Below are 57,671 nucleotides of genomic sequence, written 5' to 3' on the forward strand. Positions count from 1 at the left end.
TTTTACATAAGGGTATGTAAAGTGGAAATTTATTTAAAGGAGAAAGCCATGAAAAAGGGTTTTACAATGATTGAGTTGATCTTCGTGATCGTTATTTTAGGTATTTTAGCAGCAGTTGCAATTCCAAGACTTGCAGCAACTAGAGATGATGCAGAAGTTGCTAAAGCAGCTACAAATTTAACTACTTTTATTAGCGATTTAGGGGCTTATTATACTTCACAATCACAATTTGCTGAAACTTTTAGCAAAATGTCAAATGTTCAATTTTTAAGTTTAACATCAGGCACTGTTGATTCTAATGGTAAATTAACAGGAAGTCCATCTGGTGAATTGAGTGCAGCTGGTAAAAAATGTATAAAACTAACCCTTACTGATTATGACGCAGCTACAAATAAACCTGCAACTTTAAAAGTAGAAGCAGGAACTGATAAAGCTGCGGCAGTTTGCACAAAAGTTTTAGATAATAGTTCGGTTGATAAGCTTATTAAAGGGAAATTCTCTTATTCTGAGCTTATATCTAAAGCTACATCAACAAAAGATGCTGAATATCAAACAGCAGATAGCGGCCCAGGCGAAGTTGCTATAAGTGGTGTAGGTGTGAAATTTTAGTCGATTTTATAAATCAAATTTAAGTCCTTAGCCTTTAAAAGCTAGGGCTTTATTTAATAAGATATGTTAAATTTAAACAAACACAATGATAGATGAGGTGAGATATGAAAACTTTATCGCTAATTGAGATTTTTAATGATTGCTATTTTAGGATTCCTGATTATCAAAGAGGTTATGCTTGGGATGATAAAAATTTAGAAGATTTTTGGAATGATTTGAATAATATTGAAGATAATCAAAAATATTATATGGGAGTTTTAACGACGGAATTCGTAAGCGATAAAGAAAAATCAAGTGGTAGTTTTGAGTATGATTATGGGGCTAAATCAAAAGAGAGCAAAGTTTTTTATATAGTTGATGGTCAGCAAAGGCTAACAACTATAATCATATTATTAAAAGCCATAGTTGATAGAGCAAAAGAGTTAGGACTTGATTTTTTATCCGATATGGAAATAGATGATATTGAGAAAAAATTTTTATTTAAGAAATTACCAGAAAATGTGCTAGGGTTTATTTTTGCTTATACAAAAGATAATCCAAGTGATGAATTTTTTAAATCAAGAATTTTAAATAAAGAATCAGCAAGTAATAATTTTGAAAATACGATTTATACAAATAATTTAAAATTTGCAAAAGAATTTTTTTATAAAAAGATAAAAAATTTTAATGAAAATCAGCTTAACTCTTTATATAAAAAAGTAGTTTTTGATTTGAAATTTATGAAGTATGAAGTTAATGATGATTTTAATGTTTGTATAGTATTTGAATCGATGAACAATAGAGGCAAAAGCCTTTCAAATTTAGAGCTTTTAAAAAATAGATTTATCTATTTATCTGCAAATTTAAAAGCTACAGATGATGCAAAACAAGAGCTAAGAAAAGATATAAATGAAGTTTGGAAAAATATATATCACTATTTAGGCAAAAATCCTGATTTAAAACTAGATGATGATGATTTTTTATATAATCATTGGATAATGTATTTTGAAGATACAAATGAAGTTTATAAAGATTCTTTACTCAATAAACACTTTACTATTAAAAATAATAAATTAACTATACAATATATTAAAGATTATATTTTTGATTTAAAAAGGAGTGTTAGGAATTGGTATTTTTTACACATTGTAAATGATAGTGATTTTAAAATAGATAACACTTCAAAAGAGTATTTAGCAAAATTGCATAGACTTGAAGGATTTAACCATTTTAAACCATTAATTTTAGCTATTTTAAACAATGAAAATTTAACTAAAAATTCCTTGGCTTATATATTGAAATTAATAGAAAAATTTATTTTTTTAATGTTTGCAATCACGCAAAAAAGAACTGATTTTTCCAAGAACACTTTCTTTAAATTAGCACATTCAATACATACTAAAAAGTCTAATTTAGATGATATGAAAAATAAAATTTTAGAAAAATCTAAAGGGTATAATATAAATGTTTTTTATCAAGATTTAAGCGATAAATTTAAATGGAACAAAGGATATTATAGTTGGAGATATTTGAAATATTTTTTATATGAATATGAAGAATATTTATGTGAAAAATATAAAGGGCAAGATAAAAAGCTAAGTTGGGATGAATTTAGTAAATATAAGCAAAATTTTGCTAGTGTAGAGCACATTTTGCCTCAAGAACCAGAAAAATACTGGAACGATATATACAAAAAATATAAAAATAATATAAAAAATTTAACACACTCGATAGGAAATTTAGTTGCACTTAGCAAACAAAGAAACTCAACATTTTCTAATTATGATTTTGAAACTAAAAAGATTGGAAATAAAGAATTTATAGGTTATAAAAATGGCTCTTATGCAGAGATAGAAATAGCTTTAAACAACAAATGGGATTATGAAGAAATAAAACAAAGAGGGCTTAATATGCTTGAATTTATGCAAAAACGCTGGAGTTTTGAAGATGAAAATTTTGATTTTTGGTGCTTTAATGATGAGACTAAAATGAGTGAAGATGAAAAAATCATCCATAAAGAGAGATTTTTATTTCTGCCTCCTGAAAAATGATATCTATAAGCTTTTTTATCTTATCTTTGATATGTTTGTTTTTTATAAAAAATAGATTTGTAAAAATTACAGGAAGTATTTTTTCAATCTTATTTTGTTTGGTTTGTAATTTTAATTTTTTATTGCTTTATTATACTGGCAACTACCTAAATTTTGGGAATTTAAATATATTTTTATCTAGCATTAAAGGGGCACCTTTAATGAGTTTTTATAAATTAATCATCTTAATATTTGTATTGATTTTGGCTAGTATTTTATTTGGTTTTATAATTTACAAGAGGATAAAATTATCTCATAAAAGCTTTAAATTTATGGGTTATTTATATATTATTTTAATAATTGTTGCAATATATTTTAATCCTCTTACAAATTCAATCAAAGATATGTATCGTATTTCACACTATCAATATCATCCAAATTTTATTAAAAAATTTAAAGAAATTTATAAAAAACCAGTGATTAAAACACCTAAAAAATCAAAAAATATCGTATATATTTATTTAGAGAGTTTTAGTAGAAATTTTACTACTAAATTTAAAAATCTAACGCCAAATATAAATTCTTTAAAAAACAGACTAGATTTTACAAACATAAATCAAATACCGTATGGGGCTAGTATAACGATAGAAGGGCTTTTTGCAAGTGCTTGTGGTTATCCATATTCTGTGATTAAATATGGCACAAAAAAGGATGAAAAAATAGAGCTTACAAATGCAAAGCCTAAATTTAAAAATCTAAATATGACTTGTGCAAATAAAATTTTAAAAAGTTTGGGATATTATACTTACTTTATAAAAGGAGGTAATTTGGAATTTCAAAACGCTTATGGGTTTTTAAAATATATGAGATATGATAAAGCACAAGGAAAAGATGAGCTTTTAAAACGTGGTGCTAAAAATTTAAATGAATGGGGTATAGATGATGATGATATGCTAGAAATAGCATTTGATGACTTTTTAAAGCTCTCGCAAGAAAAAGATAAATTTTTACAAGTTATTTTAAATATCGGAATGCACGTTCCAAATGGTTTTGTATCAAAAAAATGTAAAAATTTAAAATATCTTGATGGCTTAAATTCTATATTAAATGCTACAAAATGCACTGATTTTTTAGTCGCTGATTTTATAAATAAAATCAAGTCTTCAAAATACTCTAAAAACACTATCATAGTTATACAAAGCGATCATTTAATGCCATATGCTTTAGCAAAAGGACTAAATGATGAGAATATGGGGAATTCTAAGATATTTTTTACGATTTTAGATGATGATATAGAAGGAGTGAAAATAATAGATAATCACGGCTCTTCTCTTGATACATTTACCACACTTTTAGGATATATGGGTATAAGCGATGAGATGAATTTAGGTAGAAATATTTTAAAAATAAATTCGGTAAATAAGATGGTTCCAGGATTATTTTATCAAGGTGCAATGGGGATAGTAGATAGTGTTAAGTATGAAGAAGATTTCTAAATTTGGCGGTAAAATAAATAATTAGAGTTTTAAATGTAAAATTATTTCAATTTAAAAGCATAAAAAATTTATCTTAAATTTAGTGGCGTAGTCTATATATTGGCAAAAATAGTGCAAATATAAACATTAAATTTATTAAAACTGTAAATATTTTTTGAATTTAGCTCATTATATACAAATAGAAAAATTTTATTTAAAGAGGTGTAATTATAAGGCTTTATTGTTTTAGAAAAAAGGGTTAAATTTAACCCTTTTTTGATAAATTTTCAGCAACTAATGCGATATTTTTATCACTAAAACCAAAATGTTTAAACAAATCATCAGCTTTTGCACTTTCACCAAAGCTTTTCATATTAAGAATTTCATCGGCAAATTTATACCACTCTAATGCACTTGCTGCTTCGACTGCTAAAATTTTGCTATTTTTATTAAAAATTTCATTTATATACCCTTGATTTTGTTCGCATAAAAGCTCAAAGCAAGGAGCTGAAACTACATTTGTTGGAATGTTTTTATTATCAAGAATTAAAGCGGCCTTTAGGCATAAATTAACCTCACTTCCGCTTGCAACTAGGGTTATTTTTGGATTTTTGACTTGCTTTATCAAGTAAGCACCATTTTTTACGCTTCCAAATTTAGCTTCAGGAAGTGGCTCTAAACTCTGTCTTGAACACACGAAAGCACAAGGGCTTTCTAAATTTATAGCTATCTCCCAACATTTAGTATTTTCATTGCCATCAGCTGGTCGGAAAGTATAGAAATTTGGCATTGCTCTAAGAGTGCTTAATTGCTCTATTGGTTGATGAGTTGGTCCATCTTCCCCAACTCCAATACTATCGTGCGTAAAAATAAAATAGTGTTTTAAGCTCATTAAAGCCGCCATTCTGGCTGAATTTTTTAAGTAATCACTAAAAATGAAAAATGTTGCAGAAAATGGAATAAAAAGCCCATATCTTGCAAAAGCGTTATTTATAGCCACCATTGAATGCTCTCGAATTCCAAAGTGTATATTTTTACCATTTGGAAAATCGCCCATATTTATGAGTTCTGTTTTATTAGAAGGTCCAAGATCGGCACTTCCGCCTAAAAATCCAGGCAAGGCTTTTGCAATTTCATTTAAAATTTTACCATTACTATCTCTTGTGGCAATTTTTTGATTGCTAAAATCAGGAAAATTTATCTTAGAAAAATCTGGATTTTGCAATGAATTTAAAAGTTCTTTTTTTTCATCGCTTAAATTTGCAACTTTTTCATTCCATAAAGCTTCTTCTAAATCGCCTTTTTCAATAGCCAAACGCGTTTCAAAAAGCACATCTTCATCAACAAAAAAACTCTTTTCTTCATCAAAACCAACGCTTTTTTTAGCCTCTTTTATAAGCTCTTTTCCGAGTGGTGCCCCGTGGCTTTTATGACTTCCTTCTAAATTTAAAGCTCCTTTTGCAATTGTTGTATTTGCGATTATTAAATACGGCTTAGTTTTATTTTTGGCTTCATTTAGTGCAAATTCTATCTGGTTAAAATCGTGTCCATTAATTCTAGCTACATCAAATCCTTGAGCTTCAAATCTTGTTTTGATATCTTCATCCCACGAAATTTCGGTGTCGCCTTCTATTGTGATGTTGTTGCTATCATAAATAATTACTAAATTATCCAATGAGTGTCTGCCAGCCAACGCACAAGCTTCATAACTAATTCCTTCTTGTAAATCACCATCTCCACAAATGCAATAAATTTTATGATCTATAATTTTATTATCGCCTTCATTTAATAAATTTGCACCATATTTGCTAGCCATTGCAAAACCAACAGCATTTGCAATGCCTTGCCCTAAAGGTCCTGTTGCTATTTCAACACCAGGAGTTGAAATTTCAGGATGTCCGGGCGTTTTAGAGCCAATTTGTCTAAAATTTTTTAAATCATCTAAATTTAAATCATAACCCGTTAAATATAAATAGCTATAAACCAAAGCACTAGCGTGGCCGCCTGAAAAAATAAGTCTATCTCTATTTAGCCAATTTGGATTTTTAGGGTTGTGGTTTATGAATTTCATTAAGATTGTCATAATATCACTTAGCCCCATAGGAGCACCAGGATGACCTGAATTTGCAGCCTCAACCATATCAGCACTTAGAAATTTTATGGTATTTGAAATTTTAGTTTTCATATAGTTTATCCTTTTAAATATTTTTCTATTAAATTTAAGACTAAATTTTTGAGTTTTGGTTCAAATTTTTCTATATCTAAAATTATAGAGTTTATTAGCTCATTTTTGATTTTTATTGATTTTTCAAGTCCTATTAAATTTACAAATGAGTTTTTAAATTTATCGTTATTTGTTGGTTTTCCAGCTTCTTTTGAAGTTAGTGTTACGTCGATTATATCATCATTTATTTGAAATAAAAGCCCTAAATTTTTACCGATTTCATAAATTTTTTGATGATTTTTGAGTCCTGAAATAACAGCTCCAATTTCAAAACTTCCAGCTATTAAAGCACCTGTTTTGTGATTGTGCAAAATTTTAAGCTCATCAATATTTAAATTTTGCTTTTCAAAATGACAATCAAGAGCCTGCCCTAGCACCATATCATAAGCACTTTTTGAAAGAATTTGGATGCATTTTATCTTTATATCATTGCTTAAATTTGCACTAGAAATCATATAAAAAGCGTAAGAATTTAAAGCATCACCTACCAATAAAGCATCAACTTCACCATATTTTTTATGAGTTGCAATCTTTCCGCGCCTAAGATCTGCATTATCCATAAGAGGTAAGTCATCATGTATCAAAGAATAAGTATGTATCATCTCGACCGCCATTGCAACATTATAAGCATTTTGAAGCATACTTTTATCTAAAGTCTCAACCACCCCAAGAAGAAGTTGTGAGCGAAAATATTTGCCACCATTTAAAAGCAAATAGTTTAAAGCTTCTTCAAAATTTGGATGGAAGATATCAGCTTTTAGGGCATTTTCTTTTATAAATTCAGTAAAGCTCACAAAGATAATCCCCCAAGCATTTTTGAAGCTAACTCCTTTTTTTGATTTTCTATTAATTTTACTGCATCATTTATAGCTGAAATTAGTAGAATTTGAAGACTCGCTTTATCTTCTAAAAGTTCATCATCGATATTTAAATCCAAAACTTCACCTTTTCCGTTGATTTTAATCTCAATCATTCCAGCACCAGCTTTTATACAAAATTCTTTATTTGCATTTTCATCTTCTAAATTTTTAGCCTTTTTTTGAATCTCTTCAAACATCTCTCCCATTTTAGATAAATCAAAACCCTCAAACATCAAATCTCCTTTATAATCTCATTTTTATTATCGACATGCACTATTGTTGGTTTAAAATCTTTTGCTTCTTTTTCGTCGATTAGGGCATAGCTTACAATAATCACAATATCACCCACGCAAACCTTTCTAGCGGCTGCACCATTTAGGCAAATCTCTCCTTTTTTATCGCCTTTTATAATGTATGTAGAAAATCTTTCTCCATTGTTAATATTTAAAATTTCAACCTTTTGAAATTCTTTTAAATTTGAAGCTTCTAAAAGTTCATTATCAATCGTAATTGAACCAACGTAATTTAAATTTGCATCCGTTACTGTTGCTCTGTGAATTTTGCTTTGCAATATTTCAATTTGCATTTTCTAAAATTTCCTTTACAATAATTTGATCTGAAAATGGATATTTGACTCCATTTATCTCTTGATACTCTTCATCACCTTTTCCTAAAATCACCACACATTCTTGATTTTTAGCTAAATTTATAGCCATTTTTATAGCCATTTTTCTATCAATCTCAGTCAAAACTCTACTAGGATCTTCAAAACCTTTTAAAATATCATCTATAATTTTCTTTGGATCTTCGCTTCTTGGATTATCGCTAGTTACGATGATTTTGTAAGCAAATTTTTCACAAATTTTAGCCATTAAAGGGCGTTTTGTTTTATCTCTATCTCCACCTGCACCAAAAACAACTATGAGTTTATGATTTTTTAAAGTATTTAAAACTTTTTCAATTCCATCTGGCGTGTGAGCAAAATCAACTACAATTAAAGGATCTTCGCTAACTACTTCAACCCTTCCTTTGACGCCCGCAAAATTTGATAAAGCTTTAGAGATTTCATTATCGCTATTTTTTGTCAAAAGCCTAACTGCACAAAATGCCGCCAATATATTGTATAGATTAAATTCTCCAATCAAAGGGCTTTCTAAAATAATTTCATTATCTTTAAATTTAAGAATTGAGTCAATATTTGGCTTTAAGGAGTATGCTAAAATTTTAAAAGTCGCTTGATTTTTAATTCCGTAAGTGTAGCTGTTTTTATAGTTAAATTTTATATTTTCATCATCTTTGTTGATTAGTTTTAAACTTTCATCCATAAAAAAACTACTTTTTGTAGCGTAGTAGGATGCTAAATTTTGATGAAAGTCAAGATGATCTTGGCTTAAATTTGTGAAAATTTTTAGATAAAAATTTAAATCTTCTATGCGATTTTGAGAAATCGAATGAGAGCTAACCTCCATCACAAAAAATTCACATTTTTCTCTTGTAGCGATTTGCAAATACGAAAGAAGTTTGATTGGATGTGGTGTTGTGAGAGATTTTTTGTCTATTCTATTATCATTTGCAAAAGCTCCACGAGTTCCGCATAAAAATACTTTTTTGCCCAAATCTAAAAGTGTAGAATAAATAGCAGCAGCTGTTGTTGTCTTGCCGTTTGTTCCAGTGATACCAACTATTTTTATGTTTTCATTGATGTTTAAAAGCTCTTTTACTTCTTTTAAATTTATTAAATTTGCACCCAAATTTTGTGCTTCTTCCCAAAATTTGGCGTTAAAATCACACTTTAAAAAGTAGCAGTTTTTGACTATTTCTTGAGTGTTGTCTGTTATAAAACTATTTTGTAATTCTATTTTCATAATCTCGTATCTTTTGTACTATAAATTTTATTTTATCATCATAAGAGCCATAAATTTCTAAAAATGTTTCAAAATATTTTATGGCTATATCTTGCAAGTTATTATCAAATAAATTATTTATAAAATCTAAGAAATTTTCTTTATTTTTTATAATAAGTTTTGTTGAGGCGATAACATTTTCAAAAGCGTGCTTAAAATCACCATTTTTGATTATAAAATTTTTAAACTCATCATAAGTAATACTGCTTTCTGCCAATAAAATATCATTAGTAATTTCTTGTTTGATTTCAAGATCTGCTAAGATTAAATTTAGGTATTGAAAATCTTTTTTTTCTTTAATAATATGTAAATAAAACTCAAATAATAAATTTGCCTCATCTGGAAGGGTTGTTGCTACTTCGCATAGACCAATTAAAAACATACACTCTTCTTTACTAGATTCGTTGAAACAAAGAGAAAAATAAGTGCTTGCAAGTTTAAAATCTGAATTTTTAAATGCTTTATAGCCTAGCTTTTTATATTTTTTCAATATCAAATTCCTCGCCAATTGGAACATTTATAACGCTTAATTCTGGATGTATGTCTAATTTTAACTGTCTTTCAACACCGTATTTTAAAGTTTGACTGCTAGAAGCACATCCGTGACAATGACCGGTGAGTCGCACATAAACTATACCATTTTTAATTCCTAAAAGTTCCATTCCGCCACCATCTCTTTTTAGCATTGGCATAATTTGCTTAAAACTTTCCAAAACAGGTTCTATTAATTCATCATCACTAAAAGGTATCATATAAATTCCTATAAATTTTTTATATATTGTAGCGTAAATTTGATAAAAAAATGTTGTAAATTGGTAAATAATAAGTTTTTGTATTTTAATTACCCAAAAATGGGTAATTAAAATTTATTTTACTAGCTCTACAAAAGCCATTTGAGCCGCATCGCCTTTTCTTAATCTTGTTTTAATTATTCTAGTATATCCACCATTTCTTGATTGATATCTAGGTGCTATATCTTCTACTAATTTTTTTGTAGAAATTTTATCTTGTAATAGTGCAAATACAGCTCTATGAGCATTAAAATCACCTTTTGCTGCTTTTGTTATAAGTTTTTCAACGTAGCTTCTAAGCTCTTTTGCTTTTGGAAGAGTTGTTTCTATTTTTTCACTTTTTATGATAGCTATTGCTAAATTTTTAAGCAAAGCCGATCTATGAGATGAAGTTCTTCCAAGTTTTCTATAGCCATGACCATGTCTCATTTTTTATCCTTCTTTTTTTTGATTTTTTAAATTTTCAATTCTTTTTGAAAGCTCTCTTTTTTGATCAGCTATCTGAGAACCACCAACAGGATAACCAATCTCTTCCATTACACTTTTGATTTCTTCTAAAGATTTTTTACCCAAATTTTTAAGATTTTTTAATTCATTTTCTTCCATAAGTGCAAGTTCGCCTATAAATTCAATATTTGCTTTATCTAGACAATTAAAACTTCTTGCACTTAAATTTAGATTATCAATGCTTTCAAATAATTTAGAATGTTCATTTACAGCTGACGATGAGACAACAACAGTAGGAATCTCAACATTTACTATATTTCCAAAAACAGCTAGTTGTTGATACATAGATTCTAATGCATTTTTAAAAGCAGATATTGGATCTATTTGCCCATCGGTTGTTATTGTAAAGATAATTTTTTCATAATTTGGATTATCTTCAACTAAAATATTTTCTATATCATAAATTGCTCTTTTTACGGGCGTAAAAAATGCATCCAATGCCATAAATTCGCTATCTATATAATCTCTTAACTCCTCACTAGGAACATAGCCAATTCCTTTTTCGACAATAATTGTAAATTTAACATCACAATCTTCATTAATGGTAGCTATGTAGTGGTTTGGATTTACGATATCAACCAAATCATTAACTAAATCGGAGCCTTTAAGTTCTTTTGGTCCTGTAAAATGATATTCCAAAATTTCTCTTTGAGAATTATTTTTAAATTTAAATCTTAAATTTTTAATATTTATAATAAAGATAGCTACATCTTCAAGCATCCCTCTAATGCTATCAAATTCATGTTCAACGCCATCTATTTTTATGCCAGTAGCAGCAAATCCTACCGAACTGGTATATAAAAGTCTTCTTAGTGGATGTGCAACGGTTGCAGCGTAGCCTGTTTCAAAAGGATACGCTATAACTCTAGCTACATTTTCGCTAATATTTTCGACTCTTATTTCTGTTGGCTGATAGGCTGATGTTGTAATTCTTCTCATCTTTGCCCCCTGTTATTTTGAATAAAGCTCGACGATAAATCTTTCCTCAAAAGGAACTGTAATATCTTCTTTCTCAGGCACTCTCGTAAAAATACCAAATTTTTTATCTTTTTCAACATCCACCCAATCAACCAACCCAGTTTGCTCTGTTCTGCTAACTGATTGAACTATTTGAGGATTGTTTTTGCTTTTTTCTATAATTTCAATTTTTTGTCCAGGTTTTACACTGTATGATGGTATATCAAGCCTTTTTCCATCTACTAAAATATGCCCATGACTAACTAGTTGTCTAGCAAATCTTCTAGTGCCAGCAAAACCCATCCTATAAACTACATTATCAAGCCTTTGTTCTAAAAGCTGAATTAAAATAGCACCAGTGTTACCATCTCTTCTAGCAGCTTCTTTGAATAAATTTCTAAACTGCTTTTCATTTAGCCCATACATAAATCTAGCTTTTTGCTTTTCTCTAAGTTGTGAGCCGTATTCGCTTAATTTACCCCTTCTTTGTCCATGTTGTCCTGGTGCAAACGGGCGTTTATTTAAAGCACTTTTTCCGCTTAATCTTCTTTCGCCTTTTAAAGATAAATCTGCTCCAAGGCGTCTTTCTATTTTTTCAACAGGTCCTGTATATCTTGCCATATTTTATCCTTACACTCTTCTTCTTTTTGGAGGTCTGCAGCCATTGTGTGGAAGCGGGGTTATGTCTTTTAAAAATGTTACTTTTATGCCTTCTATTGTCCCTACGCTTTTAACCGCTGTTTCACGACCGCTACCTGGTCCTTGAACTTTTATGCCAACTTCTTTTATGCCGTGCTCTTTTGCTTTATTCATTGCATCCTCTACAGCTTGTTGAGCCGCATAAGGAGTTGATTTTTTACTTCCTTTAAAGCCAAGACCTCCAGCACTGCTCCAAGAAATAACATTTCCCATATCATCAGTAACGGTTACCATAGTATTGTTGAATGAAGCACTTATATATACTACGCCTTTTGCAATATTTTTTCTTACTACTTTTTTTCTTACTACTTTTCTTTTTGCCATTTTATATCCTTACTTAGTTGCTGCACCGACAGTTTTACGCTTGCCTTTTCTGGTTCTTGCGTTTGTTTTAGTTTTTTGACCACGAACAGGAAGACCTTTTCTATGTCTTAAGCCTCTATAACTGCCTAAATCCATTAAAGCTTTGATATCCATAGCAACACTTTTTCTTAAATCACCCTCAACAGAGTAGTGTTCTTGAATCTCTTTTCTAATAGATGCTGCTTCATCTTCGCTTAAATCATAAACTCTTTTATCGTAAGAGATTCCAACTGCATCAAGAATTTTTCTTGATGTAAATAAGCCTATACCATAAATATAGGTAAGACCATACTCAATCCTTTTTTTCTTTGGTAAATCTACACCTGCTATACGAGCCATACCTTATCCTTGTCTTTGCTTATGTTTTGGATTTTCGCATATTACGAATACAACACCTCTTCGTTTGACAACTTTACATTTGTCACACATCTTCTTTACAGAAGGACGAACTTTCATATGTTTCTCCTAAAAAATATTCCACTAAATTTGCATACTGCACTTAGGTTTTAGAGAATTCCAAATTTTGGAAAGTTAAACCAACTGTTTTCAAAATAGTGGTGATTTTGAAAACACTTCTTCACACAGTTAGTTGCAAAAGCTAAAATTATACTAAATTTAAACTTTATTTTTACTTATATCTGTAAGTAATTCTGCCTTTATCAAGACTGTATGGTGTCAATTCGACTTTAACTTTATCTCCAGGCATAATTTTTATATAATGCATTCTCATTTTTCCAGCTATATGACACAAAACTACATGTTTGTTATCAAGTTCAACTTTAAAAGTTGCATTTGGTAGAGCTTCTATAACGTTGCCATCTATTTCTATGACATCATCTTTTGCCACTTTTTCTCCTTTCGTATTAAATTTTTCTAAAAAAACTTACGATTTTATCATAATATTTTTTAATATCTCATTAAATTTTATATTAATGAGATAATTATTTTATAACATACTTTGTGCAATATTTAAAAACAGAGTGATAGCAAGAGCATTTGTAAAATTGCTTATAAAACCACCAATGAGCGGTACTATAAAAAACGCAATTTTAGAGTGTCCGTATTTTGAACATACAGAAGTCATAGTAGCCATAGAAACAGGTACTGCCCCCAAACCAAAACCTATATGCCCAACTGAAATTATAGCACCATCGTAGTTTTTACCGCAAAATTTAAAAGTTACAAAAACCACAAAAACATAAATAAGTATTAATTGTAAAATAAGTATAGTGATTAAAGGCACTGCAAGCTCTGATAATTGCCAAAGCTTCATTGTGATTATAGATAGCGATACAAAAATAGATAAAGATATAGCACCAACTATATCTATACTTTCATATAATGCATCATTATCACCCTTTCGTGTATCCAAAATGAAGCGAACTATAATACCGCCAAACATACTCATTACATGTATTGGAAAATTTATGCTAGGAAGTAAAATTTTAAAGATATAAAATAGAGTTTGCCCTATGCCGCAAGCTATTAGCAACATAAAAAAAGCCTTATGTGCTCTTTTTGTGCTTACTATATTTTGTATGGCTTTATTGTGAGTAGCAATTTCAACATTAGTTGCTTTTAAGCCATTTTTTTCAATCAATCTTCTACCAATTGGTCCTCCCATAATACAGCCAGCAACAAGCCCAAAAGTAGCAGAAGCTATCGCAACCTCTAATGCCCCTGTACCGCCCATACTTTCAGCCAATGGACCAAAACTTGCAGAATTTCCGTGACCGCCAGTTAGTGGTGTAGAGCCAGCCATTAAAGCAACTAAAGGATTCATATCCATTATGCTTCCAACAAAAAGAGCCAAAGCGTTTTGCAAAACTGCCAGAATGGCTGCAAGTATAGCAAATATAAAAACTAGTTTTCCACCGTATTTAAGTAAATTTAAACTAGCTGCTAATCCCATAGCTGCAAAAAATACATTATAAAAAAATGTATTCATCGTTTTATAATCAAAATTAAAATTTATAATATTAAAACTATGCATAATTGCTGTAAGTATAGCAAAGATTGTGCCACCTGCAACGGCTGCTGGAATGCAGTATTTTTTAAAAATCGGAAATTTTTTAAGCATAAATTCTCCAAAATATATACTTAAAACCGCAATAGCAAGAGTTTGAAATGAGCCAACATCGATAGTTGTGCCAAGAGTTAAATTTTGCATAAACATCCTTTAAAAAAATTAGATGATTTTACAAAAAATAGTTATAAAAGCTAATTATTTTTAAAAATTAATTATATAAATTTAAAATAAATTTATATTGCTAGATACTGTAATTTTTATACTTAAATATAAATTTAATCTTAAATAATTATATATAAATTTTTTTAAATGCAATTTTATTGCTATTTTGATATGATTTTTGAAATTTTTTAGAGGAGTTTTTATGAAAAGGGGGATTTTAAGTTTAGCTGTATTGGTAAGCTTTTGTTTTTCATTTGATGCTAATTTTAGTAAATCACAAAACCAAACCGGTATAAATTTAGAAGAGGTTGAGTGGAGATTCAGATGGTATTGATAAATTTGGAAATTTATATGAGAGTAAGCTACCAGATAGTCCTTATGGAAAGGCCGTTTTTTGGATATAAAATCATAACTCAAACTCATAATTTTATAGGTCCAAATGCTAAAGATGAGAGTAAAAAATTTGCTGGAAATAAGCTAGCTTGTGCTAGTTGTCATGCAAATGCGGGAGTGAAATCTTATAGTAGCGGATTTATTGGAATAACAGCAAGATTTCCACAATTTAATGCAAGGGGAAATAAAGTTATAAGTCTTGAAGATAGAATTAATGGTTGTATGGAAAGAAGTATGAATGGAAAAGTTATGCCATTAAACGCTCCTGAAATGAGAGCTATGGTAACCTATATGCATTGGCTTAGTCAAAATACCCCAGTTGGTGCAAAAACAAAAGGTCAAGGGCTCGCAAAAGTTGAGTTATTGGATAGAAAAGCAGATCCTATCAAAGGTAAGGTTGTTTTTGAAAATCATTGTGCATCCTGTCACGGAGAAAATGGCGAAGGTATGGTAAATCCAGACAATGAAACATCAGCTTATTATATATATCCGCCGCTTTGGGGAGAAGATAGTTTATAATACGGGTGCTGGAATGTATCGTTTAATAAAAGCGGCTCAGTTTATAAAACAAAATATGCCTCAATACAACGCTATCTTAACAAACGAAGAGGCTTTTGATGTAGCAAGCTATATAAATACGCAAAAACGCCCTATTAAAGCAAATAGAGATAAAGATTTTCCAGACAGAAGGATAAAAGCTATCGATATGGATGTTGGACCGCACGATGATAAATTTAGCGACGAAGAACATAGATTTGGTCCATATAAACAGATGTTAAAATAATTTATAAAATCTTTATAAATTTACAGGCTTGTAATATTGAAATTTTATAGAAAATTTTGATTAAATTTATACAATTTATAAAGATTTTTTGGGTTATTTAAAATTATATCCTAAATTTAAAAGACTTTTAAGCCCATCTTTATCATCTAAATGATTAAGTGTTTTATATAAAGTATCTAAATTTTTAGGATCAAATCCATAATTTTTTATATAAGATATAAATTTAAAAATTTCATTTTTATGATTTTCATACTCTTTAGTTTGAATTAAAACTAAAATTTCATTTGGAACTGGTTCTTTTATGGTAAAAAGTAGCTTTTTTTCTATAAAAAATTCCACAAACCAAAACCAAATTGCATTTCCAAAGTCTGCTGGAATTTTAGCACCATTTTTTAAAACTAAATCAAGAGTTTGAAATTTTTTCTCATAAAAAGCACTCATAAAAAGCGTAGTTTTGATAGTTAAAAACTTTTTATTTACGTCAAGTCCTTCATCTAAAAGCTCCTTTAAAAGCGACGCTGTTTGATTATCGCTTAAATTTTGATCCATAACTAAATAAATCGGATACTCTTCAAATTTAAACACTCTCTCATCGGCACAAAGAAGCAAATTTTCTATTTCTACGCTTAGAGAATTATTTGCATCAAGACTAGTTTCATAAGGCGTTTTGCCACTACTATCAAGCCCAAACGCTAAAGATTTATCACTACTCAAAACAGCTTTAACTTTTTTAACATCGCCTATTTTAATAGCATTTGTTAAATCATTTACGCTAAATTTAAATTCACCATCATGCTCAAACGGCGTGCATTTAACATATTTAAAAAACTCATCTTTTATCATTTCATAATGATTTGCATTTAAAAAATTTATAATAAATAATAAAGATAAAATATACCTCATAAATCTTTTTCCAAAATATGCAAATATTCGTAAGTTTTGCTGGCTTTATTTTGCCTTTTGCTATCAGCTTTAAAGCGACTATATTCTTTGTATTTTAAATCATATTTTCCAAATTTTGACATAATATTTTTGATTTCATTTAAACTCATAAGTCCTTCGTTATTGTAACTTAAAAAAATGTATTTAAAATTTGTAAATTTAATCAAATTCTCAAATTCATCTAAAACATTACTTTTAGAACAATATTTTGACTTTTTATATTCTCTAAGTCCAGTTTTGCCTTTTGGAATAAATTCATCATAAAGTGCAATTGTATTTAAAAGATGATAATTTGCTCCATATTGTCTTGAATTATATGGTGGATCTAAATATAAAATATCGCCTTTTATTTTTTTTATAAGTTCGTTTGCATCTTCATTATAAACTTGGTGAGAGTTTGAATTTATTTTAAAATTTGCAGGTTCTAAAATTAACTCTTTTTTAGCCGAAGCTTTGAGACGCTTTAAAAAAGCTCCATAAACAGAAGCAGTGTTTGCTACTTTATCAGCACTTTCTAACAAAGAAGCTAATAAAAAATAATACATATTTTCTGAAATTTTAGGTTTTAAATTTTTAATTTCAGTCCTTATCGTATCAATTTTCATAGCATTTATATCGCTAAAATATTGCCTACTGCTTCCGCCTCCAAGAGCATAATTTTCATAAATAAATCCACCTTTTAAAGGTAAATTGTCTAAATATTTTATTATTTCATTGCTTTTTTTTAAAATTTTATGATTTCCAATGTAATTTTTATTCAAAACATAAGCGTAATATTCAAAATCATTTGCTATAACTTTTTTAACTTCGCTCTTAAAAGCTCGCCCAATTATACCAGTTCCAGCAAAAATATCACAAAAAATTTTATCTTTTAAGTTGCTGCCACAAACATCTTTTATAATATCTTTTATCCATGATGATAAAGTTAATTTTGAACCTATATAATTCACAATTTATCTCCATAGAGTTTTTTCATAATAAATTCACTTGCCTCTTTGCTAATTTTTTTAACACAAGCTATTCTATATTCTACAGGGTCAAACTGATAGCATCCAACACAACCTAATTTTTCATCATATTCTTCATCTCCATCATAAAACGAATATGGATTTCCTATATATATTTTTGCATCCCATCTTTTATTTGTTTCTTTGCATTTTTTACAAATTTGTCTTTTTGCATCGTTTGCAGCTTTACATAGTGGTTGAAAATCTTTTAAATTTTGAGTTTTCGCACTACTTACTCGCCAGTCATTTTTTCTACCATCTTTGTGGTCAATTTCTATTTTTGTATTTTCAGAATTTCCATTTATGCCAAGCATAACACAGTTTTTATTTTTATAATATGCTTTTATATCGCTTCTAATATGTTGATTAAAATAAATTTCAGTATTAAAGCCATTTAATCTAATTCTATCAATTGTATTTCCCTTAGTTATAGTTTTATCAAATTCTACAATATACTTTTTAGCTAAACTTGAACTTTTTCTACACCAGCTTCCACCATTTCCTAAAGCCAAGTCTTTATATTTTTTAACAAATTCACTAACTTTTACCCATCTAGAAATTCCATCTTTATTTGGTTTTGCAAGCTCTAAAAAAAGTTCAGTCTTTGTTTGCTTTTTCATCAAAATTCCTTTTTAAAAACTAAAATATACTCGTGTTTAAAAATAATAATCACTTTTTAAAGCCCTATAAGTCCAAATTCCACCACTTTTTAATTTACCACGGTTCCCTTCTATATTTTTAACAACTATACCCTTTAATTTAACCTTAAATTTAAGCTTTATATAGTGCATAATATAAAATCCAAGCGAAACAACTTCGCTATTTTTATAAACATCGCCAATTATGATAGCGAAATAGCGACTTTTCTCTAAAAAGCTAAGTGTATTTTTAACAATCTTTAAAAATACTTTTAAAAATTCTTTCAAATTTGAAATCCCAGATAAATCATTTTTATTATCTGTAAATTTAACAATATCTATATATGGTGGATGAAAAAGTGTAAATTTAGCATTGTCTTCACCTAAGTTTTGAATAGAATTTTTAACTCTTTTTTCAAAAATTTCACTATTTGAACTATCAAATTCTAAAATTTCAAATTTACTTTTATTGCTTTTTTCCATTTGTAAACTAACATACTCTATCATTTTAGGATTTATATCAATCCCAATATATTTTCTATTTAAATTTTCACACTCAAACAGCGTTGTTTCGCTTCTTATAAATGGCTCTATTGCAAGATCGTTTTCTTTTGTGTATCGTCTTAAAAGTTGATTTGGAATTTGTGGTATAAAATTACCATGATAAATATTTTTATGTTTTCCACTCCTATCTTTGCTTTCATAAATCTGCAGACTGTCAATATTAATATCTAAATTTTTCCAATTATTTATATCTAAATCATTAATTTTCATAAAATTTTTACTTCTGATTCTAAATTTAATCCAAATTTTTCAAAAACTCTTTTTTTTGCTAAATTTATTAAGCTCATAATATCTTCAAATTTAGCGTGATTGAAATTAATTATAAAATTTGCGTGAATTTCGCTAAATTTAGCTCCGCCTATTTCGTATCCTTTAAGACCGACGCTTTGGATTAGCTGCCCTGCACTACTATTAGGCGGATTTTTAAAACAGCTTCCAAAGCTTGCACCTTTTGGTTGATTTGCTCTTTTTTTAGAAATTTCATCGCTTAGATTAAGATCAAAGCCTTTTAAAGCTCTAAATTTAGCACTTTTTATAACGCCTTTAATTTGGCTTTTTCTATATCCAAAAATAAGTTCATTTTTATTAAATTCTCCTAAATTTGTGCTAACGCTTATTAGATTTTGTGAAATTTCATACCCTAAAAGTCCAGCATTCATAGTGATTAATCCGCCAAGAGTTCCAGGAATGCTTCTTAGAAATTCGAAATTTGCTAAATTGTTTTTTTTGGCAAAGTTATAAATTTTAGAATTTTTTGCTAAAGCTCCGATTTCTAAAATTTCACTATCAAATTTAATATAATCAAAGCTTTTATCAAGCATTCCTAATTTTGGCGGATTTGGCGAGATTAAGATATTATTTGCACCGCCAATTACCACGCCATCAAAGCTATTTAAATTCTCATCATTTAAAATTTCTACTTCAAAAACTCCGCCAACACGAACCGAGCTAAATTTAGAAAAATCGACTAGCAATTTCTAAACTCTTCATATTCTATTGGAATTAAATTTAAAAAAGCGTCAATTTTTGTGGGATAAAAGCCATTTTCATAACCTATCTCAAAAAGCCTATTTACAGCTTTTAACTGAGTTTTATCCATAGAAACTGAACTATCGTTTGCGTATAAATTTAGATATTTTTCAAGCTTTTTATCATCAACTCTTACTAAATTTCTTTCAATTAGCATCTTGCTTAAAAGATTTTTGTGAGTTGTGGCTATTTTTACTGCTTTTGTTAGGATTTTTTCACACTCTATCGCATCAGTTAGTGGCAAACTTCTTCTTAATGCCATTGCACCAAGTGGAAGCGGTAAATTCTCATCTCCTCTTAACTCGCACCAAATATCCCAAATTTCTTTTTCAACTTCTAATTTATCGCTAAATTCTAAAATACTTTCATGTATCAAAACTCCAGCATCGACTTCGCCACTCAAAACGGCTTTTTCTATATCTAAAAAATTTTTATAAATCACTTTAGCATTTGGATATGCTATTTTAAATAAAAGTGCGTTAGTTGTGTGTTTGCCACTTAGTGCAACTTTAAAATTTCTTTTTAAATTTACGCCTTTTTTTTTAATTAATTTTGGTCCATAACCCTCACCAAAACTAACAGCACACCTTAAAAGTGCGTAATCATCAGCTATCAAAGGATAAGCCGAAAAACTTATAGCACACACGTCATATTCGCCTTTTAAAGCGGCTTCATTTAGTGTTTGTATATCATCAGCTTTGTTTTTAAACTCTAAAATTTTGCTATTTATCCAACCAAATTTAATCGCCATATACATAAAAATATCATCAGCATCAGGTGAGTGAGCCACAGAAATTCTCTTTTTCACAAAAAAGTCCTTTGTAAATTTATTTTTGTCAAGTATAATAAAATTTTACTTATTTTGAAGTAAAATTTTATTATAATTTGTAAAATTCAATAAAAGGCAAAAAATGGATGAAAAAAAACAAAAAGCATTAGAGCTTGCTTTAAAACAAATCGATAAAAGTTTTGGAAAAGGCACGCTTTTAAGACTTGGCGATAAAGAAATAGAGCCAATTGATAGTATTTCAACAGGCTCTATTGGTTTAGACATAGCTCTTGGAATTGGTGGAGTTCCAAAGGGAAGAATTATTGAAATTTATGGTCCTGAAAGTAGCGGTAAAACAACCTTAACTCTTCACATCGTTGCAGAAGCTCAAAAGCAAGGCGGAGTTTGTGCTTTTGTGGATGCTGAGCACGCTCTTGATGTAAAATATGCTGCAAATTTAGGCGTAGATACTGAAAATTTATACGTAAGTCAGCCTGATTATGGCGAGCAAGCTTTAGATATCGTTGAAACTTTAGCAAGAAGTGGGGCTATTGATTTAATTATCGTTGATTCGGTTGCAGCGCTTACTCCAAAAACTGAGATTGAAGGCGATATGGGCGATACTCACGTTGGACTTCAAGCAAGATTAATGAGTCAGGCTTTAAGAAAACTTGCTGGAGTTGTGCATAAGATGGGAACGACTGTTATATTTATAAATCAAATTCGTATGAAAATAGGAACGATAGGCTATGGCTCACCTGAAACTACAACGGGCGGAAACGCTTTAAAATTTTACGCTTCTGTTAGGATTGATGTTAGAAGAGTTGCTACTTTAAAACAAAATGAAGAAAGCATTGGAAATAGAGTTAAGGTTAAGATTGCAAAAAATAAAGTTGCACCACCATTTAGGCAGGCTGAATTTGACATAATGTTTGGTGAGGGTATTAGTAAGATTGGTGAGATTATTGATTATGGTGTGAAACTAGATATTATCGATAAAAGTGGAGCATGGTTTAGTTATGGGGCTAATAAAATTGGACAAGGTAGAGAAAACGCAAAAATTTTCTTAAAAGATAATCCAGAAATAGCAAAAGAGATAGAAGGGAAAATTTTAGAGCATTTAGGCTCATCTACACTTATGATAAGCGATAAAGAGGGGGTTGATGATGAAGATTAAAGATATTTATGCATTTGAGGTTTTAGATAGTAGAGGCAATCCGACACTTAAAACGACAACCATTTTAGAAGATGGTAGTGTTGGAAGTGCTATAGTTCCAAGTGGTGCAAGCACAGGTAAAAAGGAGGCTTTAGAATTAAGAGATGGAGATAAACAAAAATTTAATGGAAAAGGCGTTTTAAAAGCTATTTCTAATGTAAATGAAACTATTGCCAAAGCTATTGTGGGCTTAGATGTTTTTGATCAAAATTTAATAGATCAAACGATGTTAGATTTAGATGGTACGAAGAATTATTCAAATTTAGGTGCAAATGCAACCTTAGGCGTATCAATGGCAGTTGCAAGAGCTGCGGCAAAAAGCTTAAATTTACCACTTTTTAGATATTTAGGTGGTATAAATGGTAGTATTTTGCCAGTTCCGATGTTTAACATCATAAATGGTGGGGCTCATGCAAATAATAGTGTTGATTTTCAAGAGTTTATGATAATGCCTTTTGGATTTGATAAATTTAGCGATGCTTTAAGAGCTGCAGCTGAAATTTATCAGAATTTAAAAACTTTACTTGATAAGAATGGGCATAGCACAGCAGTTGGCGATGAGGGAGGATTTGCTCCAAATTTAAAAAACAACGCTGAGCCAATCGATTTAATTCTAAAAGCCATTGAAAAATCAGGTTATAAAGCAGGAAGTGAGATAAAAATAGCTCTTGATGTGGCAGCTAGTGAGCTTTATAAAGATGGATTTTATCATTTAGAAGATAAAAAATTTAGCAGTGATGAGCTTATAGATTATTATGTAAATTTATGTGAAAAATATCCTATTTTTTCGATTGAAGATGCTTTAGATGAAGATGATTGGGCAGGTTGGGAAAAATTAACAAAAAAACTTGGCGATAAAATACAATTAGTTGGCGATGATTTATTTGTTACAAATGAGAAAATACTTCTTGATGGGATAAATAAAGGTGTTGCAAATGCAATTTTAATCAAACCAAATCAAATTGGAACTATAACTCAAACTCTAAAAACGATAAGACTAGCTAAAAGAAATGGCTATCAAACGATAATTAGCCATAGAAGCGGAGAGAGCGAAGATAGCTTTATAGCCGATTTAGCAGTAGCTGTAAATGCAGGACAGATTAAAACAGGGGCAACCTCTAGAAGTGAAAGAAATGCTAAATATAATCGCTTATTAGAGATAGCTCGCTTAAATGATGAATTTCTAGGAAATAAAATTTAATGTCCATCACAGGCACCAAAAAAATATCAAATTTAAAGCTAATTTCTGTTTTTTTTGTGCTTTGTGTTTTTTCTGTATTACTTGCTATTTATGTTGGAAATGTGATATTTGGGGATAGATCTTTTGTTGTTCTTAAGAATTTAAGAGATAAGAAAAATTTTTTAATTAAAGACAATAAAAGATTAAAAGATGAAAATGCAAAACTTCAAAAACAATACCTAGAAAGAGCCTTACTCGATCCAGATTTGAGTGAATTTGTTAAATAGGGGAATTTGTGAAAGTAGTTTTAAGCATAGCAGGAAGTGATAGTAGCGGTGGGGCCGGCATTCAAGCAGATATTAAAACGGCTGAATACTTTGGGGTGTTTTGTGCTACAGCCGTTACTGCTCTTACAGCCCAAAATACGTGCGGTGTTAATGAAATTTATGAAGTGGATGAAAAATTTATAGAAGCACAGTTAAAGTCTATTATTAGTGATTTTGAGATTAGTGCGATAAAAATAGGAATGCTTTCAAATAAAAAAATCATCGATGTAGTAAGTGAGTTTTTAAGCAAGATAAATTGTCAAGTCGTGCTTGATCCAGTTTTTATCTCTAAAGCAGGCTCGCCTTTAATGAGTAATGAAAATATTAATTACTTAAAAAAACTATTTAAATTTGCTACTATTTTAACGCCAAATTTATATGAAGCAAAGTCTCTTTTTGGCGATGATTTGGAAATTTTAGCACCTTGTGATGTAGTGGTTAAAAATATAAAAAAGAGTAATTTTAGCATAGATAAAATTTACTATAAAAACGGCCTAATTAAAGAGTTTAAATCTAAATTTATAAACTCATCAAATTTACACGGCACAGGGTGCTCGTTTGCTATGGCAATTACTGCAAATTTAGCCCTTGGCAAAAGCTTAGAAGATGCTATTAAAATCTCAAAAAACTATATCTATAAAGCTATTATCAACGCTCCAAATTTAGGGAATGGAAAAGGACCAATTAGGCATAATTTAAATAGAATTTAAAGATTTATTGCTATTTATAAATATATTGACAACTATTTTCATTTTTGTTAAAATACGCCAATTTTATAAATAAGGAGTAAAATGCATAAATTAATATTTTTATCTACAATTTGTTGTTCGTATCTTTTATCGCAACAATACATTGTAAATTTACCAACTATCGTAGTTGAAGAGATGTCAGATTATAATAAAGCTATAGGATATTTTAACTACGATGAAGCATCAGTTTCTAGAATGGGACACTCTTTAAAAGATACTCCTTTTACAATTGAAACTTTAAATATACAAAGAAATAGAAACTACGGAACAAATGATTTAAGCTCTATTTTAGAAGGAACTGCTGGCATTGATGCAAGTTATGATATGCGTGGAGAAGGCATTAAATTAAGAGGCTTTGATATAAGTGCAAATGATATTTATCAAGATGGCATAAGACTTAGCGGACAGCTTAGAAGAAGCACGGCTAATGTTGAAAGGGTTGAAATTTTAAAAGGACCAGCTTCAATTTTATACGGTAGAACAAATGGGGGTGGGGTTGTAAATTTAGTTAGCAAAAAAGCAAATTTTAGTCCAAGAGCTGTAATTAGTGGCAGGGTTGGCTCATATGATAAATATGGCACAGAATTAGATGTAAATCATATTTTAAATGAAAATTTTGCGTTTAGGATGGTTGGCGATTTAGAAAAATCAAGAAGTTTTAGAAAAGGCATTAAACATAAAAGCTATATGATTTCACCTAGTATCGTTTATAATAAAGACAAATTTACGCTTGAAGCTGGTTATACATATGACAAAATGGATAGAATTCCTGATCGTAGTCCAACTAAATTTGAGTATGATAAAATGGGAGTTTCTCATAAAGATGGTTTTGCAAGGAGGGGGGATTTTGTAGAAGATGAGCTTCATTTATTTAAGGTTGGAACAAGTTATGAATTTAGTCCAAAATGGAAAACATCTTTAAATTTTGGATATAGAAAATCAAGTCAAGATTTTGATCATTATTTTGCTGGAACTTTTAATAAAACAACTAAGCTTCTTAGCCAAAATTATGCGTGGCAAGAGACTGATAATGATACTTTATCGGCTTCACTTTTAGTTAATGGAGAATTTGATACAGGCTTTTTAAACCACAAAATAACTTTAGGTTATGATTATAGTAAAGAAGATAGAAAGCCTTATCTTGCTTCTGCAAATACAAAAAATGCTAAGAAAAAAGGGCTTGATGAAAAAATGCTTATGATAAATCCTTATGATAGATCAAATTGGTTAAATAATACTCATAAGCTTATTAAACCTGATACACATAATCACCACAAAAGTTCATCTAACTCCTTATTTTTTCATGATCTTATAACTATAAACGAGAATTTAAAAACTGCATTTGGCGGTAGATTTGATTTTTATAAATTTATAAGTACAAATAAGTTAAAAGAGGTTTCAACAACATATAATGGAAAGAATTTTAGCCCTCATATTGGACTCATTTATACTATTTTTGATGATCATCACTTATATACATCATATTCAAAAAGCTTTGCTCCATATGGTGGTCGTGGCTATCTTGGAGTAAGTATTGGAGCTAATCCTGATACATTTTCTGATCCTGAATATAATGAACAATATGAAATTGGTATTAAAAACGACTGGCTAGATGGAGCATTATCTACAACTTTATCGCTATTTTATAATGAGCATAATAATATCCGCTACCAACCTGATTCTAAAAACGATCCTTACACTTGGGCTGTTAGAGGCAAAGAAGAAAGTAAGGGAGTTGATTTTAGTATAATTGGTGAAATTTATGATGGGCTTTTTGTTAGAAGCAGTATCGGTTTTATGGATGCTAAAATTAAGGAAGATAGACAAAACCCTGAGCTTGAGGATGAAAAATTAAAAAACACAAGTAAAATTCAAGGAAATATCTTTGTAAGATATGCTCCTACTGATATTTGGTTTACAGAAACTGGAATTACTTATGTTGGAAAAAGATACAACTATAGCCACGATAGAAAAACTCATAATGTTTCACACGAAAACGACTTAGATGCTTATGCAAGAGTGGATTTTATGGCTGGATATAAATTTAATGATAATCTTAGCACAACAATTGCAGTTCATAACTTGATGGATAAAAAATATTGGAGATCGACATCTATGCCTGGAGCTGGAAGAAGCTTTTTAGCTAAGATTAATTACGAGTTTTAAATTTTGGTTTAAATGTGCTAAAATTTTTACAATCAACAAGTCAAAATACTATTAAATTTTAATTTGTGTAGTTTTGGAAAATTTTCTAGAACTACAAAAATTTAAAAATATTTATAAGATTATAACGCTATAAAGATTTTATCAATATTAATGATATTAACTCTATATATTATAATATTGTGGTAAATTTAAAAGATATTAAAGCAAGAAATGCAATATTAAAAGCTATTACTCATATTGATGATTTTGTGAGTGTTTATGATATCAAATTTAAGATACATTTTTTCGGTTATGGCAAAAAGTTATCAACTATTTTTTATATTATTTTTTAAATTTACACTCTTTAAATGTAATTCAAAATTTACTCTAATGCTATAAATTTAATAAATCTTTGTTGGCAAAGTGCTAGTAAAACGAAGTTTTTAGTTTTTCTAATATCTTTAAAATAGAAAAATATTTGTTTATAGCGTTGTGATTAATTTTCTTGTAGATTAATATTTAAAATAAATTAGTTTGACTCAATTTAACTTAAGACTCTTATTGATTTTAGTAAAACTTAATAGAGATTTTCCTTATTGTTGTATCTAAATTCACACTCTTTTAAGTGTAATATAAAATTATCTCTTTTTATACCTTTAAATAGCCTGTGTTCTAAGAAGTTATCAATTCCATTTATATGATTTCTACCATTTACAAACTCATTTTCGTAGTGTTTTACTCTATAATGCTCTTTTGCTCCATAAATCCATCGTAAGCTTTTTAGCTATTTGAATAAATTACGCTTTTATCAAGTTTGCTAAACTGCCTTAAAATAGGCAATATCTCTTTACTAGAGCAGTTTTTAACAATTTGAGTATATACTTTTCCAACTTTTTTAACATCCCAAATACTGGTGTTTTATTTCTTGCACCTCTATCTCTTTTTCACTAACTCTTTTAGCTGCGAAATAACTTTCATCTATCTCTATTTTGCCACTAAATTTAGAAATTTTCTCACACTTATTTATCATTAAATTCTAAAAAGTTTTTATAACTCTTTTTTATGAGCATTATCATAATGTTAGTTTTTATCCGCTTCAATACTAAATTTAGATACTTTAAGATGAATTTATGTTTTAAAAATGTTTGTCTTAGTGTTGATTTAATAAATTTAGCTATTTCCATCTAAAAATTTAATAATCTCATCTTTTTTGCACATAAAATCTTTGCCGATAACTAAATAGTGGTTGTTTATTAAATTTGTAGGATGATAGAGTGGAGCTTTTTTTGTTTTTAAGTCGATAACTTCGCCTCCGCTTTGACTTACCAAAAAATCCCCTGCTGCAATATCCCAAATGCAAGATGGCCCTAGTCTAGAATAGAGCAGGGCTTTATTTTCAGCTATCATACAAAATTTAATGGCTGAACCAACTCTAGAAATTTCAAGGTTAAGTTTAGTTGCTAAATTTTGTAGATTTTTATTTTTACTTTTTTTGCCTGTTAAAAATATCTTATTTAAAGTCGTATTTTGTTGAAGTATGTTATCGTTTTTATAAATTTTACCATCACCGCTACTATAAAAAATTTCATCTTTGCAAGGAATATCTATAACTCCAAGAATTGGACGAGAATTTTTTATGAGTGCTATGCAGACGCAAAATTCACCATTCTTAGCTATAAATTCTTTTGTTCCATCAAGAGGATCGATTAGCCAAAATTCATCTAAATTTTTAATATCATCACTTAAAATACTCTCTTCTGAGCAAATTTTAATACCCGTTTTTTCCAAAATTTTAAAAATTTCCTCATTTGCTGCAAGATCTGCTGAAGTTAGAGGGCTATCATCTTTTTTTGTATAAATTTCAAATTTATCGTAGTGTTTTTTGATGATCTTGCTGGCATTTTTACCAGCAAGAACGGCTATTTTTAATAATTCTTTTTTTAAATTATCATCCACTTTGGATCCTAAATTTATCTATCTTTTGAGGATGAAAACTCTATATTTGATTTTTCTAAATTTTCATCTTTGTTTTGAGAAGAAGGACCGACATATAGTTGTCTTGGACGGACGATTTTGATAGTATCTTGTTCTTTTAGCTCCATCCATTGCGCCATCCATCCAGGAACTCTTCCTATCACAAACATTACAGCAAACATAGCAGTAGGAATTTTTAGAGCCTTTAAAATAAGTCCTGAATTAAAATCAACATTTGGATATAAATTTCTACTTATAAAATAATCATCTTCACTAACAATTTTCTCAATTTTGTTTGCTATTTTAATTAAATTTGAATCAATTCCAATTTCGTCAATTAACTCATCTCTTAGAGATTTTAATACCTTAGCTCGTGGATCGTAATTTTTATAAACTCTATGTCCAAATCCCATCAATCTAAATGGATCATTTTTGTCTTTTGCTTTTTTAATGTATTTATCAACATTATCAACGCTTCCAATCTCTTCAAGTTGCTTGATAACACCTTCATTTGCACCGCCGTGTGCATGTCCCCATAATGCCCCAATTCCAGCACTAACGCAAGAATATGGATGAGAGTGGGTTGAACCAACTGTTCTGACTGTTGTAGTTGAGGCGTTTTGCTCATGATCTGCATGAAGCATTAAAACAGTATCTAAAGCTTTAACTTCAATCGGAGAAATATTGACATGAGAATGCGGAAACGATCTCATCATATATAAGAAATTTTCAGTAAAACCTCTATCTAAATCAGGATAGATAAATGGATAGCCCATAGTATATCGATGGTAAAATGCAGCTAAAGTTGGCATTTTTGCAACAAGTCTTTCTGCTAATTCCATATATTCAACAGGATCATCAAAATTCATATCTCTTTTATAATATGCACTTAAATTTGCTACGCAAGCTTGTAAAACAGCCATAGGATGAGCACGATCAGGAAAAGCACTAAATAAAGACATCATTTTTTCATTTATAAAAGATCTCATTTTTAATCTAGTTCTAAATTCAGATAACTCTACTTGATTAGGAAGTTTTTTATGTAGCAAAAGATGTATTACATCTAGAAAAATTTTATTTTTTGCAAGCCAATCTATATCATATCCTCTATATTTCAACTCACCTTTTGCTCCATCGATAAAGGTAATTTCTGATCTGCACATTGCAGTTGAAGTGTAGCCTCTATCAAAAGTAAACATATTTGTATCTTTATAGAGATTTGAAATATCAATTACTGATGGTCCAAGTGTGCCATCTAAGATAGGAAACTCATAACTCTTGCCATTCCTGTTGTCAGTAAGTGTAACTGTGTTTTTCATAACATCTCCTTATAAATTTAAATTTCAAAAATAATATCTAAAAAATATTAAATTTTAACATCTTTAATTTTCTAATTTTTTGCTTTTATTTTTTTTAAAGTTATAAATAATTTTTATTAAAGTTATACATACAACCGCTTGAAATACACTTGCTAAGATTAATATATAGTAAAATTTATCTGATATAAAATTAGCATTATAAGCTATTGTGGCTGTTGCTATTAAAAGAGTTAGTGGTATATTTAGTGAAATTCCAAAAAGCACACTGCCAATTACTCCTAAAACTTTAGCAAACACAAAGCTAGCAAGAACTCTAGCAATAAGCATAACAACACTTAAAATCACAACCCCACTAATTACGCCATCCATTAAAATTACATCTAAATTTACAGTTGATCCTATATAAGCAAAAAATATCGGAACCAAAAAACCAAAACCAAAGCTTTCTAGTTTTTTTGCTAGATCTTGTTTTTCTTTAAAAAATGTTGTGATAAGACTACCTGCTATAAATGATCCAACTACTATTTTTAACTCAAGTATCATCATAACTGCAATTATAAAAATCAAAAGAGATATGCTAAGTCTTATGTCTTTTTCATTTTTATCAAATTGTGGCATTAGAATTTTTTTAAAGCTAGGATACCACCAAAAAATTAAATCTAAATATCTAAAAGCTAATGCAGTAACTACTAAAAATCCTATTAAAGCACTTAAATTTATAAATAATTTAATATCAAGACCATATTTTGAGTAAGCATTTAAGATGGTTAGCAATGCTATACTAATTACTTCGCCAATTACGCCAACCAACATTGCCATACTAAGCCAAATTTGATCTTTGCTATACTCTTTATAAAGTGTGGATAAAATTCCAACACTCATAATCGGGATGATTATTATAATAATTGTGTTTAAATTTAGACTATATACGCCAATGGTTGTAAAAATATAAAGCAATAACATATAAAACAAAGATAGTTTTAAAATTTTTTTATCGGTTTTTAATAAAATTTTTAAATCAACTTTTGCTCCAGCCAAAAACATAAGATAATAAAATCCCACATCAGCTACTATTTTAAAATATTCATTTTCAGGCAAAAATCCAGCACTTCCTAAAACAATACCTAAGATAATCTCTGTTGCTGATATTGGTAATTTTATTAAATTTGCTATATATGGCGAAGTAAAAATCACAAAAGATAAGGTTATTAAAAGTAAAATTTCATTCATTTTTAAATTCCATACCTACAAATTTAATCAATCTGTTTTTTAAATTTACACTTTGGACACTCTAAAAATGTACCACTCTTAAGCTCTTTTTTCATTAAGTTGCTTTCATTGCAGTTTGTACATGGCTCGTTTGTTGGTTCGAGATTACTAATGAAATTACATTTTGGATAGTTAGAGCATCCATAAAATTTACCTCTTTTTGAAAATCTCTCAACAATATCTCCGTCATTGCATTTAGGACATTTTATTCCAATCTTTGTTGGCTCTTTTTTCTCTTTTTGTTGAGTTTGATTTAAATTTCTACTATATTTGCATTTTGGAAAATTTAAACAAGCTACAAATTCTCCAAATTTTCCACTTCTTTTAACCAAATCCCCGCCGCAATCAGGGCATTTCTCGCCGATTAATTGAGTTGTTTTTTGGCTTTTAATAGATGTTTTACCTTGAGCTATTTCATCCATAAAAGGATAATAAAACTCAGATAAAATTTCTTGCCAATTTGCTTTATTTTCAGCAATTTGATCTAATTTCTCCTCCATTTTTGATGTAAATTCACTATCTACGATATTTTTAAAATGATTTTCTAAAAGTTCTATTATGGTAAAAGAAATTTCAGTTGGAACTATTTGTTTTTTTTCTATTTCTACATAATTTCTAGCGGTTAAAAGTGATATGGTTGGAGCATAAGTTGATGGTCTTCCAATTCCTAAACTTTCAAGTTTTTTAATTAGACTTGCTTCACTATATCTTGCTGGTGGTTCTGTGAAATTTTGTTTTGATGATATTTTTTGTAAAATTATCTCATCGCCTATTTCAAAATTTGGTATGATTTTATCCTTATCTAAATCACCATATACTTTATAAAATCCATCAAATAACACAACCCTACCACTTATTTTAAATTCGCTTTTTTGACCGCTTATAAATACGCTTTGAATTTCACTGATACTTGGTGTCATTTGACATGCTAAAAATCTATTATAAATTAACTCATAAAGCTTTGCTTCATCTTTTGGAAGCTCTTTGTGTGCTAATTGTGGCGTGTAATTTATATCTGTTGGGCGAATTGCTTCGTGAGCTTCTTGTGCTGATTTGTTTTTAGTGGTATATGAAACTGGAGATTTTGGTAGATATTTATCGCCAAAATTTTGTTCTATCAACTCTCTAGCTTTCAAAACAGCTTCTTTTGATAAATTTAAACTATCAGTTCTCATATACGTTATCAAACCACCGTGATTTGAATTTACTCCTTCATATAAACTCTGGGCTAGTATCATCGTTTTTTTGGGACTAAAATTTAAATTTGAGCTTGCGGCTTGTTGTAGAGTTGAGGTCATAAATGGCGGATTTGGATTTGTTTTTCTTTGCTTTTTTTCTATATCTTTAACTTTAAATTCCTCTTTTTTTATAGCTTCTACTATTTCTATAGCTTCTTTTTCAGTTTTGATAGAGAGTTTTTCTATTTTTTGAGCTTTAAATTTAATCAATTCACTATCTAAATCTTTTTTAAAAATAGCCTCTATACTATGATACTCGACAGGTTTAAAAGCCTTTATTTCTCTTTCTTTATCTACTACTATTTTTAATGCAGCACTTTGGACTCTTCCTGCACTTAAGCCTTTTCTGATTTTTTGATTTAAAAGAGGACTTAATTTATATCCAACGATTCTATCTAAAAGACGTCTAGTTTGTTGTGCATCTACGCTATTCATATCTAAATTTCTAGGATTTGATACAGCGTTTAAGATGGCATCTTTTGTAATTTCGTGAAAAACTATTCTAGGAAGTTTTTTGGGATCTTTTCCTATTGCGATAGCTATGTGATAAGCAATTGCTTCTCCTTCTCTATCCTCATCTGTTGCTAGATATATGTTAGTTGCTGATTTTGCTAAATTTTTTATATTTTTTACTATATCTGAGTGATCGGATGAAATTTTGTATTCAGGGATAAATTTATTATTATCTATTTTTATGCCAAATGTTGTTTTAGGGAGATCTCTAATATGCCCTTTTGAAGCTACGACTTCATAATCACTTCCAAGAAACTTTTTAATTGTTTTTGCTTTTGCAGGAGATTCTACTATTACTAAATTTTTCATCCATTGTCCTTATTTTTGCAAAATTTTAGGAAGAGTGATTCCTATTTGATTTTGATATTTTCCTTTTTTATCCTTATAGCTAACTTCGCAAATTTCATCACCCTCTAAAAATAGCACTTGTGCAATTCCTTCGTTTGCATAAATTTTAGCAGGAAGAGGGGTTGTATTTGAGATTTCAATTGTAATATGCCCTTGAAATCCTGGCTCAAAAGGAGTTACATTTACTATAATTCCACATCTTGCATAAGTGCTTTTTCCAAGGCAGATTGCTAGGACATTATCAGGCATTTTAAAATACTCAACCGTTCTAGCAAGTGCAAAAGAATTTGGTGGAACTATACAAACATCACCCTTAAAATCAACTACATTTTTTTCATCAAAATTTTTTGGATCGACTACCGTCCCGCCGATATTTGTAAAAATTTTAAACTCATTTGCCACTCTTATATCATATCCATAGCTTGAAAGTCCATAGCTTATAACGCCAACTCCGACATTTTCTTCGCAAAATGGCTTGATCATACCATTTTTTAAACTATTTTCTCTTATCCATTTATCACTTTTTAATCCCATAAATTTCCTTTAAATTTTGGCAAATTATATCAAAAAATTTAAATTTAATGAAAATTTTTAGATTTCAATGATTAAATTTATCAATTTTTGATAGAATAACCAATTATAAATTTTTTGGAGTAGATATTATGAAAACACAAGATATAAAAGATTTAATGAAATTTTTTGAAGAAACTGGTATTGGTCGTCTTAGGATAAAAGAGGGAGATTTTGAAATAGAAATGAGAAAAAAAGCAGATCAACCAGAATTTACCCCTGATATGTGTCCAACACCAGTACCACAAACACCAATAAATTTAGTTGTAAATAATGAAAAAACTCAAATTCAAACACCAAAAGAGAGTATAAATTCTCCTATGGTAGGAACTTTTTATGTAGCACCAAGTCCTGGTGCTAAGCCTTTTGTAAAACCTGGACAAACTGTTAGAAAAGGCGAGGTTATAGGAATTGTAGAAGCAATGAAGATTATGAATGAGATTGAAGCTGAGTTTGATTGTAAAATTTTAAATATTTTGGTTGCAGATGGTCAACCTGTTGAGTATGGAATGGCTCTTGTTGAGGTAGATAAGATATGAAACGTATTTTAATAGCCAATCGTGGTGAGATTGCACTTAGGGCTTTAAGGACCATACAAGAGATGGGAAAAGAAGCTGTTGTTGTGTATTCTACTGCTGATAAGGATGCTTTATATGTTAAATATGCTGATGCTAGTATTTGCATTGGACCTGCAAGAAGTAGTGATAGCTACCTAAATATACCTGCTATCATTTCTGCTGCACAAATAAGCGAGTCGGATGCGATTTTTCCTGGATATGGATTTTTAAGCGAAAATCAAACTTTTGTTGAAATTTGTGAGAAGGAAAATATCAAATTTATAGGACCAAATTTAAGTGCAATGGCTTTAATGAGTGATAAAAGCAAAGCAAAAAGCTTTATGAAAAGGGCTGGAGTTCCAGTAGTTCCTGGTAGCGATGGAGCTTTAAAGGATGTCGCTGAAGCTGAAAAATTAGCAGACGAGATGGGCTATCCTGTGATTTTAAAAGCTGCAGCTGGCGGTGGTGGTCGCGGTATGAGAGTTGTGCATAAAAAAGAGGATTTAGAAAAAAATTTCTGGTCAGCTGAAAGTGAGGCTTTATCGGCTTTTGGTGATGGAACTATGTATATTGAAAAGTATATTCAAAATCCACGCCATATTGAGGTTCAAATTATTGGCGATGAGTATGGAAATGTTATTCACGTTGGAGAGAGAGATTGTTCGATGCAACGTCGCCATCAAAAGTTAATAGAAGAAAGCCCCGCTACTATTTTGGATGACAAAACAAGACAAAATTTACATCAAACTGCAATAAAAGCTGCAAAATCTATAGGTTATGCAGGTGCTGGAACGTTTGAATTTTTATATGATAGTTGCTCTAATGAGTTTTATTTTATTGAGATGAATACAAGATTGCAGGTTGAGCACTGCGTGAGTGAAATGGTAAGTGGAATTGATATAGTTGAATGGATGATTAGGGTGGCTGAAGGCGAGAAACTCCCAAACCAAGATGATATTAAATTTAGAGGACATTCTATTGAGTGTAGAATTACTGCAGAAGATCCTAAAAGTTTTACTCCTAATCCTGGTAAGATTACAAAATGCATTACTCCAAATGGTAGAAATGTTCGTTTTGATAGCCATATTTATGAAGGATATAGTGTTCCTCCGTATTATGATAGTATGATAGGCAAATTAATTGTCCATGCCGATGATAGAAATAAAGCTATAGCAAAAATGAAAGTAGCACTTAATGAATTAATTATAGGCGGTATAAAAACGACTAGAAATTTTCATTTAAATATGATGGAAAATGAAGATTTTATAACCAACAATTATGACACAAATTATCTAGTAAAGCATTAGATTTGTTTTTAAGGCTAAATTTGATATAATTTGGCCTCTTTTTTATGGGCAGATGTCCGAGCGGTTTAAGGAGCACGCCTGGAACGCGTGTGTGGGGCAACTCACCGAGAGTTCGAATCTCTCTCTGTCCGCCATAAATTTTAAAATATTTTTTGATTTAAGTATTAAAACTCTCTGAATTTATAAATTTAGCATTTTATTGAGCTGTGTTGATATTATATTGATAGTTTAATATTGGCACGATAAAAACTATTGCAATAAATTTAAATGCAAGGAAAATTCTCACGAATTTCATTAAAAATTCCAATGAATTACTAAAATAAGATCTTTTGTTGCTATTTTAATATTATTAAAAAATATTAAATAGGATAATTTTTACCTTGTTATTTTATGTTAAATTTAAGTTAATATCTAATTAAGAGTAAAAAAGTATAATTTCATCGTCCAACAAGATGAAAACCTCCTTTTTGTAGAAATCTAGCTTTTATAAGCTAGATTTTCCTCTTTTTATATTTTTATTACAGTTTTTTCGATAAAATTACAAAAATTTTTTATAAAGGAAAAATATGCTTACTCATTTAGATGAGCAAAATAGACCTAAAATGGTAGATGTAAGCCCTAAAAATGAAACTTTACGAATAGCAAGAGCAAGTGGAATTATAAAAATGAACAAAGATGCTTTTGAAATCATTAAGAAGAATACTTCAAAAAAAGGCCCTGTATTACAAACTGCAATCATAGCTGCAATTATGGGTGTTAAAAAAACTAGCGAATTAATCCCAATGTGTCATCCACTTTTAATAAATTCTGTAAATGTAGACGTGGTTGAAATGCCTGAAAATTCAGCATTTAAACTTATCGTTGAGGTTAAAATAAATGGCAAAACTGGCGTTGAAATGGAAGCTTTAACTGGCGTTAGCGTGGGGCTTTTGACAATTTATGATATGGTAAAAGCTATTGATAAAAGTATGGAAATTAGCGATATAATGTTATTGAATAAAAGTGGAGGTAAAAGTGGCGAGTATTTGCGATTTTAAGGCAAAGCCAGTAATCTCATATCCGATTTTTTGGTCTTATAAAGTCATAATGTTATCAGGCGATGATAAAAAAATAAGAGAAATTTTAAAAGAAAAAGAGTTTAAAATTTCTATTTCAAAACATAGTAAGAATGCTAAATACACAAGTTTTGAAGTTAGTGTTTTGGTGGAGAATGAAAATCAGAGAAAAGAAATTTTTGAAAAACTTAATCAAATTTCTAAATTTGTTTTATGAGGAAATATTATGAAAAATACACAATTTTATACAAAAATAAGTCAAAATTTAAATAGTCAAAATTTAAATACAACTATTTTCAATGAAGTTTATGAAGTTGGCATCTTAAATTTAAGAGATAAATCTTTAAGTGAAAAAAAGCATATTTTAAATTCTCTTTTTAATGATATTTGCGATGATTTAATGGAGCTTGAAATTTTAAACAAATCCACTTTAAGAATATCATTAGAGGCTTTAAGAAAGGCATTGACTAAGGATGAAGAAGATTATTTATATAAGCTTATGTTTGAGAGTGAAAAAATAAAAAAAGCTGTATATTTACAAGGAAAAGAGATAAAAAATATGCTTTATGATAGTTTTAAAAATGTAGAAAATAGTGTAAAATTTGGAAACTCAAAACATAAAGATGCGATTTTATCGGTAATTAATGAAGAGATGATAAATTTATTGGAGCTAAAAGATCTTATCAAAGAGATAAGTCAAAATGTATTTTTAACAATTATAGAGTCAAAAGAAGATATAGAAGAAACAAGCAGAGAATTTTCTAAGAATTTAGTTTACAAAAGTATAGGTGAGGATGAATTTAAAAAGCAAAGAGTTTTTGAAATTTCAAAATTAGTTATAAATGAAGCTATAGGTGTTGCAAATTTAGGACAAATTTATGTAAAAGAGCTTCTATCTGGCGTAATTAGTGGAGTAAATGACGGGATAGAATTATCAGTAAATAAGGCAAAAATGAATTTAGAATTTGTTCCTGATGAATTAAAAACAGATGGATTTAGGTCTGAATTTGAGGGGTTGGAGGATGAATTTATTACGATATTGAAAAACTTGATACAAAACTCTGAAAATCCATCAAAAGAGATTTTAGAAAGTATTTTAAAAAAAGATTATGATAATTATATAACAAAAATGAAGAGAATTTCTAGCGAGGCTGTTAAAAATTTAAAATATAAACTGGAATCCATTGAAGTTGGTGAAAATTATAAGGAATTTAGCAAAAATTTAATTGCAAAATTTGATGATTTAAAAAGAGATTTTAGTAAAAAAAGCACCAAAATCGCAAATGATTTTGAGTTAAATGAGAAGTTTGCAAGTCTTAAAAAAGAGATAGAAGATATAGAAAAAAAGATAATTTCTAAATTTAAAACAAAAAAAGATGAAGATATAAATGAATACTCAAAAAGAGCCTATGATGCCACTAAAAACAAGATGAAAGATAAAAATAGCGATGATAAACTATCTTGAAAATTTACATAAATTTAATAAAAATTTTGCTATTATAATTTTTAGAATTTAGGAGAGTTATGTTTAGATCATTTTTTTTAGATAAAAAATTGGCATTATGGGCGTATGGCGGGTTGGCTTTTATTTTGCTTTCTTTAGTTTTTCAAACTCAAATTAACGTGGCTATAAATAATTGGTATAAAGATTTTTATGATATTATGCAAAATGTTCAAAAACACACGCTGGATGAATTTTGGAGTCAAATTTTTAGATTTTTATATCTTGCAATGCCGTATGTTATCATCCATACTATAACTACTTTTTTTACAAGTCATTGGTCTTTAAAATGGCGAGAAGCTATGACTTTTTCATATCTGAATCAGTGGAAAAAATGCGAAAAAGATATAGAAGGAAGTAGTCAAAGAATGCAAGAAGATATTTATAATTTTGCAAAAATTATGCAAAATTTAGGCTTAAATGTAGTGAAGGCTTTTATGACTTTGGTTGCTTTTATTCCTATATTATGGGGGCTTAGTGATAAAATGCCTCTTCCTTATTTAAGAAATATACCCGGAAATTTAGTATGGCTTGCTTTAATTATTAGTATTGGTGGTCTTATAATTTCTTGGTTTGTTGGGATTAAACTTCCTGGACTTGAGTATAACAATCAAAAAGCAGAAGCAGCTTTTAGAAAAGAGCTTGTTTATGCTGAGGATGATAAAAACAATTACGCTAATTATTCAGTAATGTTAAATCTTTTTACAGGTCTTAAAGTAAATTATCATAGATTATTTTTGCATTATGGATATTTTAACATTTGGCTTATAAGTTTTTCTCAATTTATGGTTATAGTTCCATATTTGATTATGGGTTCTGGTCTTTTTATAGGTATTGTAACGCTTGGAATTTTAGTTCAAGTTAGCAATGCTTTTAGTCAAGTTAGAACTAGTTTTAGTGTGTTTATAAATAACTGGACAACAATAACTGAGCTAAGAAGCATACATAAAAGATTGAGAGAATTTGAAGAAAATATCGGCTATAAGGAGCTCTAAATTATTAAATTTAATATTTTATTTAAAAATAGTAGCTTGATTGAAAAAATCATAAATTTTATACCAAATTTAGGAAAATTTGCTATAATTAGCCATTTTAAGTTTTAAAGGATATTTTTTGGACACGGATAGTTCGTCGATAATGCTGTTTTTTGCTTTTGTGTTTATACTTTTAAACGCTTTTTTTGTTCTTTCTGAATTTGCCATAGTAAAAGTTAGAAAAAGCAAGCTTGAAGAGCTTGTGCAAGAAGATGTGCCTAACGCAAAAATGGCATATAATATAACAAATTCTCTTGATACATATCTTAGTGCAACACAACTTGGTATTACTCTTAGTTCATTGGCACTTGGTTGGATAGGTGAGCCAGCAGTTGCAAGATTAATTGAATCTCCTATTAAAAAATATTTTGAAGTAAGCGATGTTTTTTTGCACTCTATAGCTTTTATTTTTGCTTTTACGCTTATAACTTTATTGCACGTTGTTTTAGGAGAGTTAGTGCCTAAGTCGGTCGCTATAGCAAAGCCAGAAAAAATGGCACTTTTTGTGGCTAAACCATTGCACGCTTTTTGGGTTGTTTTTTCACCTTTTATTAAAGTGTTTGATTGTTTGGCACAGGGTTTTTTGAGATTGATAAATGTAAAGCCAGCAAGCGAAAACGAGATAGCACACTCTGAAGAGGAGATTAAAATAATAGCAGGTCAAAGCTTAAAAGGCGGTGTGTTAGATATTCTTGAAACTGAGATTATTAAAAATGCCGTAGATTTTGGCGATACTGTAGCCAAAGAGATTATGACGCCTAGAAAAGAGATGATTTGTTTAAATAAGCAAAAAAGCTACGAAGAAAACTATCAAACAATCCTAAATTCACGATACACGAGATTTCCATATATAGACGGTAGCAAAGATAATGTTCTTGGAATGGTGCATATTAGAGACATTATCCAGCAAGGAGATAAAAAAGATTTTAATGAAATAGTTCGCAAGGTTATTTTTGTGCCTGAAAATTTCTCTATAGCAAAAATCTTACCTATGATGAATAAAGAGAGAATTTTTGCCGCTCTTGTTATAGATGAGTATGGCGGAACAGCAGGAATTTTGACAATGGAAGATATTATTGAAGAAATTTTTGGTGATATAAATGATGAACACGACGACAAAACTCCATCATTTAGTAAAATTGCAGATGGTGTTTTTGAATTTGTAGGTAGGTATGATATAGAAGATGTTGAAAAGCTTTTAGGTATCGTTTATGATGAAGATACGCAAGAAATCACAATTGGAGGATATGTGTTTAACCTTCTTGGAAGATTACCGAATGTAGGCGATATTGTTGAAGATGATGAGTGTATTTATGAGGTTATGGCGATAGATGGAAGGGCTGTTTCTTTGGTTAAAGTTAGTAAAAAAGATGCAATAAATCATTCTCAAGAAGAAAATTGATTATATGAAAGAGTTGATTTTAGGCATTGAGAGTAGTTGTGATGATAGCTCTGTTGCTTTGATTGATATAAATACTTATGAGAAAATTTATTATAAAAAGATCTCGCAAGAATTAGAGCATTCAAAATATGGTGGAGTTGTGCCAGAGCTTGCTGCTAGACTTCATACACAAGCTTTACCAAATTTGATAATTGACATAAAACCGCACTTTAAGAATATCAAAGCTATAGCTGTTACAAATGAGCCTGGACTAAGTGTGAGTTTGATAGGTGGCGTTTCTTTAGCTAAAGCTATTAGTATTAGTTTAAATATCCCATTGATTGGTATAAATCATTTATTTGGTCATATATATTCACTTTTTTTGGATAAAGATATCGTTTTTCCACTTGGCGTGCTTTTAGTTAGCGGAGGGCATACGATGATTATAGATATAGATTGTGATGGTAAAATTTCCGTATTAGCCACAACTAGTGATGATAGCTTTGGTGAGAGTTTCGATAAGGTAGCTAAGATGTTAAATTTAGGCTATCCAGGTGGAGAAAAAATAGAAAATTTAGCTAAAGATGGTGATGATAAAAGATTTCATTTTACCATCCCACTTCTTCACAATAGAAGATTAGAATATAGTTTTTCAGGTCTTAAAAATCAAGTTCGTCTAGAAATAGAAAAAATGCAATTTATTACTGAGCAAGATAGGAGCGATATTTGTGCTTGTTTTCAAAAAACTGCCATAAATCATATCTTAGATAAACTATCTAAAATTTTTGTTCAAAAAAAATGGGCTAAATTTGGAATCGTGGGCGGAGCAAGTGCAAATTTAAGTCTTAGAAATGGTGTGTTTGAAATTTGCAAAAAGCACGACTCTTCACTATTGCTAGCCCCACTTGAATTTTGTAGTGATAATGCACTTATGATAGCAAGAGCTGGCATTAGTAAATTTAAAAAAAGAGAATTTATAGATTATAAAAATTTACAAATTAACCCCAAAATTGATTTTTTAAATTTTAATCGTTAAATTTTAAAATGTATTAAAATTTAACGAAAATTTATATTTACTTAGCTTTTAAAAATTCTATTACAGACTCTGCTCTTAGCTTTTCAAAATGTTCAGATAAAACTCTTTTTCTTTGGATTTCTGCTAAACGCATAGCTGCATTTTCTTTGGCTTCATCAAAATCAAGCATTTTAATGCCGATTTTTTGTTCTACCTTTAAAGTTTCAAATAAATTTGGTTGAAATTGAATTATAGGAGTAAAATCTCCATTTGCTAAAGATGATAAAAATGTCAAGGTTTGAGGGTTGAGATCAGATTTTTTGATGGTTATTTTTTGAGATTTTATATCTTTTGCTTTATTTTCTCCTTGTCTTAAATTTTCAAGAGAATTTGGATTATTAGATACAAATCTAGTAACTTTTATGCTATCAAAACTAGTAAAAAGATGTCTATTGTTTTCATAAAAAGCCCTTATGCTTTTTGGAGTGATTTTTTGATCAGCTTTAACAAAAAGCATTTCTAAATATTTTTCTTTTTTGAGATTTTTTGCTAATTCTTCTCTAAATATATTATAATCCATACCGCTTTTATTTAGACCTTTTATAAATTCATCTAATGTAAGATTGCTATTTTTTAGATTATGATTGATTCTTTGGGTGACTTCATGCGGTGAAACTGCTATATCTAGTTTTTTTATATCTGCATCTTGGAGTTTTTCATCAATCAAAAATTCAATAGCACTAGCTTGATTTTTATTAGTTTTTTTCATTAGGTCATAAACCTCAAAATTTGTAATTGGTTCATTATTGACTCTAGCAACAACCCAATTAACCGTATCTGCATACGTATAACCAAAACACAACATAATTAAAAAAATTAATTTTTTCTTCATAGGAAACCTTTATTTTAAGTTTATAAGATTATAATTACAAAATCGATTATAACATATTATATTAAATTTGATTAAAAAAAGGAAAATTATGATTACAACTCGTTTTGCACCATCGCCAACTGGGTATCTTCATATAGGTGGGCTTAGAACTGCGCTTTATAACTATTTATACGCTAGAGCAAATGGAGGAAAATTTTTACTTCGTATAGAAGATACAGATTTAAAAAGAAATAGCCAAGAAGCTACAAAAGCCATAATTGATGCTTTTAAATGGTGCAATTTAGACTATGACGATGAAATTTTATATCAAAGTAAAAGATTTGATGTTTATAAAAAATATATTGATATTTTACTTAAGGAAAAAAAAGCTTATAAATGTTATATGAGTAAAGAAGAACTTGATGAGCTAAGGCAAGAGCAGATAAAAAATAAACTTAGACCAAAATATAATGGTAAATATAGAGATTTTACAGGCACCCCACCTAGTGGCATAGAACCTGTTATTAGAATAAAAGCACCACTTAGTGGAGAAATTTATTTCAATGATGGAGTTAAAGGGGATGTTAAATTTGATGCAAGTGATATTTTAGATGATTTTATAATTGCAAGAAGCGATGGAAGTCCAACTTATAATTTTACAGTTGTAGTTGATGATGCTTTAATGGGCGTTACAGATGTTATAAGAGGTGATGATCATCTCTCAAATACTCCAAAACAAATTATATTATACGAAGCTTTAAATTTTAAAATTCCAAAATTTTACCATGTTGCTATGATAAATGGAACTGATGGGCAAAAGCTATCCAAAAGACACGGAGCAACTGACGTTATGGAGTATAAAAATATGGGTTATTTAAGTGAGGCGTTGCTAAATTTTTTAGTTAGACTTGGTTGGAGTCACGCAGATGATGAAATTTTTAGTATGGATGAGTTGAAAAAATTGTTTAATCCAAATCACCTAAGCAAGTCAGCAAGCACCTTTAATCAAAGCAAACTAGAATGGCTAAATCAACATTACATAAAAACTGCTAGTTTTGAGAGATTAAAATTTGAGCTTAAAAATTTTGGTTTAAATTTGGATGAAGTAAAACACTCTGAGCTTTTGATAAATGAACTCAAAGAGAGATCAAAAACTCTTTTAGAGATGGCTAATATGGCAAATTCTATTTTAAATGCACCAAATTCTTATGAAGAAAAAGCATATGCTAAATTTATAAACACACAATCTTTAGAGTTATTAGATAAATTTTCAAAAATTCTTGATGGCGATAAAACAGCACGAGAATATGAGGATTTAACCAATAAATTTTTAGAGCAAAACGGTCTAAAACTTAAAAATTTAGCCCAGCCACTCAGGATAGCAATCACAGGTTCTAGCGTTAGTCCATCGATTTTTGAAATGATGGAGATTATTGGCAGTAGCGAAGTTAAAAATAGAATACAAAATTTAATAAACAAGGGGTAAAAATGGCAACTTACACAAAACAAGAAGCATTAGATTATCATATAGGTGGAAAAATAGGCACTTTTGTTAAAACGCCTTTTAATAGTGCTAAAGATTTAACACTAGCATACAGTCCGGGCGTTGCAGAGCCTTGCAAAGAGATTGAAAAGGATAAAAATTTAGCCTTTAAATATACAAACAAAAAAAATCTAGTAGCAGTAATTAGCGATGGAAGTGCAGTTCTTGGACTTGGAGATATTGGGGCTATAGCAAGTAAGCCTGTTATGGAGGGCAAAGCGGTATTATTTAAGAAATTTGCAGGATTAGATGCGTTTGATATAGAGATAAACGAAAGTGATCCAGATAAAATAGTTGAAATTTGCAAAGCCATATCGCCAACTTTTGGAGGTATAAATTTAGAAGATATAAAAGCACCAAAATGTTTTTATATAGAAAAAAGATTAAAGGAAGAAACAGATATTGCAATAATGCATGATGATCAGCACGGAACTGCGATAATTACGACAGCAGGGCTTATTAATGCTTTGAAAATTAGTAAAAAAAGAGTAGAGGATTTAAAGGTAGTTGTTAATGGAAGCGGTGCAGCTGGAATTGCGTGTGCAAAAATGTATAAGAATTTAGGCGTTAAAAATATCATTATGCTTGATTCAAAAGGCGTTATAAACGATAAAAGAGATGATCTAACAGAAGAAAAGAGAGAATTTATCATAAAAACTGATATTTCAACTTTAAGTCAAGCATTGGATGGTGCTGATATGTTTTTAGGACTTAGCAAAGGTGGAGTTTTAACTAAAGAAATGGTAAAAACGATGGCAAAAGATCCTATAATTTTTGCTCTTGCAAATCCTATCCCTGAAATTTATCCTTATGAAGTAAGAGAAGTTAGAGATGATGCGATGATTGGCACAGGAAGGAGTGATTATTTAAATCAAGTAAATAATGTTTTAGGTTTTCCTTATATTTTCAGAGGAGCACTTGATGTTGGTGCTAAATTTATAACAGAGGATATGAAAATGGCAGCAGCTATTGCTTTAGCAGATCTTGCTAGACTTGAAGTTAGCGATGAAGTTAAAAAAATAGTAGGCAAAGATGATTTAGAATTTGGGAAAGACTATTTTATACCAAATCCTTTTGATAAGAGAGTTCTTTTTGCAGTAGCTCCAGCTGTTGCTAAGGCTGCTTTTGAGGGCGGTGTTGCAAGAGTTGATAAATTTGATGAAGAAGAGTATAAAAAAGAGTTAAAAAAGTTAAATTTATGATAAATTTTGCACTTTTTACCGATTTTTATCAACTTGCTATGATGCAAGGTTATTTTTTTGAAAAAAAAGATGAGGTGGCTATTTTTGATGTATATTTTAGAAAACATCCAAGTGGCGGTGCTTATGCGTTATTTTGTGGATTAAATGAGGTTATAGACTATATTCAAAATTTAAAATTTCAAGATAGCGATTTAGAGTATTTAAGAGGACTAAATTATTTTAGAGATGAGTTTTTAGATTATTTAAAAGGTTTTAAATTTAACGGTGATATTTACGCTGTAGATGAGGGGAGTATTGTTTTTGCATATGAGCCGTTAATTCGCGTAAAAGCTAATATTTTAGAGGCACAATTCCTAGAAACAGCTATTTTAAATATAATAAATTTTCAAACTCTTATTGCAACAAAAGCATCAAGAATCACCACAAGCACAAATAAGCCTGTTATGGAATTTGGGCTTAGAAGATCACAAGGAAAAAGTGCAGGATTTTATGGAGCAAAAGCGGCATTTGTTGGTGGATGCGTAGGGACTTCAAATGTCGAAGCAGCAAAAAATTTTGACATTCCTGTTTTAGGTACTCACTCACACTCTTGGGTGCAAAGTTTTGATAGCGAGCTTGATAGTTTTAGGGCTTATGCAAGACAATATAAAAAAAACACTTTACTTTTGATAGATACTTATGATACTTTAAATAGCGGTATAAAAAATGCTATTATTGTTTTTAAAGAGTTACAAAATGATAATTTAAAACCAGTTGGTGTTAGGATTGATTCAGGTGATTTGGAGTATTTAAGCAAAGAAGTTAGAAAAAATTTAGATGAAGCTGGTTTTGAAGATGCATCAATTATAGTATCTGGTGATTTAGATGAACATACAATTGAGCGTTTAGAAAAGTCTGATTCTAAGATAGATAGTTATGGGGTTGGAACAAAGCTTATAACTTCATTTGATAGCCCTAGTTTAGGCGGAGTTTATAAGCTTAGCGGGATTATGAAAGGCGATAAAATTTTACCAAAAATTAAAATTTCAAACGATCCAAGGAAGATAAACAACCCTGGTTTAAAACAAATTTATAGATTTTATGATAAAGATACAAATAAAGCCATTGCCGATCTTATAAGTTTAGATGATGAAAAATTTGATGATTTCCAAAGTTTAGAAATTTTTCATCCACTTTATACTTATAAAAGAAAAAAAATAACAAATTTCTATACAAAACCACTTTTAAAGCCAGTTTTTAAAGATGGTAATTTTGTTGGAGTTAAAAAAAGTGTTAAAGAGATTGCAAATTTTGCAAAAGAGGAAAAAAATAGTATGTGGGATGAGTATTTAAGAAATCTAAAACCACAAACTTACAAGGTTGATTTATCTCAAAAACTTTGGGAAATTAAAGAAAAACTTATAAATTCACATAAATTTTAAAGGAGCGATATGAAAAATATTCATCAAATTTCACACCCTCTAATAGAACATAAAGTCTCTATTTTGCGAGATATAAATACAGATCCGTTTCAGTTTAGAATGCTAATTGATGAGATTAGTTATCTTTTAATGTTTGAAGCGTGTAATGATTTGGAGTTAAAAAGCGTAGATATAACTACACCAGTTGCAAAGACTAGCGGTAAAAAATTAAAAACAAAACTAATGATTTGTCCGATTTTACGTGCAGCTCTTGGAATGCTTGATGCAGTTTTTAAACTTATTCCTGATGCAAGTGTTGGGTTTTTAGGTTTTCAAAGAAATGAAGAGACTTTAAATGCCGAGTTTTTTTATGCAAAACTTCCAGTTGATTACAAGGAGCGAACAGCAATTATTATAGATCCTATGTTTGCGACAGGAGGAACAGCAATTGATGCTGTTAAATATTTAAGAGAAAGGGGTGTAGAAAATATTAAATTTATATCTATTATTGCAGCTCCTGAAGGGCTTAAAAAATTTAATGAAATTTATCCTGATGTGCCAGTTTTTGTGGCTGCAATAGACGATGGATTGAATGAAAAAGGATACATTGTGCCAGGTCTTGGTGATGCTGGAGATAGAGTTTTTAATACTTTAAATTAAGGAGATTATATGAAAAATTTTATTTTATTTGTTTTGGTTATGGTTTTTGTTGGTTGCGCTAAGGTATCTTCACCTCAAACTTCTTCAAATTTGAATGAAAAGATTATATATTTTATGGGGATAGATGGTCTTAGCATATCACTAAAAAGTAGCGATGATTTTGATACTGCTATTATGAAAGATGGTAGTGGTAAAGAGTATCATTTAAAAAGTGCTCCAGCAGCAAGTGGGATATTTATGAAAAATAGTGATGGTGTTAGCATCCATTTTAAAGGCGATATGGCTATACTTAAGCTTGAAAATGGACAAGAGTTTAATATCATACCGCTTAATAATCATTAAGAAAAATTATGATTTTTGGAAAGATTGATTATTTAAACTTACTGCCTTTTCACGTTTTTTTAAAAAAATACCCACTTCAAAGTGGTATTAAAAAAAGTATTGAATTTAAAAAAGATGTTCCAAGTAAGCTTTGCAAGATGCTCTATAATAGGCGAGTTGATGCAGCCATCATTTCAAGTGTTGAGAGTAGGCGAAAAAAATATCAAAAACTTAATATGGGTATAGTTGCAAAGCGTGATGTAAAGAGTGTTTTGGTTAGAAAAAACTCAACTAAAAAGCTCGATCCAGCATCAAAAACATCAAATATGCTAAGCAAAGTTTTAAATTTAAATGGAGAGGTCATCATAGGAGATAATGCCTTAAAGGCTTATTTACTTGATGGTGGTGAAAATTTTTATGATATGGGTCAAATTTGGAGAGCAAAAACAAATTTGCCCTTCGTTTTTGCTGTATTTTGCTTGACTAGTTCAAAATCAAGTTATGAAAAAATAGTGAAATCATTTTTAAAAACTAATGTAAAAATTCCAACATATATTCTAAATAATTACGCCAAAAGTCGCAATATAGGTAGTAAAGATATTTTATGGTATTTGAAATTTATAGGTTATAAACTTGAAAAAAAAGAGAAAATTTCTTTAAATTTATATCTTAGAAAAGCAAGAGAGTTATATTTTAATCCAAATTAAAATATAAATTTGTTACCAAATGGAACAAATTTATATTTTTTTCAAAGTTTAATTAAAAGTAAATAGTATTATTAATTTTAATTTTAAATTTATAAAAAAACTCGATTTTTACGATATTTAATTATAAATTTATAAAAAATAAAAATAAAAAATTTATATTATATTTACTTTTTATTTTTTATTTTAATTTTTTTGTAAGATGAAATTATTAAAATTAGTGTTAAAATACATTCATAATTCTTGCAAGGATCAAAAAAGTTGTATTAAATTAATACTTGAATGAAAATTATAAATTTAAAGGATGAATTATGAGTGCAAAAAGTTATATAAATGATGTATTAAAGCACATTAAAAAAGTTTCTTCAAGACAACCGATTTTTTATCAAGCTGCCGAGGAAGTTTTAACAAATTTAGCTCCACTTTTAGATAGGGAGCCAAAGTATGAAAAACATAGCGTTTTAGAGAGGATTGTAATGCCCGAAAAAACAACTATGTTTAGAACGGTTTATATTAATGATGCTGGCAAAGCGTGTGTTCATTTTGGTTATAGGGTTGAGTTTAACTCGTCAATTGGACCATACAAAGGTGGTCTTAGATTTCATCCGACTGTAAATTTAGACGTGCTTAAATTTTTAGGTTTTGAGCAAATTTTTAAAAACTCACTAACTGGCTTAAATATGGGTGGTGCAAAAGGTGGTGCAAATTTTGATCCTAAGGGCAAGAGTGATGGTGAGATTATGCGTTTTTGTCAATCATTTATGAATGAGCTTTCAAAATTAATTGGCGATGTTAAGGATATACCAGCTGGTGATATTGGAGTAGGTGGTCGTGAGATTGGGTATTTATATGGTCAGTATAAAAAATTAACTAGTAGATTTGATGGTGCTTTAACAGGCAAAGGTCTTAGCTGGGGCGGAAGTTTGGCTAGAACAGAAGCTACGGGTTATGGTAGTGTATATTTTGCTGATGAGATGATAAAAAAAGTTGGTGGAAGTTTAGAAGGCAAGAGATGTTCTATAAGCGGTGCTGGAAACGTGGCTATTTATACTGCACAAAAACTTTATCATTTAGGTGCTTTACCAGTTACTGTTAGTGATTCTACAGGTTTTATTTATGATAAAGATGGAATCGATGTAGAGCTTTTAAAAGATATAAAAGAGGTTAAGAGATTAGGACTTAGCGAATATGCAAAAGTTAAAAAAGGCTCTATTTTTAAAAGCGTAAATGAGTATGCAAACGGAAGAAACGAGGTGTGGAGTATCCCTTGTGATGCTGCTTTTCCTAGTGCTACACAAAATGAATTAAATTTAGCCGACATAGAAACCTTATATGCAAATGGTTGTAGATTGGTATGTGAGGGTGCAAATATGCCTACAACGCCAGAAGCGATGGCCTTTATACAAGGTAAAAAAGACTTTTTATATGGACCTGCAAAAGCAGCAAATGCAGGAGGTGTTGCAACAAGCGGATTGGAGATGTCGCAAAATGCAAGTATGACTAGCTGGAGTTTCGAAGAAGTAGATACTAAACTTCATAATATTATGAGACATATTTTCAATACTGCTTATGAAACATCAAAAGAATTTGGAGATGAAGGAAATTTAGTTCTTGGTGCTAATATTGCAGGCTTTAGAAAAGTTGCAGATGCTATGATAGATCAAGGTTATGTGTAATGTTTTTTCAAAAAAAATTGATTTTTATAGGGCTATTTTTAGCCCTTAATCTTTTTGCTCAAGATAAAAATTTAGATCACAATAAAACAGACATAAACTCTACAAAAAACGAAATTTTTAGTGATTTTTTTGAGTCAAATAAAACAAAGCATATAAAACCTGTAAAAATTCCAACTCATTGAATAAATAAATAGATTAAATTTGATTTATAAATTTATGATTACGAGATAAGTTTATAAATCTAAATTTAGAGAAATTAAATATTTTGTGCCGATAAAAGAAGTTAAAATATCTTAAGAAATGTGATAAATACAGCTCTAAAATAATTCTTTATTTAGGCTGTATCTTTTAGTGTTTTTTATGTACTAAAATTTAGAGTTGTATAATCTTTAAAGTTGTGGTTGGATACTTTAGCAGATATGATAAATATTTTAGAGTAATCAATGAGTTTAGATAAGAAGCATAAATTTTGCTAAATTATTAGTGCGATTTTAAATTTTATTGATTAGATGGTATTTTAAGCCCATTTTTACTCATCAAAAATATTAAAAAGAAAGAGTTATTAAAGACCGCAACTTTTAGAATTTATACAAACAAATTTTATATGTAAGATGATCATTTTATTATTATGTTGCGGCTCTTTTATATGCATTTAAAATTACCAAGCTTTAAATCTATCTAGTAAATTAAATATATCAGCAATTACACTTATAAAAGTTAGAATTGTTATAAAAGCAGTAAGCATAGTTATACGAAATGTAAATTTATCTCTTTTTTCTCGCTCGATATTTTTTAGCTTTGCTTCTTTTTCTTTTAAAATAGCCTTTTTTTATGCATTTTTCTTAAATTCTTCATTTTTTATACTAAAAAAATCATCTAAATCTTTTGAAAGTTCCTTATAGCTAAGTTCTAAATTTAAATAATTTTTAACCATATTAAAAATAGCAAAAGACTCTTTTCTATCCTCTCTAACTTCATATTTTGAGTTAATTTTATAACTAAAAAGTTTTTTTCTTAATTCTAAAATTTCATCAACTGAAATTTTATTAAAATCTACTTTTAGTTTTGTTTTAAATTTATCAAATTGTATGAGTAAAATTTTAAAAATATTTTGATTTTGATGTAAGGGGTCTTGTTTGGATATTCATCTAAGATGATAAAATTATTTTTATTAAAAGTTACTTCATATGCATAAGATTTATCTTGTTTTTCTTCTAAAGTTAAATTATTTTCTGAGTCAATTTTTCTTTGGTATAGATTTACTTCATTTTTAATTTTATGTTTTTAGTTTCTTTATTAATTTCATCTTCTTTAATCGCAAACCAAATTTCACAACCAAAAAACGATATTAAATACTCGCTATAAGGAATTTTTTCAATTGATAAATCTTTAAATTTAGCATAAAATCTACCAGTTCATCATTGATTTTTATAAAAAGCTAATTATCATCTATTATTTTTGATACATTTTTATCTTTTTGGCAAGATAAGCTCATAAAATCTGCATACTCTTTAAAAACTTCACTATCATAAACGCCTTTCTTAATAGGCTTTCATTTTTGATTTGTATGATTTCATAAATTTTAGTCATCTTTTTACTCTTTTAAAAACTCTCTTACTTTTTTATCCATTTCAAAGATTTGATCTAAATTTTCAGCCTTAAAACCGCTAAATTTATCTAAGCTTTTAAAAACTATTTTTTCATTATCTAAAAATTTGCACTCACTATTTAAAAACTTTTTTACATAAACTTCATTTGCAGCGTTTATGATAACGCCTAAATCAGGATTTTTAATAACTTCATCTTTTAGGGCAAAAATAGGATATTTTTTTAAGTCAATTTTGCTAAACTCAAATTTAAAATCTAGTAAATTAATAGGCTTAATTATAGGCTCATTTATCTCATCTAAGATAGCACTTGCAATGGCTAGCTTCATATCAGGAACTGAAAAATGCGCCGTGGTTGAGCCATCAATAAACTTGATAAAAGCATGAATAATTGAGTTTTTCTCAATTAAAGCATCTAAATTTGTAGCTTTATATAGCCAAAACGCCTCCATTATCTCAAAAAGTTTATTTGTCATAGTTGCACTATCAATTGTAATTTTTGCACCCATATCCCAATTTGGATGATTTAGGGCGTCTTTTGGAGTTGCATTTTTGATCTCATCTAAGCTCGCATCTCTAAACGCCCCACCACTTGCAGTTATTATCATTTTATGAATTTTAGGGGCTTTTTTTAGTAAAAATCTAAGCCCAAAATGCTCGCTATCAATTGCTATGATATCATCTGTATTTAGAAATTTACCAGCTACAACTAAGCTTTCTTTATTTGCAAGGCATAAAGTTTTATTTAGTTTTTGAATCTCAACACTAGGCCTAAGTCCTGCAAAGCCAACTAAAGCGTTTATTATTTTAGAGCTTTTACACTCTTTTAACATTTCTAAAAGCCCATTTTCACCTACAAAAACATTTTTATGATTTACAAATTTAACTAAACTTTTATCGCCAACACAAACAAATTTAGGACTAAATTTAGCAATTTGTAAATTTAATAAATCTACATTTTTATTGCAGCTTAAAGCTTCAATTTTGATATTAAATTTATCAGCTATAAGAAGCGAATTAACGCCAATTGAACCAGTTGAGCCTAAAACTACCATTAAATTTCCTTATGATTTTACCATTCTACGCATATACTCATTGCAATACTAGCAAAAAGATATCCATCTAATCTATCAAGCATTCCACCATGTCCAGGAAATAAATTCCCACTATCCTTAACCCCGGCATTTCTCTTTAAATAACTTTCAAATAAATCTCCAAAAATCGAAGCAAACACTATAAAAATTGTGCTTATTGTAGGATTTGGTAAAGCTTCTTTATCCATAAAAAAAGTATAATAAAGCAACCCTCCCAAAATAGATATTATAGCTCCCCCAATAGTTCCTTCTATGGTTTTATTTGGTGAAGTTAGGCTAAATTTATGCTTACCAAAAGCCTTGCCTACAAAATAGGCTCCACTATCGGCTAAGGATACAACCAATATTAAAAAAATCAAACTTGCAATCCCTAAAATTTCATATATGCCAAACATCACCAATATCGGCGTCATCGGATAAATAAGAGGCAAAAGCGGTTTTAGATCATCACTTTTTTTAAATACTAAAAACGAACTATAAACTAAAAGTAAAAATAGCATAAATTTATAGATTGAAACAAAATTTTTATCGATAAATGCAGCATATATTATAAATAAAATAACACTAAGAAAAACTAAAATTTTATTATCAATACTATAAATTTTCAAACTTTCGCTTATGCAAAAAGCAAGAATTGTGCAAAAAATTATAAGATTTACTAAGTATAAATCAAGCCATAAAGCCAAACCTAACGCCAAAATCATCACGCTAGCAGTTTTTATGCGTGTTTTCATAAACTTCCTTTTTAAAAATTAAGTGCTATTTTATCAAAATTTACTTATTTAAGGCTTTAAAATATCGATTGTGTCAAAATTTGTATAATTTACAAACGCTCCATCTTTTACCTTTACATTGCCCCTTTTTGTAAAATCCACAAGATACTTGCCGCTTTGTTTTACGCTAAAATTTACACAAATTTTTGCTGCTAAAAATATGGTATCTATATCTAAATTTTGTTTATTCGTTTTTACGATAACGTGCGATGACGGGCGGTCTTTTAAATGAAACCAAAAATCATCTTTTTTTGAATTTTTAAGTAAAAATATATTTGCTTTTTCATTCTTGCCAACTGAAATCTTAAAATCCCTAATATAAAAATTTTCAACCCCATTTACTGTTTTATCGCCATTATTTTTTTTATTTTTTTTAGGAAGTAAGATATTTATCTCATTGATAGAATTTGATGATTTTATAAGCTCTTTTAAATTTACATAAAAGTTCATCTTGTCCTCTAAAATCTCTTTTTCAAATTTGATTCCATTTGCTTTTTGCTTTAGTTTTTTACTTTCTTCAAAAGCCATCTTTGCTTCAAATTTTGGGTTAAAATTTAGATTAAATTTAATACTATTTCCATCAAAATCAAATAGTGTAAAATCTCTATCCCAGTCATTTAGAGAGTGTAAATTTGCAGTCAAAATCATACCTTTTTGATTTGAAATTTCACTTTTTTTAAGTAAATCGCTCTCTTTTTCAAGAGAATTTATATTTTGATAAATATTTTCTATTTTTTTATCAAGGGCTAAAATTTTGCTATTTTTAACTAAATTTAATCTCTCTAAATTTATCTTTTGAAACTCGTTTTTTAGGTAATTTACAACATCATCAATATCTTTAGATGGTTTTTCTTTTATCGAGATTGGTTGTAGGTGAGTTAAAATTTTTCCGACTTTTATTAAGCGGGCTGAATTTTCATAATGACTCAAAGCTTCTAAAATAGTATCATTTTCATCGGTTAAAATTATATTTGTAAAACGCCCTGTAAATTCAAAATATAAATTTGTGATAAAATTTTTATAGCTACCTTTTTTAATACATCTTAAATGCAAAATCCGATTTGATTCTAAAATTTCACAAATTTCAATAAAGCTAGAATTTAATCTTTTTGACATAACAACATCAAAAGGGGCTTTATAAATTTTACTCTCTAAAAAATCATCGCTTATATAAATTGAAGAATTTGTTTTGTCCATATCAAAAAATATTTTGGTTTTGTTATCAAATTCTATTAAAATAATGCGATCATCAACTCTTTTAATATTGGCAATTTTTTTGAAATTTTTTAAAAAATTTCCTATTTGAACTAAAATTTTATATTTCATATCTTAATTTTAGCAAATTTTAGATAAAATTGTAATATTTTTTTTAAAAATAGGGTAAATATGAAACAGACAATAACAGAAAAAATTTTTAGTGAACATGTAAAAAAAGAGGTTTTTGCAGGACAGATTGCTGAAAGCAAGATTGATATGATTATAGGAAATGATATAACAACGCCGATTTCAATTAAAGCTTTTAGAGATAGCGGTGCTAAGAAGCTTGCAAATCCTGATGGTTTTGCTATCGTGATGGATCACTATATTCCAGCAAAAGACATAATGAGTGCAAATCAAGCAAAAATTTCAAGAGATTTTGCTTATGAGCATAATTTAAAAAATTTTTTTGATGAGAAAGATATGGGGATTGAGCATGCACTTTTGCCTGAAAAAGGTCTTGTAATTCCTGGAGATGTAATAATAGGGGCTGATTCTCACACCTGTACCCACGGGGCTTTAGGAGCATTTTCAACAGGTATGGGAAGTACAGATTTAGCTTATGCAATGATAACTGGAAAGAATTGGTTTAAAATCCCTCAAACTATAAAGGTAGTTTTTAAAGGCAAGCCAGGCAAGCATATTTATGGAAAAGATTTAATTTTGGAAGTTATTAGGATGATTGGAGTTGATGGAGCACTTTATAAGGCTTTAGAATTTACAGGAGAAAGCATATCTTATTTAGGAATGGATGATAGATTTAGCCTTTGCAATATGGCGATTGAAGCTGGTGCAAAAAGCGGTATAATTGCAGTAGATGAGGTAACAAAAGAATTTTTAAATTCAAAAAAATTAAGAGATAAGCCTAAATTTCATTACTCAGATGATGGAGCAAATTATGATAAAATTTTAGAAATAGATATTTCCAAACTAGATCCAGTGGTTGCTTATCCTTTTTTACCTAGCAACGCTAAGAATATAAGAGAGGCGGTAAAAGATGATATAAAAATAGATCAAGCTTTTATAGGTAGTTGCACAAATGGGAGATTGAGCGATTTAAGAGTGGCGGCTGAAATTTTAAAAGGAAAAAGAGTTGCCAAAAGAACGAGGCTTATAATAACACCAGCTACGCAAAAAATATTTTTGCAAGCACAAAAAGAGGGGTTGATTGATATTTTTGTTGAGGCTGGAGCAGTTGTAAGTAATCCTACTTGTGGAGCGTGCTTAGGTGGATATATGGGAATTTTAGCTGATGGCGAGAGATGTATTTCTACAACAAATAGAAACTTTGTCGGTAGAATGGGAGCAAGAACTAGCGAGATTTACCTTGCAAACTCAGCTGTTGCGGCCGCTTCATCGATAACTGGAAAAATATCTGATCCAAGAGATTTATAGAGAATTTTGACGTGAAAAAATTTGAAATTTGTGTTATTTTAGGTGGTGGAAAAAGCTCTAGAATGGGGCGCGATAAAACTCTTTTGCCTTATAAAAATCATCCTAGTTTAACTCATTTTTTATTCGATAAGATGAGCAAGAATTTTCAAAATGTTTTTGTATGTGCAAAAGAGCAGAAATTTCAGCCAAATTTGCCTTTGATAAAGGATAAATTTATGGATTTTTCACCAATGCTAGCACTATATTCGGCTTTATCAAATTTTCAAAATAAAAATGTGTTTATTATCACCGCCGATTCGCCTTTTATAGAAATTTCTACAATAGAAATTTTAAATCAAAATTTGCAAGGATTTGATATTTGTGTGGCAAAAGATGATGAAAATTTACATAGTTTGTGCGGTTTTTATAACTCTAATTTATCAGACATTGCTAAAAATTTATATGAAAACAGCAATCATAAAATAGGGGCTTTATTTAAATTTGCTAAATTTAAAAGTATAAATTTTGATAATAAAGAGCAATTTTTAAATATAAATTATCCTAAAGATTATGAAAATTTAATAAAAAAAGGGCAGTAATGAAAAAAATTATTATTTTATCTATGGTTTGTGGGAGCTTTTTATTTGGTCAAACAAGGGATGAAATTTTAAAAAAAGCAACAGAATTTGAAAAAAATAAAGATTACAAAAATGCAATGATTTATTATAAAAAATTAGCAAATTTTGATAAATCTCTACATAATAGCATAAAAGAAAACTTTATTAATCAAAATAATAAGGGTGATAAAAATCTATCACAAAATAATGTTAAATTTCATTATGCGGATTTAAAAAATAATTCGAGTCAAATAAATAATAATATTTTAAAATCTAAAGATAAAATTTATCCAACCCTGCATCAAGAAAATTCACAATGGGTTTATCCTTATAAACTTAATTATTTGGGGTATTCTTATGATTTTAATGAAAAACAGAGCCGAAAAAAAGGTGAAATAAAATTTCAAATAAGCCTTCAAAAGCCAATACTTGAGAATATTTTAGGGCTTGATGAAACTTGGAGTGTAGCATATACGCAAAATTCATTTTGGCAAGTTTCTGTAAAATCATCACCATTTAAAACAAACAATTACGAGCCTGAAATTTTTGTTACAATTCCTAGTAATTTTTGGCTATTTGATTATTTTAAAATTAGTTTAAATCATCAATCAAATGGCAAAGATGGAGTGCAATCAAGAGGATGGAATAGGGCATATTTAGAAACTAGCTTTAAAATTTACAATCTTAGAATCACGCCTAGAATTTGGCACTCTTTCTTGTTTGATAAGCAAAATCAAGACATAATAAACTATATCGGTTATGGTGATTTAATGCTTGATTATAGCTTAGGAAAACACCATTTTAATGCACTTTTAAGAAATAATTTAAAATTCAACAAACACAACAAAGGTGCTTTTGAGTTGAGCTGGAATTTTCCATTATTTAATGATATTTATGGTTTTATTGGATATTTTACTGGATATGGTGAAAATTTGGAGAATTATAACAAGCATAGTGATAAGATAGTGTTAGGAGTATCAATTGGCAGATATTAAGAGGGGATTGAAATATTTGCAGTTAATAATTTCAATCTTTTGATTGTAAATTTAAGGTAGATTTGTAGCAAGATTTTGCATTAATTAGATGGATAAATTTAATATTTGAGAGTTAATTGTATAGATAAATTTAGCTGTTTTTAGAATTTTATTTTTGAATTTTAA

The 57,671-nt window shown here is 29.2% G+C and carries 60 protein-coding genes, 1 tRNA gene and 1 pseudogene; 31 read left to right on the plus strand and 31 right to left on the minus strand.

What is annotated here, in order from left to right; all coding sequences use genetic code 11:
- Nucleotides 1-48: 48 nt before the first annotated feature.
- The 3 genes from F1B92_RS01475 to F1B92_RS01485 all read left to right on the plus strand — a co-directional run bounded on the left by F1B92_RS01475 (nucleotide 49) and on the right by F1B92_RS01485 (nucleotide 4,114).
- Nucleotides 49-609 carry a type II secretion system protein gene (locus F1B92_RS01475; RefSeq protein WP_154570146.1) on the plus strand — a complete coding sequence of 187 codons (561 nt, stop codon included), beginning with the start codon at nucleotides 49-51 and terminating at the stop codon, nucleotides 607-609.
- Nucleotides 610-713: 104 nt separating this feature from the next.
- Nucleotides 714-2,639 (plus strand): DUF262 domain-containing protein, encoded by a 1,926-nt coding sequence (locus tag F1B92_RS01480; RefSeq protein WP_154570147.1) that lies wholly within the window; start codon nucleotides 714-716, stop codon nucleotides 2,637-2,639.
- Nucleotides 2,640-2,839: 200 nt separating this feature from the next.
- Nucleotides 2,840-4,114 (plus strand): sulfatase-like hydrolase/transferase, encoded by a 1,275-nt coding sequence (locus F1B92_RS01485; RefSeq protein ID WP_229770866.1) that lies wholly within the window; start codon nucleotides 2,840-2,842, stop codon nucleotides 4,112-4,114.
- A gap of 244 nt (nucleotides 4,115-4,358) precedes the next feature.
- Here F1B92_RS01485 and tkt read toward each other — a convergent pair whose 3' ends face one another.
- The 15 genes from tkt to F1B92_RS01560 all read right to left on the minus strand — a co-directional run bounded on the left by tkt (nucleotide 4,359) and on the right by F1B92_RS01560 (nucleotide 14,568).
- Complete coding sequence (gene tkt, locus F1B92_RS01490) at nucleotides 4,359-6,278, minus strand: transketolase (RefSeq protein WP_154570149.1); 1,920 nt, start codon at nucleotides 6,276-6,278, stop codon at nucleotides 4,359-4,361.
- Nucleotides 6,279-6,283: 5 nt separating this feature from the next.
- The gene (locus F1B92_RS01495; protein ID WP_326833060.1) at nucleotides 6,284-7,111 is read right to left on the minus strand and encodes a polyprenyl synthetase family protein; all 828 of its coding nucleotides are present in this window, start codon (nucleotides 7,109-7,111) and stop codon (nucleotides 6,284-6,286) included.
- Complete coding sequence (locus F1B92_RS01500) at nucleotides 7,108-7,410, minus strand: YbaB/EbfC family nucleoid-associated protein (RefSeq protein ID WP_154570150.1); 303 nt, start codon at nucleotides 7,408-7,410, stop codon at nucleotides 7,108-7,110. The genes F1B92_RS01495 and F1B92_RS01500 overlap by 4 nt, the downstream gene beginning before the upstream one ends.
- Nucleotides 7,410-7,763, minus strand: a complete 354-nt coding sequence (gene panD, locus F1B92_RS01505) for an aspartate 1-decarboxylase (protein ID WP_154570151.1) — start codon at nucleotides 7,761-7,763, stop codon at nucleotides 7,410-7,412. Before panD ends, F1B92_RS01500 begins: the two co-directional genes overlap by 1 nt.
- Nucleotides 7,753-9,042 (minus strand): UDP-N-acetylmuramoyl-L-alanyl-D-glutamate--2,6-diaminopimelate ligase, encoded by a 1,290-nt coding sequence (locus F1B92_RS01510; protein WP_154570152.1) that lies wholly within the window; start codon nucleotides 9,040-9,042, stop codon nucleotides 7,753-7,755. Before F1B92_RS01510 ends, panD begins: the two co-directional genes overlap by 11 nt.
- Nucleotides 9,020-9,571, minus strand: coding sequence for a hypothetical protein (locus F1B92_RS01515; RefSeq protein ID WP_154570153.1), 552 nt, complete (start codon nucleotides 9,569-9,571; stop codon nucleotides 9,020-9,022). Before F1B92_RS01515 ends, F1B92_RS01510 begins: the two co-directional genes overlap by 23 nt.
- A complete protein-coding gene (locus F1B92_RS01520; RefSeq protein ID WP_154570154.1) occupies nucleotides 9,558-9,833 on the minus strand; it encodes a NifU family protein in 276 nt (91 codons plus the stop codon). The genes F1B92_RS01515 and F1B92_RS01520 overlap by 14 nt, the downstream gene beginning before the upstream one ends.
- A gap of 114 nt (nucleotides 9,834-9,947) precedes the next feature.
- Entirely contained in the window at nucleotides 9,948-10,301 is a 354-nt protein-coding gene (gene rplQ / locus F1B92_RS01525) for a 50S ribosomal protein L17 (RefSeq protein WP_154570155.1), read from the minus strand.
- A 3-nt stretch (nucleotides 10,302-10,304) separates the two neighbouring features.
- Nucleotides 10,305-11,318: a DNA-directed RNA polymerase subunit alpha gene (locus F1B92_RS01530; RefSeq protein WP_154570156.1), complete on the minus strand. Its 1,014-nt coding sequence runs from the start codon at nucleotides 11,316-11,318 to the stop codon at nucleotides 10,305-10,307.
- A 12-nt stretch (nucleotides 11,319-11,330) separates the two neighbouring features.
- On the minus strand, nucleotides 11,331-11,957 hold the full coding sequence (rpsD, locus tag F1B92_RS01535; RefSeq protein WP_154570157.1) for a 30S ribosomal protein S4: 627 nt from the start codon (nucleotides 11,955-11,957) through the stop codon (nucleotides 11,331-11,333).
- A gap of 9 nt (nucleotides 11,958-11,966) precedes the next feature.
- A complete protein-coding gene (gene rpsK, locus F1B92_RS01540; RefSeq protein WP_154570158.1) occupies nucleotides 11,967-12,359 on the minus strand; it encodes a 30S ribosomal protein S11 in 393 nt (130 codons plus the stop codon).
- A 9-nt stretch (nucleotides 12,360-12,368) separates the two neighbouring features.
- Complete coding sequence (rpsM, locus tag F1B92_RS01545) at nucleotides 12,369-12,737, minus strand: 30S ribosomal protein S13 (protein WP_154570159.1); 369 nt, start codon at nucleotides 12,735-12,737, stop codon at nucleotides 12,369-12,371.
- Between the two features lie 3 nt (nucleotides 12,738-12,740).
- On the minus strand, nucleotides 12,741-12,854 hold the full coding sequence (gene rpmJ, locus F1B92_RS01550) for a 50S ribosomal protein L36 (protein WP_154570160.1): 114 nt from the start codon (nucleotides 12,852-12,854) through the stop codon (nucleotides 12,741-12,743).
- A 172-nt stretch (nucleotides 12,855-13,026) separates the two neighbouring features.
- The gene (gene infA / locus F1B92_RS01555; RefSeq protein ID WP_326833061.1) at nucleotides 13,027-13,245 is read right to left on the minus strand and encodes a translation initiation factor IF-1; all 219 of its coding nucleotides are present in this window, start codon (nucleotides 13,243-13,245) and stop codon (nucleotides 13,027-13,029) included.
- 99 nt (nucleotides 13,246-13,344) lie between these two features.
- Complete coding sequence (locus tag F1B92_RS01560) at nucleotides 13,345-14,568, minus strand: sodium/glutamate symporter (protein ID WP_154570161.1); 1,224 nt, start codon at nucleotides 14,566-14,568, stop codon at nucleotides 13,345-13,347.
- A 223-nt stretch (nucleotides 14,569-14,791) separates the two neighbouring features.
- On the opposite strand from F1B92_RS01560, the gene F1B92_RS09295 reads away from it, so the two are divergent.
- From F1B92_RS09295 to F1B92_RS09045, 3 genes are read left to right on the plus strand one after another with little or no spacing between them, the layout of a single operon-like run.
- Nucleotides 14,792-14,923: a hypothetical protein gene (locus tag F1B92_RS09295; protein ID WP_268233913.1), complete on the plus strand. Its 132-nt coding sequence runs from the start codon at nucleotides 14,792-14,794 to the stop codon at nucleotides 14,921-14,923.
- 44 nt (nucleotides 14,924-14,967) lie between these two features.
- The gene (locus F1B92_RS09040) at nucleotides 14,968-15,501 is read left to right on the plus strand and encodes a c-type cytochrome (RefSeq protein WP_229770867.1); all 534 of its coding nucleotides are present in this window, start codon (nucleotides 14,968-14,970) and stop codon (nucleotides 15,499-15,501) included.
- Between the two features lie 13 nt (nucleotides 15,502-15,514).
- Nucleotides 15,515-15,766 (plus strand): c-type cytochrome, encoded by a 252-nt coding sequence (locus tag F1B92_RS09045; RefSeq protein ID WP_229770868.1) that lies wholly within the window; start codon nucleotides 15,515-15,517, stop codon nucleotides 15,764-15,766.
- Between the two features lie 93 nt (nucleotides 15,767-15,859).
- Here F1B92_RS09045 and F1B92_RS01570 read toward each other — a convergent pair whose 3' ends face one another.
- Genes F1B92_RS01570 through F1B92_RS01595 form a run of 6 tightly spaced genes read right to left on the minus strand, consistent with a single transcriptional unit; the run spans nucleotide 15,860 to nucleotide 20,754 of the window.
- Nucleotides 15,860-16,669, minus strand: a complete 810-nt coding sequence (locus F1B92_RS01570) for a hypothetical protein (RefSeq protein ID WP_154570162.1) — start codon at nucleotides 16,667-16,669, stop codon at nucleotides 15,860-15,862.
- Nucleotides 16,666-17,658: a DNA adenine methylase gene (locus F1B92_RS01575; protein WP_326833062.1), complete on the minus strand. Its 993-nt coding sequence runs from the start codon at nucleotides 17,656-17,658 to the stop codon at nucleotides 16,666-16,668. Before F1B92_RS01575 ends, F1B92_RS01570 begins: the two co-directional genes overlap by 4 nt.
- Nucleotides 17,655-18,335 (minus strand): restriction endonuclease, encoded by a 681-nt coding sequence (locus tag F1B92_RS01580; RefSeq protein ID WP_154570163.1) that lies wholly within the window; start codon nucleotides 18,333-18,335, stop codon nucleotides 17,655-17,657. Before F1B92_RS01580 ends, F1B92_RS01575 begins: the two co-directional genes overlap by 4 nt.
- A gap of 36 nt (nucleotides 18,336-18,371) precedes the next feature.
- Nucleotides 18,372-19,127, minus strand: a complete 756-nt coding sequence (locus tag F1B92_RS01585) for a DNA methyltransferase (protein ID WP_229770869.1) — start codon at nucleotides 19,125-19,127, stop codon at nucleotides 18,372-18,374.
- Nucleotides 19,124-19,891 carry a UDP-N-acetylmuramate dehydrogenase gene (locus tag F1B92_RS01590; RefSeq protein ID WP_154570164.1) on the minus strand — a complete coding sequence of 256 codons (768 nt, stop codon included), beginning with the start codon at nucleotides 19,889-19,891 and terminating at the stop codon, nucleotides 19,124-19,126. The genes F1B92_RS01585 and F1B92_RS01590 overlap by 4 nt, the downstream gene beginning before the upstream one ends.
- Complete coding sequence (locus F1B92_RS01595) at nucleotides 19,885-20,754, minus strand: menaquinone biosynthesis family protein (protein ID WP_326833063.1); 870 nt, start codon at nucleotides 20,752-20,754, stop codon at nucleotides 19,885-19,887. The genes F1B92_RS01590 and F1B92_RS01595 overlap by 7 nt, the downstream gene beginning before the upstream one ends.
- A 103-nt stretch (nucleotides 20,755-20,857) precedes the next feature.
- On the opposite strand from F1B92_RS01595, the gene recA reads away from it, so the two are divergent.
- The 5 genes from recA to F1B92_RS01620 all read left to right on the plus strand — a co-directional run bounded on the left by recA (nucleotide 20,858) and on the right by F1B92_RS01620 (nucleotide 26,352).
- On the plus strand, nucleotides 20,858-21,892 hold the full coding sequence (gene recA, locus F1B92_RS01600; protein ID WP_154570165.1) for a recombinase RecA: 1,035 nt from the start codon (nucleotides 20,858-20,860) through the stop codon (nucleotides 21,890-21,892).
- On the plus strand, nucleotides 21,879-23,132 hold the full coding sequence (gene eno / locus F1B92_RS01605) for a phosphopyruvate hydratase (protein WP_154570166.1): 1,254 nt from the start codon (nucleotides 21,879-21,881) through the stop codon (nucleotides 23,130-23,132). Before recA ends, eno begins: the two co-directional genes overlap by 14 nt.
- Entirely contained in the window at nucleotides 23,132-23,398 is a 267-nt protein-coding gene (locus tag F1B92_RS01610; RefSeq protein ID WP_154570167.1) for a hypothetical protein, read from the plus strand. Before eno ends, F1B92_RS01610 begins: the two co-directional genes overlap by 1 nt.
- A gap of 8 nt (nucleotides 23,399-23,406) precedes the next feature.
- Nucleotides 23,407-24,147, plus strand: a complete 741-nt coding sequence (thiD, locus tag F1B92_RS01615; protein ID WP_326833064.1) for a bifunctional hydroxymethylpyrimidine kinase/phosphomethylpyrimidine kinase — start codon at nucleotides 23,407-23,409, stop codon at nucleotides 24,145-24,147.
- 81 nt (nucleotides 24,148-24,228) lie between these two features.
- Complete coding sequence (locus F1B92_RS01620) at nucleotides 24,229-26,352, plus strand: TonB-dependent receptor (protein ID WP_154570168.1); 2,124 nt, start codon at nucleotides 24,229-24,231, stop codon at nucleotides 26,350-26,352.
- Nucleotides 26,353-26,908: 556 nt separating this feature from the next.
- Here the strand turns inward: F1B92_RS01620 and F1B92_RS01625 are convergent.
- From F1B92_RS01625 to dcd, 6 genes and pseudogenes are all read right to left on the minus strand, one after another.
- Nucleotides 26,909-27,364 (minus strand): annotated as a pseudogene (locus F1B92_RS01625) (IS1595 family transposase); the annotation flags it as partial.
- A 137-nt stretch (nucleotides 27,365-27,501) separates the two neighbouring features.
- Complete coding sequence (locus tag F1B92_RS01630) at nucleotides 27,502-28,287, minus strand: 3'(2'),5'-bisphosphate nucleotidase CysQ family protein (protein ID WP_326833065.1); 786 nt, start codon at nucleotides 28,285-28,287, stop codon at nucleotides 27,502-27,504.
- A gap of 14 nt (nucleotides 28,288-28,301) precedes the next feature.
- A complete protein-coding gene (locus F1B92_RS01635; protein ID WP_154570169.1) occupies nucleotides 28,302-29,624 on the minus strand; it encodes a citrate synthase in 1,323 nt (440 codons plus the stop codon).
- A gap of 63 nt (nucleotides 29,625-29,687) precedes the next feature.
- Nucleotides 29,688-30,854, minus strand: coding sequence for a cation:proton antiporter (locus F1B92_RS01640; protein ID WP_154570170.1), 1,167 nt, complete (start codon nucleotides 30,852-30,854; stop codon nucleotides 29,688-29,690).
- Between the two features lie 23 nt (nucleotides 30,855-30,877).
- Entirely contained in the window at nucleotides 30,878-32,953 is a 2,076-nt protein-coding gene (gene topA / locus F1B92_RS01645) for a type I DNA topoisomerase (protein WP_154570171.1), read from the minus strand.
- 9 nt (nucleotides 32,954-32,962) lie between these two features.
- Complete coding sequence (gene dcd / locus F1B92_RS01650; protein WP_154570172.1) at nucleotides 32,963-33,526, minus strand: dCTP deaminase; 564 nt, start codon at nucleotides 33,524-33,526, stop codon at nucleotides 32,963-32,965.
- 128 nt (nucleotides 33,527-33,654) lie between these two features.
- On the opposite strand from dcd, the gene accB reads away from it, so the two are divergent.
- The 9 genes from accB to tsaD all read left to right on the plus strand — a co-directional run bounded on the left by accB (nucleotide 33,655) and on the right by tsaD (nucleotide 41,433).
- Nucleotides 33,655-34,101, plus strand: a complete 447-nt coding sequence (accB, locus tag F1B92_RS01655; protein WP_154570173.1) for an acetyl-CoA carboxylase biotin carboxyl carrier protein — start codon at nucleotides 33,655-33,657, stop codon at nucleotides 34,099-34,101.
- Nucleotides 34,098-35,426 carry an acetyl-CoA carboxylase biotin carboxylase subunit gene (locus F1B92_RS01660; protein ID WP_154570174.1) on the plus strand — a complete coding sequence of 443 codons (1,329 nt, stop codon included), beginning with the start codon at nucleotides 34,098-34,100 and terminating at the stop codon, nucleotides 35,424-35,426. The genes accB and F1B92_RS01660 overlap by 4 nt, the downstream gene beginning before the upstream one ends.
- Nucleotides 35,427-35,472: 46 nt before the next feature.
- Nucleotides 35,473-35,560 (plus strand) — tRNA-Ser (locus F1B92_RS01665).
- A 432-nt stretch (nucleotides 35,561-35,992) separates the two neighbouring features.
- The gene (gene moaC, locus F1B92_RS01670) at nucleotides 35,993-36,463 is read left to right on the plus strand and encodes a cyclic pyranopterin monophosphate synthase MoaC (protein ID WP_154570175.1); all 471 of its coding nucleotides are present in this window, start codon (nucleotides 35,993-35,995) and stop codon (nucleotides 36,461-36,463) included.
- Nucleotides 36,441-36,698, plus strand: coding sequence for an HP0495 family protein (locus F1B92_RS01675; protein ID WP_326833066.1), 258 nt, complete (start codon nucleotides 36,441-36,443; stop codon nucleotides 36,696-36,698). Before moaC ends, F1B92_RS01675 begins: the two co-directional genes overlap by 23 nt.
- Nucleotides 36,699-36,707: 9 nt before the next feature.
- Nucleotides 36,708-37,946, plus strand: a complete 1,239-nt coding sequence (locus F1B92_RS01680) for a hypothetical protein (RefSeq protein ID WP_154570176.1) — start codon at nucleotides 36,708-36,710, stop codon at nucleotides 37,944-37,946.
- 59 nt (nucleotides 37,947-38,005) lie between these two features.
- Entirely contained in the window at nucleotides 38,006-38,977 is a 972-nt protein-coding gene (locus F1B92_RS01685; RefSeq protein WP_154570177.1) for a putative transporter, read from the plus strand.
- Nucleotides 38,978-39,119: 142 nt separating this feature from the next.
- On the plus strand, nucleotides 39,120-40,418 hold the full coding sequence (locus F1B92_RS01690; protein ID WP_154570229.1) for a hemolysin family protein: 1,299 nt from the start codon (nucleotides 39,120-39,122) through the stop codon (nucleotides 40,416-40,418).
- A 13-nt stretch (nucleotides 40,419-40,431) separates the two neighbouring features.
- Nucleotides 40,432-41,433, plus strand: a complete 1,002-nt coding sequence (gene tsaD / locus F1B92_RS01695; protein ID WP_195836267.1) for a tRNA (adenosine(37)-N6)-threonylcarbamoyltransferase complex transferase subunit TsaD — start codon at nucleotides 40,432-40,434, stop codon at nucleotides 41,431-41,433.
- A 37-nt stretch (nucleotides 41,434-41,470) separates the two neighbouring features.
- Here the strand turns inward: tsaD and F1B92_RS01700 are convergent, their stop codons facing one another.
- Complete coding sequence (locus F1B92_RS01700) at nucleotides 41,471-42,304, minus strand: peptidylprolyl isomerase (protein WP_154570179.1); 834 nt, start codon at nucleotides 42,302-42,304, stop codon at nucleotides 41,471-41,473.
- A gap of 88 nt (nucleotides 42,305-42,392) precedes the next feature.
- Here F1B92_RS01700 and gltX point away from each other — a divergent pair, with 88 nt between their 5' ends.
- The 8 genes from gltX (at nucleotide 42,393) to F1B92_RS01740 (ending at nucleotide 49,971) form a co-directional block, all read left to right on the plus strand.
- Nucleotides 42,393-43,769, plus strand: coding sequence for a glutamate--tRNA ligase (gene gltX, locus F1B92_RS01705; protein ID WP_154570180.1), 1,377 nt, complete (start codon nucleotides 42,393-42,395; stop codon nucleotides 43,767-43,769).
- 2 nt (nucleotides 43,770-43,771) lie between these two features.
- Nucleotides 43,772-45,028: a malic enzyme-like NAD(P)-binding protein gene (locus F1B92_RS01710; protein WP_154570181.1), complete on the plus strand. Its 1,257-nt coding sequence runs from the start codon at nucleotides 43,772-43,774 to the stop codon at nucleotides 45,026-45,028.
- Complete coding sequence (locus F1B92_RS01715) at nucleotides 45,025-46,449, plus strand: nicotinate phosphoribosyltransferase (RefSeq protein ID WP_154570182.1); 1,425 nt, start codon at nucleotides 45,025-45,027, stop codon at nucleotides 46,447-46,449. The genes F1B92_RS01710 and F1B92_RS01715 overlap by 4 nt, the downstream gene beginning before the upstream one ends.
- A 9-nt stretch (nucleotides 46,450-46,458) precedes the next feature.
- The gene (gene upp / locus F1B92_RS01720) at nucleotides 46,459-47,088 is read left to right on the plus strand and encodes a uracil phosphoribosyltransferase (protein ID WP_154570183.1); all 630 of its coding nucleotides are present in this window, start codon (nucleotides 46,459-46,461) and stop codon (nucleotides 47,086-47,088) included.
- Between the two features lie 9 nt (nucleotides 47,089-47,097).
- Entirely contained in the window at nucleotides 47,098-47,430 is a 333-nt protein-coding gene (locus F1B92_RS01725) for a hypothetical protein (protein WP_154570184.1), read from the plus strand.
- A gap of 8 nt (nucleotides 47,431-47,438) precedes the next feature.
- Nucleotides 47,439-48,116, plus strand: a complete 678-nt coding sequence (locus tag F1B92_RS01730; protein WP_154570185.1) for an MqnA/MqnD/SBP family protein — start codon at nucleotides 47,439-47,441, stop codon at nucleotides 48,114-48,116.
- A gap of 308 nt (nucleotides 48,117-48,424) precedes the next feature.
- The gene (gene gdhA / locus F1B92_RS01735) at nucleotides 48,425-49,789 is read left to right on the plus strand and encodes an NADP-specific glutamate dehydrogenase (RefSeq protein WP_154570186.1); all 1,365 of its coding nucleotides are present in this window, start codon (nucleotides 48,425-48,427) and stop codon (nucleotides 49,787-49,789) included.
- The gene (locus tag F1B92_RS01740) at nucleotides 49,789-49,971 is read left to right on the plus strand and encodes a hypothetical protein (protein ID WP_154570187.1); all 183 of its coding nucleotides are present in this window, start codon (nucleotides 49,789-49,791) and stop codon (nucleotides 49,969-49,971) included. The genes gdhA and F1B92_RS01740 overlap by 1 nt, the downstream gene beginning before the upstream one ends.
- Before the next feature lie 1,412 nt (nucleotides 49,972-51,383).
- Here the strand turns inward: F1B92_RS01740 and dxr are convergent.
- From dxr to F1B92_RS01755, 3 genes are read right to left on the minus strand one after another with little or no spacing between them, the layout of a single operon-like run.
- Nucleotides 51,384-52,451 (minus strand): 1-deoxy-D-xylulose-5-phosphate reductoisomerase, encoded by a 1,068-nt coding sequence (dxr, locus tag F1B92_RS01745; RefSeq protein ID WP_154570188.1) that lies wholly within the window; start codon nucleotides 52,449-52,451, stop codon nucleotides 51,384-51,386.
- 17 nt (nucleotides 52,452-52,468) lie between these two features.
- On the minus strand, nucleotides 52,469-53,224 hold the full coding sequence (locus tag F1B92_RS01750) for a phosphatidate cytidylyltransferase (RefSeq protein ID WP_154570189.1): 756 nt from the start codon (nucleotides 53,222-53,224) through the stop codon (nucleotides 52,469-52,471).
- A 48-nt stretch (nucleotides 53,225-53,272) separates the two neighbouring features.
- On the minus strand, nucleotides 53,273-54,589 hold the full coding sequence (locus F1B92_RS01755) for an NFACT family protein (protein ID WP_154570190.1): 1,317 nt from the start codon (nucleotides 54,587-54,589) through the stop codon (nucleotides 53,273-53,275).
- A 60-nt stretch (nucleotides 54,590-54,649) separates the two neighbouring features.
- Here F1B92_RS01755 and leuC point away from each other — a divergent pair, with 60 nt between their 5' ends.
- Genes leuC through F1B92_RS01770 form a run of 3 tightly spaced genes read left to right on the plus strand, consistent with a single transcriptional unit; the run spans nucleotide 54,650 to nucleotide 57,506 of the window.
- Nucleotides 54,650-55,915, plus strand: coding sequence for a 3-isopropylmalate dehydratase large subunit (gene leuC, locus F1B92_RS01760; RefSeq protein WP_154570191.1), 1,266 nt, complete (start codon nucleotides 54,650-54,652; stop codon nucleotides 55,913-55,915).
- 11 nt (nucleotides 55,916-55,926) lie between these two features.
- A complete protein-coding gene (locus tag F1B92_RS01765) occupies nucleotides 55,927-56,493 on the plus strand; it encodes an NTP transferase domain-containing protein (protein WP_326833067.1) in 567 nt (188 codons plus the stop codon).
- The gene (locus tag F1B92_RS01770) at nucleotides 56,493-57,506 is read left to right on the plus strand and encodes a phospholipase A (RefSeq protein WP_154570192.1); all 1,014 of its coding nucleotides are present in this window, start codon (nucleotides 56,493-56,495) and stop codon (nucleotides 57,504-57,506) included. Before F1B92_RS01765 ends, F1B92_RS01770 begins: the two co-directional genes overlap by 1 nt.
- Nucleotides 57,507-57,671 lie beyond the last annotated feature (165 nt).

The sequence above is a fragment of the Campylobacter portucalensis genome (genome assembly GCF_009690845.1).
Taxonomy (GTDB): Bacteria; Campylobacterota; Campylobacteria; order Campylobacterales; family Campylobacteraceae; genus Campylobacter_B; species Campylobacter_B portucalensis.

Excerpts from the sequence above, each read along its gene's own strand:
- recA (WP_154570165.1), top strand. The coding sequence starts at position 20,858 with ATGGATGAAAAAAAACAAAAAGCATTAGAGCTTGCTTTAAAACAAATC.
- F1B92_RS01750 (WP_154570189.1), bottom strand. The coding sequence starts at position 53,224 with ATGAAAACACGCATAAAAACTGCTAGCGTGATGATTTTGGCGTTAGGT.
- F1B92_RS01690 (WP_154570229.1), top strand. The coding sequence starts at position 39,120 with ATGCTGTTTTTTGCTTTTGTGTTTATACTTTTAAACGCTTTTTTTGTT.
- rplQ (WP_154570155.1), bottom strand. The coding sequence starts at position 10,301 with ATGAGACATGGTCATGGCTATAGAAAACTTGGAAGAACTTCATCTCAT.
- F1B92_RS01620 (WP_154570168.1), top strand. The coding sequence starts at position 24,229 with ATGCATAAATTAATATTTTTATCTACAATTTGTTGTTCGTATCTTTTA.
- F1B92_RS01580 (WP_154570163.1), bottom strand. The coding sequence starts at position 18,335 with ATGAAAAAGCAAACAAAGACTGAACTTTTTTTAGAGCTTGCAAAACCA.
- F1B92_RS01480 (WP_154570147.1), top strand. The coding sequence starts at position 714 with ATGAAAACTTTATCGCTAATTGAGATTTTTAATGATTGCTATTTTAGG.
- F1B92_RS09045 (WP_229770868.1), top strand. The coding sequence starts at position 15,515 with ATGTATCGTTTAATAAAAGCGGCTCAGTTTATAAAACAAAATATGCCT.
- F1B92_RS01475 (WP_154570146.1), top strand. The coding sequence starts at position 49 with ATGAAAAAGGGTTTTACAATGATTGAGTTGATCTTCGTGATCGTTATT.
- F1B92_RS09295 (WP_268233913.1), top strand. The coding sequence starts at position 14,792 with ATGAAAAGGGGGATTTTAAGTTTAGCTGTATTGGTAAGCTTTTGTTTT.
- tkt (WP_154570149.1), bottom strand. The coding sequence starts at position 6,278 with ATGAAAACTAAAATTTCAAATACCATAAAATTTCTAAGTGCTGATATG.
- upp (WP_154570183.1), top strand. The coding sequence starts at position 46,459 with ATGAAAAATATTCATCAAATTTCACACCCTCTAATAGAACATAAAGTC.
- gdhA (WP_154570186.1), top strand. The coding sequence starts at position 48,425 with ATGAGTGCAAAAAGTTATATAAATGATGTATTAAAGCACATTAAAAAA.
- F1B92_RS01485 (WP_229770866.1), top strand. The coding sequence starts at position 2,840 with ATGAGTTTTTATAAATTAATCATCTTAATATTTGTATTGATTTTGGCT.
- F1B92_RS09040 (WP_229770867.1), top strand. The coding sequence starts at position 14,968 with ATGGAAAGGCCGTTTTTTGGATATAAAATCATAACTCAAACTCATAAT.
- F1B92_RS01715 (WP_154570182.1), top strand. The coding sequence starts at position 45,025 with ATGATAAATTTTGCACTTTTTACCGATTTTTATCAACTTGCTATGATG.
- F1B92_RS01660 (WP_154570174.1), top strand. The coding sequence starts at position 34,098 with ATGAAACGTATTTTAATAGCCAATCGTGGTGAGATTGCACTTAGGGCT.
- F1B92_RS01740 (WP_154570187.1), top strand. The coding sequence starts at position 49,789 with ATGTTTTTTCAAAAAAAATTGATTTTTATAGGGCTATTTTTAGCCCTT.
- F1B92_RS01700 (WP_154570179.1), bottom strand. The coding sequence starts at position 42,304 with ATGAAGAAAAAATTAATTTTTTTAATTATGTTGTGTTTTGGTTATACG.
- accB (WP_154570173.1), top strand. The coding sequence starts at position 33,655 with ATGAAAACACAAGATATAAAAGATTTAATGAAATTTTTTGAAGAAACT.
- rpsD (WP_154570157.1), bottom strand. The coding sequence starts at position 11,957 with ATGGCAAGATATACAGGACCTGTTGAAAAAATAGAAAGACGCCTTGGA.
- F1B92_RS01610 (WP_154570167.1), top strand. The coding sequence starts at position 23,132 with ATGTCCATCACAGGCACCAAAAAAATATCAAATTTAAAGCTAATTTCT.
- F1B92_RS01685 (WP_154570177.1), top strand. The coding sequence starts at position 38,006 with ATGTTTAGATCATTTTTTTTAGATAAAAAATTGGCATTATGGGCGTAT.
- rpsK (WP_154570158.1), bottom strand. The coding sequence starts at position 12,359 with ATGGCAAAAAGAAAAGTAGTAAGAAAAAAAGTAGTAAGAAAAAATATT.
- F1B92_RS01520 (WP_154570154.1), bottom strand. The coding sequence starts at position 9,833 with ATGATACCTTTTAGTGATGATGAATTAATAGAACCTGTTTTGGAAAGT.
- leuC (WP_154570191.1), top strand. The coding sequence starts at position 54,650 with ATGAAACAGACAATAACAGAAAAAATTTTTAGTGAACATGTAAAAAAA.
- F1B92_RS01530 (WP_154570156.1), bottom strand. The coding sequence starts at position 11,318 with ATGAGAAGAATTACAACATCAGCCTATCAGCCAACAGAAATAAGAGTC.
- dcd (WP_154570172.1), bottom strand. The coding sequence starts at position 33,526 with ATGGGATTAAAAAGTGATAAATGGATAAGAGAAAATAGTTTAAAAAAT.
- F1B92_RS01710 (WP_154570181.1), top strand. The coding sequence starts at position 43,772 with ATGGCAACTTACACAAAACAAGAAGCATTAGATTATCATATAGGTGGA.
- gltX (WP_154570180.1), top strand. The coding sequence starts at position 42,393 with ATGATTACAACTCGTTTTGCACCATCGCCAACTGGGTATCTTCATATA.
- panD (WP_154570151.1), bottom strand. The coding sequence starts at position 7,763 with ATGCAAATTGAAATATTGCAAAGCAAAATTCACAGAGCAACAGTAACG.
- rpmJ (WP_154570160.1), bottom strand. The coding sequence starts at position 12,854 with ATGAAAGTTCGTCCTTCTGTAAAGAAGATGTGTGACAAATGTAAAGTT.
- F1B92_RS01570 (WP_154570162.1), bottom strand. The coding sequence starts at position 16,669 with ATGAGGTATATTTTATCTTTATTATTTATTATAAATTTTTTAAATGCA.
- F1B92_RS01640 (WP_154570170.1), bottom strand. The coding sequence starts at position 30,854 with ATGAATGAAATTTTACTTTTAATAACCTTATCTTTTGTGATTTTTACT.
- F1B92_RS01680 (WP_154570176.1), top strand. The coding sequence starts at position 36,708 with ATGAAAAATACACAATTTTATACAAAAATAAGTCAAAATTTAAATAGT.
- dxr (WP_154570188.1), bottom strand. The coding sequence starts at position 52,451 with ATGGTAGTTTTAGGCTCAACTGGTTCAATTGGCGTTAATTCGCTTCTT.
- F1B92_RS01510 (WP_154570152.1), bottom strand. The coding sequence starts at position 9,042 with ATGAAAATAGAATTACAAAATAGTTTTATAACAGACAACACTCAAGAA.
- F1B92_RS01725 (WP_154570184.1), top strand. The coding sequence starts at position 47,098 with ATGAAAAATTTTATTTTATTTGTTTTGGTTATGGTTTTTGTTGGTTGC.
- F1B92_RS01635 (WP_154570169.1), bottom strand. The coding sequence starts at position 29,624 with ATGAAAAACACAGTTACACTTACTGACAACAGGAATGGCAAGAGTTAT.
- moaC (WP_154570175.1), top strand. The coding sequence starts at position 35,993 with ATGCTTACTCATTTAGATGAGCAAAATAGACCTAAAATGGTAGATGTA.
- eno (WP_154570166.1), top strand. The coding sequence starts at position 21,879 with ATGATGAAGATTAAAGATATTTATGCATTTGAGGTTTTAGATAGTAGA.
- F1B92_RS01730 (WP_154570185.1), top strand. The coding sequence starts at position 47,439 with ATGATTTTTGGAAAGATTGATTATTTAAACTTACTGCCTTTTCACGTT.
- F1B92_RS01560 (WP_154570161.1), bottom strand. The coding sequence starts at position 14,568 with ATGCAAAATTTAACTCTTGGCACAACTATCGATGTTGGCTCATTTCAA.
- topA (WP_154570171.1), bottom strand. The coding sequence starts at position 32,953 with ATGAAAAATTTAGTAATAGTAGAATCTCCTGCAAAAGCAAAAACAATT.
- F1B92_RS01755 (WP_154570190.1), bottom strand. The coding sequence starts at position 54,589 with ATGAAATATAAAATTTTAGTTCAAATAGGAAATTTTTTAAAAAATTTC.
- rpsM (WP_154570159.1), bottom strand. The coding sequence starts at position 12,737 with ATGGCTCGTATAGCAGGTGTAGATTTACCAAAGAAAAAAAGGATTGAG.
- F1B92_RS01500 (WP_154570150.1), bottom strand. The coding sequence starts at position 7,410 with ATGTTTGAGGGTTTTGATTTATCTAAAATGGGAGAGATGTTTGAAGAG.
- F1B92_RS01770 (WP_154570192.1), top strand. The coding sequence starts at position 56,493 with ATGAAAAAAATTATTATTTTATCTATGGTTTGTGGGAGCTTTTTATTT.
- F1B92_RS01585 (WP_229770869.1), bottom strand. The coding sequence starts at position 19,127 with ATGAAAATTAATGATTTAGATATAAATAATTGGAAAAATTTAGATATT.